This window comes from Kitasatospora purpeofusca (assembly GCF_042691725.1).
GTDB classification, from domain to species: domain Bacteria; phylum Actinomycetota; class Actinomycetes; order Streptomycetales; family Streptomycetaceae; genus Kitasatospora; species Kitasatospora purpeofusca_B.
Map to the genome: position 1 here is coordinate 4,196,718 of NZ_CP170483.1, position 57,355 is coordinate 4,254,072.

A 57,355-nucleotide genomic window follows, 5' to 3' on the forward strand; every position below is an offset into this window, starting at 1 on the left:
CGGCCGGGATCTCGACGAACCGCTCGGCGCCGTGCATCAGCTCGTGCCAGTACTCGTCGAGGTCGTTGGCGCCGGGCACCACGATGCCCATGCCGACGATGGCGATCTCGTCGCCGTCCTCGCCGTCCTTGCCGGGCGCCGCGACGGCCGGCACCGGCTCCTGACGCGGGGTCACCGCCGCCGTGACCGGCCTCCCCTCCTGCTCCTGTTCCTTCTCCGCCTCCTCCTCCGCCACCGGGACCGTCGGCGGAACCGGCTCCACCAGCGCGCGCGGCGGCGACAGCAGGGCCTGCCCCGTGGACAGGCCGCCGTCCGCCAGGATCACCTGGCCGGTGATCCAGCTCGACCGAGGCGAGGCCAGGAAGGCCACCACCTCGGCCAGCTCCTCCGGGTGGCCGAGCCGCCCCATCGGGGTGGCCTCGATGGTGGCGCGCTGCATCCGCTCGGCGTCCGGAAACAGCCCCACGACCTCGCTGTACAGCATCCCGGCCGCGGCTGTGTTGACCCGGATCCCGTCGCGGGCGTAGTCGACGGCGAGGTAGCGGGTCATCGCCTCCACGGCGGCCTTCGCCGGCCCGCAGGCCAGGTAGTTGGCCATCACGAACTGGCCGCCGCCCAGCGTGGAGATGTTGACGATGCTGCCCCCGCCCCGGCGCGCCATCAACGCGGCGGCCCGCCGGGCGCACGCCAGCCCGCCCTTGAGACTGGTGTTCAGCGCCCGGTCGAGCAGTTGGTCGGTGACCTCCTCGCCCGGCACCAGCGCGCCACTGGCGGCGTTGTTGACCAGGATGTCGAGCCCGCCGAAGCGCTCCTCGATCTCGTCGAACATCCGCTCGACCTGGCCGCGGACGGCGACCGACGCGCGGATGACGTGCACCCGGCCGCCGGCCCGCTCGATCTCGGCGGCGGTCTCCCGGGCGGGACCGGGAGAGTGCAGGTGGTTGATGACGACCAGCGCGCCGTCGGCGGCGAGCCGCTGGGCGATCACCTTGCCGACGTTGCGCGCCCCTCCGGTGACCAGGGCGATCTTTCCCTGAAGTTCCTGGGACACCGGGATCACGCCGATCCGCCCGAGGCGATGATCAGGTCAGCGATCTTGCCCAGGGTGTTGTACGCGGCCGGCCGCACGTCGGAGGGCCGGGGCGGCAGCTCGTAGCGGTTGCCGACGCGCACCAGCAGCTCGGTCTGCTTCACCGAGTCGACACCCAGCTCGGCCTCCAGGTCGGTGTCCTCCTCGAAGACCTCGGCCGGGTACTCCAGCGCCTCGGCGTAGATGTCGGCGAGCTGGCGGACCAGGGTGCCGCGGTCCACCCCCGCCACGCCCGCCGGCCTCGCCGCCGGAGCCGTCTGCGGCGCGGCAACGCCGGTCCGCGCCTCCTCCCCGACGTCCCCCCTCGCGCCCAGGTACGTCAGGTACGCCTCCCGGGCGAACGCCCGCACATCCCCGCCGCGCCCGTCCCAGAACGCCTCGAAGTCCTCCGCAGGCACGTCCGACAGCAGCGCGGCGCGCAGCTGGTCGGCCGTCGAGAGGCCGCCCCCACCCGCGGAGACGGCGCCCAGCAGGGCGAGCCGGTCGAGCGCCTGCCGCAGCACCGCGGCGCCGCCCGCCTCGGGCAGCAGGGTGGGCACGGTGGTGACCGGGGCCGCGACGATGCGGCCGGTGATCCGGCTCAGCGCGTCCAGCGCCCCGCACTCGACGAACACCGAGACCCCGCTCCCCGCCAGCTCGCGCACGGTGTCGGCGAACCGCACCCGGGTGGTGAAGTGCCCGGCCAGCAGCTCGGTCAGCCGGTCCCCGTCCTCGTAGGCGCGGCCGAGGATCGGCGAATGAACGGTGGCTTCCAGCGGCCGCTGGCGGATGTCCGCGATCCGCTCGGCGAACTTCTCCGCCGCCGGCCCGAGCAACGGGCTGTGGAAGGCGTAGGGCGACTTGAGCCGGGCGAAGTCGGTCTTCAGCACGGCGGCGAGCCGGCCGATGGCATCCAGCGTCTCGGCGCGCCCGGACAGCACGGTCTGCCCGTCGTGGTTCTCGACCGCGATGCCGCTCAGCGGGTCCCCGACCAGGTCGACCAGCTTCTGCGCCCGGTCGGCGTCGGTGCCGATGGCGGCCATGTAGGCGTCGCCCAGCCCGGCCTCGCGCAGCGCGATGCTGCGGTGGCAGACGATCTCGGCGCCCTCGGCGGGGCTGAACGCACCGGCGGCGACCAGCGCGGAGATCTCCCCGAGGCTGTGCCCGACCAGCACGTTCGGACGCAGACCGCGGGCACGCAGAACGCCGTGGGCGGCGGTGGAAGCCGCGTAGATGGCGAGCTGGAGCGCCTCCGGGGCCTCCCGGAGCAACTGCTCGGTGTCCGGCGTCCGCACCGCGAGGAGCTGCTCCACCGCGCTGTCGCCGAGCAGCGGACGGGCGGCGTCACCGATCTCGGTGAGGAGCGGTCCGACCTCGGGGAACTCGTCCCACAGGTCCGCGAGGGCACGGCCGTAGAACGCGCCCTGCCCAGGAAAGAGGACGGCAATCGACGTTTCAGGCATGATGCACACTTCCCCCAGACTCATTTACATGATCAGCTGCATCGGCGATACGCGCCGCAATTCCTCGACCGGCAGATACCGTATTCATTCCCCACCACCCGGGAGAGGCGATTCCGGTTAATCCTCGGTCAACCCAAGCGCGAGATCACCGCCAAATTCGATGCCTTCGGGAACCGCATCAAAGACACCGGAACCCGGAAATGCATCAGGAGACCCCACCCGGCCGGCACACCCCGGCAGCACCCCCAACGACCAGGCAACTAGCCAGCAGCCGAACGTCGTTGGAATCCGTCGACACCGCACGATGCCAAGCGGCCGTCGCCACCCCCATCAGTACCCATCGGCCGAACAAGTGGAATGACCGATCCCGGTTCTGCAATTGTCAGTCACCGCCACATCAATGTTCATCGCCCCCGTATCGCTGCGCGCCGAAGCGCGGCGGCCCATACACTTTCACCCTAGGAATCCGCCTGATGACAAGTCAAGCACTTTCTTGGACGACCTGCCGGTAATATTTCCCACCCACCCCGAAACCCTCCCCCAAACGAGTCCATGACAAATCATGAACCGATAAAACAGAAACGTTTCCCCGCCTTGGCAGCCCCGTTTCCCGCCACCCGCACCCCACCCCCGAAAGGGCGCACAGGGGCGGCCACCGCTCACGCCACCCCGCGCACACCACCCCGCCCCCGCCCCCCGACCCCCCACACACACCCGGGCCGCGCCCAACAACAAAGAACCCCAGGCCGGATAACCGACCTGGGGTTCATCATGGAGCCGCCTGCGGGATTCGAACCCGCGACCTACGCATTACGAGTGCGTTGCTCTGGCCAACTGAGCTAAGGCGGCGCCGTTGCCGGAAGTCCTGGCAACGCGGGCCAGTCTACACAGGTTGGCCGGTGATCCGTAACGCGATACCCCAGTGGGGTCAGGCGGAGGTGACGGCGAGCTTGGCGGCGAAGCCGGCGAAGAGGGCGGCGACGCCGCTGGTGAGGCCGGCGGAGAGGCGCTTGCGGCGGCGGAAGGCGGAGGCGAGGGAGGTTCCCGCGAAGATCAGCAGGGAGAGGTAGAGGAAGCTGAAGGTCTGCAGGATGCCGCCGAGGAGGGTGAAGGAGAGCACCGGGCGGCCGTAGGAGGGGTCGACGAACTGGGTGAAGAAGGAGAGCAGGAAGAGGATCGCCTTGGGGTTCAGCAGGCTGATCACCAGGGCGCGGCGGAACGGGTGCTCGGTGGACTCGGCGGGGTCGGCGGCCGCCGCGGCGCCGGTGGTCTCGGGGGCGAGCCGGTGTTCGCGCCAGAGCTGGCGGGCCGCGCGCAGCATGCCGATGCCTATCCAGAGCAGGTAGGCGGCGCCGCCGAACTTCACCACGGCGAAGACGGCCGGGTTGGCCTCCAGGAGGGAGGCGGCACCGAGCGCGGTCAGGCTGATGAGGGTGAAGTCGCCGACGAAGACGCCGGCGGCGGCGCGGTAGCCGGTGCGCACGCCCTTGCGGGCGGCGACGGACAGCACGTAGAGGGAGTTGGGGCCGGGGAGGAGGACGATGACGAGGGCGCCGAGGACGTAGGTCGCCAGGTCGTTGACTCCGAGCACGGTGGGCTCCGGTGGGGTGGGAGAGCGGTGAGGGGGCGCTCATCCTAACGTCGTACCGGACGCTTCCTCAGTGCCCGCAGCGTTTCCCGTTCTCCGGTGCCTCGCCGGCCAGCAGGTAGTGGTTGACCGCGCCGTCGAGGCAGGTGTCGTGGCGGCCGTACGCGGTGTGGCCGTCCCCGTCGTAGGTCAGCAGCCGCCCGGACTCCAGCTGTCCGGCCAGCGACTGCGCCCACGTGTACGGGGTGGCCGGGTCCCGGGTGGTGCCGACGACCACGATCGGCGTGGCGCCGGCGGCCCGGACGGTGTGCGGCGTGCCGGTGGCCCGGACCGGCCAGTAGGTGCAGGTCAGCGCCATCCAGGCCATGTCCCGGCCGAACCGCGGCGAGGTCCGCTCGAACTCCGGCACCGCCCGCGCGGCGTCCTCGGGGCCGGCGAACGGGGCGGGCAGGTCGAGGCAGTTCACCGCCATGTTGGCGAACATCAGGTTGGGGTAGGTGCCGTCCGCCTCCCGTCCGTAGTACGTGTCGGACAGCTTGAGCAGGCCGGTGCCGTCCCCGCCCCGGGCGTCGGCGAGCGCGGTGCGCAGCCGGGGCCAGAGGAAGTCCGCGTACATGGCCTGGATGACGCCGGTGGTCGCCTGCGCCTCGCTGAGCCGGCGGGCGCCGTCGGCGGTCGTCAGCGGGTGGGCGTCGATCGTCGCGAACAGGGCGGTGAGCTGCTCGCCGGCCTGCTGCTCGGTGCGGCCGAGCGGGCAGTCCTCGCGGGCGGCGCAGTCCCGGGCGAAGGCGGTCCAGGCGGTCTCGAAGCCGCCCGCCTGGGTGCGGTTGCCGGCCAGCGAGTCGAGCGAGGGGTCCATCGCGCCGTCGAGCACCATCCGGCCGGTGCGGCCCGGGAACAGGCCCGCGTAGGTCGCGCCGAGGAAGGTGCCGTAGGACTTGCCGACGTAGTTGAGCCGCTCGTCGCCGAGCAGGGCGCGCAGCACGTCCAGGTCGCGCGCCGCCTCGACGGTGCTCAGGTGGCCGAGCCGGGCGCCGGACCGCTGACGGCAGCCCTCGGCGAACTCCTTGGCGGCGGCCACCAGGGCGTCGACCTCGGCCGGGTCGTCGGGGGTGATGTCGACGGCGGTGTACGCGTCCATCCGCTCGCCGCTCAGACAGGTGACCGGGGAGCTGCGGCCGACCCCGCGCGGGTCCAGGCCGACCAGGTCGTACCGGGCGCGCACCGCGGGGTCGTACGTGCGGGCCGCGCCCTCGACGTACTCGACGGCCGAGCCGCCGGGGCCGCCGGGGTTGAGCAGCAGCGAGCCGAGCCGGCCGCCGGGCCCTGAGGAGTCGGTGGACCCGGAGGAGTCGGAGGGGACGGCCGGGGCGCGGACGGCGGCCAGGGTGAGGTCGCCGTCCGCCGGGTGGTCGTAGTCCAGCGGCACCCGGAAGGTGGTGCACTCGTAGCCGTCGTCGCAGGACTGCCAGGCGAGCCGCTGCCCGTAGTAGGGGGCGAGCGCGGACGGCACGGCGGCGGGCAGCGACTCCAGCGGGGCGACCGGCGCTGCGGACGCGGCCCCGGACGGCGCGGCGAAGCCCGGCGTCCCGCCGCCGGACGGGGCGGCGGTCTCCGGGGCGGCGGCCCCCGGCGTCCCCGCCCCGCCCGCCGAGCAGCCGCTCGCGAGCAGCCCGGCGGCCGCCAGCAGCGCGGCCGCCAGCACCCCTTGCCCGCGCACCCGCGCCGGGGCCTCCTGCCGCCTGTCGGCCCGCATCTGGGATCCCCTCAGCCGTTCACGCCCGGTGGCTCCACTGCCACCCGGGGTACCGGAAGCGTAGTGCCGCGCACCGGCGGGCTCAGGACGCCTTGCCGAGCGCGTCGCCGAGGTACTGCGCCGCCTGCCGGACCAGCCGCAGCCGGATCCGGTCCGCCGAGTAGTCCGTCGCGTTGTCCGAGATCCGCACCTCGGCGCGAGCGGCGGCGCCGGTGCCGCCGCGCAGCGCCGACTGGAGCTTGCGGGCGGCGTCCAGCCCGGCGGTGTCGGCCTTCCCTGCGGCGAGCAGCAGCCGCGGGGTCCCGGTGGCGGGCGCCTCGGCGCCGGTGCGGACGAGCGCGGCCGCGTCGTACCGCCCGGAGACCGCCGCCGCCGCGCCGTAGAGGTCCGGGCGGGCGAGGCCGGCGGCCGCGGCGCAGGGCGCGCCGTCCTCGACCCCGAGCGTGCCCCAGGCCGCCGGACCGGGCGGCAGGGTGCGGAAGGTGGCCGCGATGGTGGTGCGCAGCGCGGCATCGTCGGCGACGGCCATCGGGGCGGCGGCGACCAGCTCACAGGGGTGCGCGGTGCCGTTCGGCGCTTCGGGGGCGACCAGGATGAACGGCTTGGACCGGGCGCTCTGCACGGCGGAGGCGAGGCCCTCGAAGACGTCCGGGACCTCGGCGTCGGCGGTCTTCCGGGGGGTGGCGGCGTGCATCACGACGACCGGGAAGCGGGCGTTCGGGTCCTTGGCGTACTGGGCGGGCAGCCAGACCCGGACGTTGCGCGGGCGGCCGTCCGGGCCGGGGACGGCGGACTGCAGCAGCTCGCCGCCACCCGGGTGGCCGACGCTGTCGAACCGGCTGACGACCGGCGCCGGGGACGGCGCCGGCACGGCCGCGGCGGCCTCGGCCGGGGCGGACGCCGCGACGGCGTCCGCGGGCCCGACCGGCGGAGCGGCCTGCCAGTTGCCGCCGAGACCGGCGGCCCCGGCTTCCATGCCGTCGAACCGGTCGGCGAACGAACCGGCCGAACCGTCGGCCCCGCCACCGCCGCCCAGCACGCCGAACGTGCCCAGCACCGTCAACAGCGTCAGCACGGTGACGCAGACCCCGCAGACCATCGCCCCGGCCGCCCGCAGCAGCATCGGCCGCTGCTCCCCGGCCAGTTCGTACGTCTCCGCGGCCCGCAGGTCGCGCCAGCGCAGCAGCGCGCCGCGGGCCAACCAGACCCCGCCTCCGGCGGCGGCCAGCAGAGGAACGAGCAGAAGCGAACGGACCATGGGACGCACCACCTCGAAGGAGGGCCGGCCGACCGGTCGGGCCCGGCACCGTTACGGGGACGCGACGGCCCCGGCGGTGGGGCGCAGTCGGCCCCCAGCGTGCAAGACGATCCGGGCTTCGCACACGCGTGTGCCCGGCGCGTAACGCACGTTCACTCGAAGGTGGGACGCCGCACGGGGCGGCGGGCCGAACCGGCGCCCCGCCCGCACCGCACCGGCGGCTCAGCCCGCGCGCAGCGCCACGGTCATCGCCTCGACGGCGAGCAGCGGGTCGACGTTGCGGTCCAGCGCCTGCCGGCAGGCGAGCACCGCCTCGATCCGGCGCAGCGTGGACTCCGGCGGACCGGCCTGGGCGATCCGGTCCAGCGCCTGCCGCTGGTCCTCGTTGGCCAGCGCGCCGGTCGAGCCGAGCTGGAGCGCGAGGACGTCCCGGTAGAAGCCGAGCAGGTCGAGCAGGGCGACGCCGAGGGTCTCGCGGCGGGTCCGGGTGGCCCGGCTCTTCTGCCGCTTCTCCAGTTCCTTGACCGCTCCGGCCATGCCGCGCGGCGCCTTGCTGCCCTCGGCCGCGCCGTACGCGGCCTTGAGATCGTCGGTCTCCTTGGCGTCCTGGGTCTCGGCGAGCGCCTCGGCGTCGGCCTTGGCGGTGTCGACCAGGCGCTGGGCGGCGGCCAGGCAGCCGCCGATGTCGCCGACTTCCAGCGGGATCCGCAGCACGTCGGTGCGGCGGGTCCGGACCTGCTCGTCGACGGCCAGCCGGCGCGCGCGCTCGACGTCGCCCTGGCCGGCCAGCGCGGCGAGCCGGGCGGTGTGCGGCTCGACGCCGTCGCGCCGCACCAGCATGTCGGCGACCGCCTCGGCGGCCGGGGTGCGCAGCACCAGCAGGCGGCAGCGGGAGCGGATGGTCGGCAGCACGTCCTGCACCGAGGGGGCGCAGAGCAGCCAGACGGTGCGCGGGGACGGCTCCTCCACGCCCTTGAGCAGCGCGTTGGCGGCGGCCTCGGTGAGCCGGTGGGCGGCGTCGACCAGGATCACCGACCAGCGGCCGCCGGTCGGGTAGCTGGAGGCGCGCAGCACGAGGTCGCGCATGTCGCCGACGCCGATGGACAGGCCGTCGCTGCGGACGTACTTCACGTCGGCGTGGCTGCCCGCGAGGACGGTGTGGCAGCCGTCGCAGAAGCCGCAGCCGGGCGTGCCGCCGAGCGCGAGGTCGGGGCTGGTGCACTGGAGCGCGGCGGCGAAGGCACGGGCGGCGGTGGTCTGGCCGGCCCCCGGCGGCCCGGTGAACAGCCAGGCGTGCGTCATCAGCGAGGCGTTGCCGCCGGCCTGCGGCTCGGCGCCGCGGCCGGCACCGACGATCGCCCCGGCCGCCCGGGCGGCGGCGGTCAGCTGCTCGACCACCCGTTCCTGGCCCACCAGGTCGTCCCAGACGGCCACTGCTGCTCCCAAGCTCGCTACGGACCTGCCGCCCCGCCCGTACCGGCGGCGGCGGGAACCGGAACCGGCCGGGCACGCCGCCACGGCCGCCTCTCCCGCTCCCGCCGTCGAGCATACGTGGCCGCTACGACGGGCCCGGGCCCTGCGGGAACCCGGCCGACCGGGGCCCGGGCCGGGACCGGGACGGGGACCAGGCAGGTTCCGGCCGCGGTGCGGTCAGCCCCGGCGGCCCCAGCGACGGCCCTTGCCCTGGCCGCCGTCCTTGCCGCCGTCCTTGCCACCCGGGCCGGGCCGCCCGCCCCGGCCCTCCTGACCTCCCAGGCCGCCCTGGCCGCCCTGATCCCCCTGGCCGCCTTCGCCGGACCGGCCGTCCTGGCGGCCCTGGCCGCCGGCGCCACCCCGACGGGGGCGGTCGTCCTGGTCCCAGCGGGCCCACTCCTCGCGCGAGCCGAGCAGGGTGTCGGTCAGGCTCGGCAGGTCGTCCAGCGGGGTCTCCTCCGCCCAGTCCGGGCGCGGCCGCGGGTCGTCGGCGGGCGCGCCCTGCCGCGGGTCGATCACCGGAAGCTCGCGGGTGCGCTCCACCGGGCGCTCCTCCGCGACCGGCCGCACGCCCCGCCGGAGGGCCGGGGCCCCCTGGTCGGCCGGGGCACCCGGCTCGATCCGGGGCAGCACCGCCGTCCGGTCGGACTCCTCCGCCGGGATCCGCGGCAGCACGGCCGTCTCGTCGGCCGACGGCCCGGCCGGTGAGGACGGCACCACCGGCAGCTTCGCCGTCGCCGTGAGGTCCGCCGCACCGGCGCCCCGGCCGCGCAGCGAGAGCTCCTGCGTCGCGTCGTTCCCGGGCCCGGTCCGCGGGTCCGTCGGGCCGCTGTCCCGCACGGCCCGCAGCTCGGTGGTCGCCGCGTCGTCCGGCGCGCCCGCTCCCCCGGCACCCGCGCGCTCCGCCGCCTCGGCGGCCGCCGCCGCAGCCGCCGCCAGCGCGGCGGCCTGCGCCAGCCGGGCCTCCTCGGCCCGCTGCAGCGCCTCCTCCGCCCGGCGCCGCTGCTCCTCGCGCGCCAGCTCGCGCTGCCGCTGGAGCTCCGCCCGGGCGGCCGCCTCCTCGGCGAGCCGCTTGCGCTCGGCCTCCTCGACGGCCCGGCGCGCCTCTTCCTCGGCGCGCCGCTTCGCTTCCTCCTCCGCCCGGCGGCGGGCCTCCTCCTCGGCCTTCTTCCGGGCCTCCTCGGCGGCCTTGCGCGCGGCCTCGGCGGCGGCCCGCTCGGCCTCCTCCTTGGCCAGCCGCTCCTTCTCGGCCTGCTCGGCCCGCAGCTGCGCCAGCACCTCCTGGCGCTTGCGCTCGGCGGCCTCCTCCTCGGCGCGCTTGCGAGCCTCCTCCTCGGCCCGGCGCCGCGCCTCCTCGGCCGCCTTCCGCTCCTGCTCGGCGCGGGCGGCCTTCTCCTGCTCGGAGAGCGGCAGCTCGCGGTCGAGCCGGTGGCGGATCGCGGTCGTGACGACGCCGGGGGCCTGGCTGCCGTCGACGACGAGGTAGCGCGCCGCGTCGGCGGCGGCGAGCGCCAGGAAGCCGGAGCGGACCCGCTGGTGGAACTCGGTCGGCTCGGACTCCAGCCGGTCCAGCGCCTCGGTGAACCGCTCCCGGGCCCGGGTCGGGTCGACGTCCAGGACGACGGTCAGGTCGGGCATCAGCCCGCCGGTCGCCCAGCGCGAGATCCGGGCGACCTCGGTGGCGGCCAGGTCGCGGCCCGCACCCTGGTAGGCGATGGAGGAGTCCATGTACCGGTCGGTGATGACCACCGCGCCGCGGGCCAGCGCCGGGCGGATCACGTTCTCGACGTGCTCGGCCCGGTCGGCCGCGTAGATCAGGGCCTCGGCGCGGTGCGAGAGGCCGGTGTTGCCGACGTCCAGGACGAGCCCGCGCAGCCGCTGGCCGACCGGGCTGCCGCCGGGCTCGCGGGTGAGCACGACCTCGTGGCCCTTGCCGCGGATCCACTCGGCGAGCGCCTGGGCCTGGGTGGACTTGCCGGCGCCGTCGCCGCCCTCCAGGGCGATGAAGAAGCCGGTGCCCGCCCGGTGCGGGGCCGGGCCGGTGGCGCCGCGCACCGCGTCGACCAGGTCCCGGCCGAACGGCACGGTGCCGCGCCGGTCGTCGGTGCGCAGCAGCACGACGGCGGCGAGCACCAGGGTGAGCAGTCCGGCGGTGGCGACCGCGAGGGCCGCGCCGCCGTGGATGAAGGTGAACGAGCCGGGCTCGACCGTGCCGTACTCGACGTCCCCGTAGGCCGCGGCGATCAGCGGGACGCCGACCAGCGCGGCGCCGACCACGGCCCGCAGCACCGCGTTCAGGTGCTCGATGACCTGGGGCAGCCGGACCTCCTCGACCTCCTGGGCGAGCAGGGTGCGGCCGGTGGAGATCACCACCCCGGCGGCCAGCGCGGCCAGCACGGTGAGCAGCAGGACGAGCACGAAGTCCAGCACCAGGCCGGCCAGGATCAGCGCGACGCCCTCGGTGAGCAGGGCGAGCGCGAGCAGCCGGCGGCGGGAGAGCGAGGGCAGGACGGCCCGGGTGAGCCGCACGCCGAGCGCGGGGACGCCGGCGGCGGCCAGCACCAGCAGGCCGTAGCCGATCGGCCCGGCGCTGTGCTCGGCGGCGGTCAGCAGGGCCAGCGCGGCGACGCCGGCCATCGCGGCGTACCCGGCGGAGACGGCGAAGGTGAAGTAGGGGGCGGAGCCGGTGCGGCCCTTGGCCAGGGCCGGGCCGGGGGTCGCGTCGGTCGGGGCGCGCAGGCCCCGCAGCGGTGAGACCGGCGGCACCCGGACGGGGCCGCCGGGCAGCTCCTGGAGGTGGACCCGGGCGGCCGAGACCGCGAACAGGGCGGCCGCCCCGAGCGCGGCGAAGGTGGTCTGGTGGGCGCGCAGCCAGTCCGAGCCGAGCGCGGCGAAGACGTTGTTGAGCAGCGTGAGCGCGACCAGCGCGGCGGCGCCGAGCGGCACGGTGGCCCAGCCGGTGCGGTGGTCCAGGGTCCGGACGGTGGCCAGGTCGGCGGCGGACGGGCGCTGCTCGGCCGCCGGGGCGTACACGTCGGCGGGCGGCAGCAGCGCGGGAACGGCGGCGGCCTTGGCGATCGCCCAGACGCGTTCGGCGGCGCCGGTCAGGAAGACGGTGGCCAGCAGCACCCAGGTCGCGGCGCCGGAGGGCTTCGGGCCGGAGCCCAGCCAGACGATCCACCAGGGGGCGAGACCGATCAGCACGGCGCGCAGCGCGTCGGCGCCGAACAGCGTCCAGCGCCGGTCGAGCTTCCCGCTGAGCAGCCCGTGCACCGGGCCGAGCAGGGCGGCGCCGACCAGTCCGGTGGCGGCCAACCGGGTGGCCAGGACCGCGGCGACGGCGAAGGCGAGGCTGCGCGGCGGGTCGCCGAACGGCCCGCTGAGCACGGCGGCGATCACGGTGAGCGCCAGCAGCACCAGCAGGCCGAGCCGGTCGGCGGTGCCGCCGATCAGCTGGGTGGTCCACAGCCGCCGGTAGGGGCGCAGCCGCAGCAGCGCCCGGATCCGCTCGCCCGCGGTTCCGGCGGGCGCGGTCTCCGGCCGGTCGGGCGTGCCGGTGCCGGCGGCCGCCGCGGCGCTGGGGGTGGGCTGCTCCTCGCTCGTCATACGGTCAGCGTAGCGGTCGGGGCATGGCACAAAAGAGGGGAGCGCAGCTCCGGAAGGGCACCGCCGCCGGGTTGTGACGATCCGCGTACGGCCCTGTCACGCCCGGTCCCGGGCCCGCCGGGGCGGACCGGCGAACGGTCCGGGCCCGCGTCCGCCCAGGGCGGACGCGGGCCCGGATGCGACCGACCGGGGGTCAGCCCTCGTCGGTGGCGGCGGTCTTGCTCGCCGCGGTCTTCTTGGCCGCCGCCGTCTTGGTGGCGGCCTTCTTCGCGGTGGTGGTCTTCTTCGCCGCCGTCTTGGCCGCCGTGGTGGTCTTCTTGGCGGCGGTCTTGGTCGCGGTCTTCTTGGCCGCGGCCTTCTTCGCCGGGGCCTTCTTCGCCGTCTTCTTCACCGGCCCGCGCGCCCGCTTCTCGGCGAGCAGCTCGTAGCCGCGCTCGGGGGTGATGGTCTCGACCTCGTCGTCCTTGCGGAGCGTGGCGTTGGTCTCGCCGTCGGTCACGTACGGCCCGAACCGGCCGTCCTTGACCACCACCGGGCGCTCGCTGACCGGGTCGGTGCCCAGCTCCTTGAGCGGCGGCGCGGCCGCGGCCCGGCCGCGCTGCTTGGGCTGGGCGTAGATCGCCAGCGCCTCCTCCAGCGTGACCGTGAAGAGCTGGTCCTCATCGGTGAGCGAGCGGGAGTCGGTGCCGCGCTTCAGGTACGGGCCGTAGCGGCCGTTCTGCGCGGTGATCTCCACGCCCTCCGGGTCGACCCCGACCACGCGCGGCAGCGAGAGCAGCTTCAGCGCTTCGTCCAGCGTGACGGTGTCCGGCGACATCGTCTTGAACAGCGAGGCGGTGCGCGGCTTGACGGCGTTCTTGCCGGTCTTGGGCGTGCCCTCGGGCAGGATCTCGGTGACGTACGGGCCGTAGCGGCCGTCCTTGGCGACCAGCATGTTGCCGCTGACCGGGTCCGGGCCGAGCTCGTAGTCGCCGCTGGGGCGGGCCAGCAGCTCCTCGGCCAGCTCGACGGTCAGCTCGTCCGGCGGCAGCTCGTCCGGGATGTCGGCGCGCTGGCCGGGCTCGCCCTCGACCTCGGAGGCGCGCTCCACGTACGGGCCGTAGCGGCCGACCCGCAGGGTGATGTCGTCGCTGACCCGGAAGGAGCTGATCTCCCGGGCGTCGATCGCGCCGAGGTCGGTGACCAGTTCCTTCAGGCCGCCCAGGTGGTCGCCGTCGCCGTTGCCGGCCTCGGCGGCGCCGCCCGCGGCCGCGCCCTCGCCGGCGTCCTCGCCGAAGTAGAAGCGCTTGAGCCACGGCACGGACTGCGCCTCGCCGGCCGCGATCCGGTCGAGGTCGTCCTCCATCTTCGCGGTGAAGTCGTAGTCGACCAGCCGGCCGAAGTGCTTCTCCAGCAGGTTGACCACGGCGAAGGAGAGGAACGACGGCACCAGCGCCGTCCCCTTCTTGAAGACGTACCGGCGGCCGATGATGGTGTCGATGATCGAGGCGTAGGTGGAGGGGCGGCCGATCTCCCGGTCCTCCAGCTCCTTGACCAGCGAGGCCTCGGTGTAGCGGGCCGGCGGCTTGGTGGCGTGGCCCTCGGGGGTGAGCTGCTCGGCCGCCAGCGGGTCGCCCTCGGCGACCTGCGGCAGCCGGCGCTCACGGTCGTCCAGCTCGGCGTTCGGGTCGTCGGCGCCCTCGACGTAGGCCTTGAGGAAGCCGTGGAAGGTGATGATCTTGCCGGAGGCGGAGAACTCGACGTCCCGGCCGTCGGCGGACCGGCCGCCCACCTTGACGGTGACCGACTGGCCGACCGCGTCCTTCATCTGGGAGGCGACGGTGCGCATCCAGATCAGCTCGTAGAGCCTGAAGTCGTCGCCGCTCAGGCCGGTCTCGGCGGGGGTGCGGAAGCGGTCGCCGGACGGGCGGACCGCCTCGTGCGCCTCCTGCGCGTTCTTCACCTTGGAGGCGTAGGTGCGCGGCGCGTCCGGCAGGTAGTCGGCGCCGTACAACTGGGTGACCTGGGCGCGGGCGGCGGAGACGGCGGTTTCCGACAGCGTGGTGGAGTCGGTGCGCATATAGGTGATGAAGCCGTTCTCGTACAGCTTCTGGGCCACCTGCATGGTCCGCTTGGCGCCGAAGCCCAGCTTGCGGCTGGCCTCCTGCTGGAGCGTGGTGGTGCGGAACGGCGCGTACGGCGAGCGGCGGTAGGGCTTGGACTCGACGCCGCGCACCGCGAAGGCGGTCTGCTCCAGGGCGGCGGCCAGCGCGCGGGCGGCCTGCTCGTCGAGGTGCAGGGTGTTGGCGCTGCCCGCCTTCAGCCGACCGTCCTGGCCGAAGTCGCGGCCGCTGGCGATCCGCTTGCCGTCGACGGTGCTCAGCCGGGCGCCGAAGCTCTCCGGGTTGGCCGCGTCGGCCGAGGCGCGGCCGGTGCCGAAGGTGCCGACCAGGTCCCAGTACGAGGCCGAGCGGAACGCCATCCGCTCCCGCTCGCGCTCGACGACCAGCCGGGTCGCGACCGACTGCACGCGGCCGGCCGACAGCTTGGGCATGACCTTCTTCCAGAGCACCGGCGAGACCTCGAAGCCGTACAGGCGGTCGAGGATGCGGCGGGTCTCCTGGGCGTCGACCAGGCGCTGGTTCAGCTCGCGCGGGTTGGCCACCGCCTCCTGGATCGCGGTCTTGGTGATCTCGTGGAACACCATGCGGTGCACCGGCACCTTGGGCTTGAGCACCTGCTGGAGGTGCCACGCGATGGCCTCGCCCTCGCGGTCCTCATCGGTGGCGAGGAAGAGCTCGTCGGACTCCGCGAGCAGCGACTTCAACTTGCTGACCTGGGACTTCTTGTCCGCGTTGACCACGTAGATCGGGGCGAAGTCGTGGTCCACGTCCACCCCGAGACGCCGCACCTCACCGGTGTACTTGTCCGGGACCTCGGCGGCCGTGCTCGGGAGGTCGCGAATGTGCCCGACGCTCGCCTCGACGATGTAGCCGGGGCCCAGGTAGCCCTTGATCGTCTTCGCCTTGGCCGGCGACTCGACAATGACGAGTCGCTGTCCGTGCGCGGTCTCGCTGCTCGGGGACACCTTCGCTCTTCTCTCCCGGTCGTTACGTGAGCTGGTCGGCGCTGGCAGCACGGGCTGCGCTCCGCCCGACCCCTCCACCGTCCCGGGGCTGCCGCTGTACGACGACCCCACCAGCGGAGTGTGACCGTACCCCGGCCACCCTTGTCAAACGGACGGATCCCGCAATTTCACCGGCAAGGCCGACCGACGCCACTCGAACGGTAACCCGAGCGCGGCGCATCGCGCCCTGCGGAGGGGGGCTTCGGCGGGTTTCGAAGGATGGAATGACGGATTTCAAAATCTGTCAACGGAATTTCCACCCCCGGATCCCGTCGGCGCGGGGCCACCCCGGGCCGCCTGGGGACGTCTGGAGACGTCTGGGGCTGCCTGGGCCGCTCCTGGCCGCCTGGGGCCACCGCGGGCCCCTGGCCGGGGCGGCTACCCGGCGACGAGCAGCAGGAGTGCCCCCGCGGCCAGGCAGCCGAGACCCAGCGCCGTCCACAGCAGGTCGGCGACGACGGCCCGCGGACCGGTCTCCTCCGGCGCGAGCACGGCGAGGCCGGGGCGGCGGGGATCGTAGGCGATCCGCACGGAGGTGCCCGGGACGAGCCGGGGCGGGCGCCGCAGCGGGGTGTGACCGCGCGGGCGGGTCAGCACCAGCTCGCAGGCGTCGACGGACAGGACCCCGCGCGCTCCGGCGCCGTACGTTCCTGCGGGCCCGAGGGCTGTGGGCCCGAGGGCTGCGGGCTCGGTGGCGAAGGAGAGCAGGGGCGCGCTGTCGAGCTCGCCGTGCGCGTCGGACTCGGCGACCACCGTCGCGACGACCGGCCGCCCTCGGCGGCGCACCCGGTGGCGCACGCGCGCTTCGGCGGCGCACCAGAGCAGGAGTGCGCCGCCGAAGAGGGCGAATACCGCGCCCCCCACCGCCGTCGTCGTCGTTTCCACCCAGCCGCCCCCAGCTCTGTCCACAGCCTGTGGACAGAGCCTCACAGCCCACGGCCAACGAGGGGCAGATGTTCGGCGAACAACCGACGAACCGGGGGGAGCCGGGCAGTGAACCGGCGTCGCTCGGCCCACCGCTGCCCAGCCCGCCGATACTCAGCCCACGGGCCGGATGAACCCCTGCTCGGTCAGCAGCCGCAGCGACTCCGGCACCCGGTCCCGCAGCACCACCCGGTCCTCGCCGAGCAGCTGCGCGATCGCGTCGACGATCTCGCCCGCCGACAGCGTCCCGTCGCAGACCCCGACGAGGCCGGCGCCCACCGTGTCCACCTTGGTGGCCCGGCGCATCCCCCGGTTGTGACGCAGGATCACATGCTCGGGGTCCTCCGCCCCCGGCGCGCCCACCTGCTCCTGGACGACCTCGTCGGCCAGCACGTACCGCGCCGCCAGCAGGCCCGCGTCGTCGTGGGTGCGCAGGAAGTCCTGCCGGTCGAACCACTCCTCGATGTGCGGGCCGAGCGGCTGCTCCACCGGGTGCGGCCACTCCTCCACCCGGACGGTCGGCTGCGCGGCGCCGCTCGCCCGCAGGGTGATCCAGCCGAAGCCGATGCCCTCGACCCGGCCGGCTTCGAAGGCGTCCAGCCACTCCCCGTACCGGGCCTGGTAGTCGCCTCCGGGGCCGCGGTGGTCGCCGCCGTCGCGCAGCCAGAGCTCCGCGTACTGGGCCGCGTCCTGCACCTCGCGCTGGACGACCCAGGCGTCCAGCCCGGTGCCGGCCACCCAGCCGGCCACCCGGTCGTGCCAGTCCTCGCCCCTGACGTGCTGCCAGTTCGCCAGCAGCTGGCAGTAACCGCCCGGTTCCAGGTGGGCGGCGGCCGAGCGGACCAGGCTGCGGCAGAGGTCGTCCCCCGCCATCCCGCCGTCCCGGTAGGTGAACCGGCCGGCCGGCGAGATCACGAACGGCGGGTTGGAGACGATCAGGTCGAACCGCCGCTCCCCCACCGGCTCGAAGAGGCTGCCGGCGGCGGTCTCCGTGTTGTCGAAGCCGGACAGCGCCAGGGTCAGCTCGGTGAAGCGCAGCGCGCGCGCGTTGAGGTCGGTGGCGGTCACCCGCCGGGCGTGTCGGGCGGCGTGCAGCGCCTGCACGCCCGAGCCGGAACCGAGGTCCAGCGCCGAGCGGACCGGCCGGCGCACCGTGATGTTGGCCAGCGTGGTGGACGCGCCGCCCACCCCGAGCACCAGGTCCTTGCGGGCCACGCCGTGCGCGGTCTCGCCGGAGCCGATCCCGCCCGCGCCGCCGACCGCGCAGCCCAGGTCGGAGACCACCCAGGCGTCCGCACCCGGCAGTCCGGCGACCTCGTCGGCGTACGGGCGGATGTCCACGGTGGCGCGCACCAGCTCGCCGTCCGGGCGCAGCCAGCCGTCGGTCAGGCAGTCCTCCACCGGCAGCGCGGCGGCGGCCGCCTTGTACGGCACGGGCTGCTGCAGCAGGAAGAGCCGCACCAGCGTCTCCAGCGGGCTGCCGCCGCGGGTCGCGCGCAGCGCGGGGACCGCCTCGCTGCGGGCCAGCGCCGCGTACCCGGTGGGCCCGAGCAGGTCCAGGCAGCCGTCGGCGGTGTACGAGGCGGCGAGCAGCGCCTCGCGCAGCTTGGCGAGGCGGGTCGGGTCGAGAACGGGGCTACTGGTCACCCCGCCATTGTCCCCCGCGCGATCGCCCGCGCCCGCCCTCTCCGCCCGTTCCTCCCGACGCCGACGACCCCCTCGGCGGGGGCCGAGGGGGTGCGGGCGCGGCGCGAGTCCGGGTGTGGCGCGAGTGCGAGTGCGGGTGCGGTCGGTCAGCTCGCCGAAGGGGCGGCGGCCGGGGTCGTCGGTGCCGGGGCGGCGGCGGGGTCGCTCGCCGCCGGGCTCGCGCCGTCCGTGGCGCCCGCGGCGGGCGTGCCCGTGGGCGTTCCCGTGGGCGTGGCGGGCGGGCTGTCCGTCGAGCCGCCAGTCGGAGCGGCGGCCGCCGAACCCGGCTTGCAGCCCTCCTGCTTGGCCATCGCCGCGCCCAGCTCGCCGCGCTGCAGCTTGCCCTGCGCCTGCGTGGAGAGCGCGGACAGCTGCCGGATCTGGTCGCCCACGCTGCGCAGCCCGTCGGCGAACTTCGACTGGTCGTCCACGGTGAGCTCGGACAGCTTCTTCTGGACGTCGAGGTAGCCGTCGGCCGCCTTGTTGAGCTCGGCGACGGTGTCCTTCTGCAGGGTCCCGCCGTCGTCCACCTTGGGGGCGCCGGCCCCGTCGATGGCCGCGGCGATGTCCTGGTTGGTCTTGGCCAGCTGGCCGATGTCCGCCGAGAGCCGCTTCTGGAGGTCGGCCGGGACCTCGCCGGTCTTCACCTGCCCGGTGTCCGCCAGCGCGGTCTGCGCCTGGGCGATCGGGTCCTTGGCCGCGCCGCACACCTTCGTCGCCCACGACTCCAGCTGCTTGCTGTTGTCGTCGCCGCAGCCGACGGCGCCGAACGCGAGCAGCGCCCCGAGCGCGGGTACGGCCAGCAGTCGCTTGTTCACCGGGAGAAGCCCTTTCGGTTTCGGTCGTCGAACTGCGAACCTACACGTCCGCCGTTCGACTCCCGGTTCCCGCCCGGGCCTCCTCCCGCCCTGCCGCCGCACCGCGCGGCGTCGCGCGACGCTCAGTGCGTGAGGGCGTCCACCGAGGCCGGCCAGCTCATCCGGATCAGCCCGCCGCCGGCGCCGGCGGTGACCTCCAGGTCCTCGACCAGGCCGGTGAGCACCGCGAGACCGAGGGCGTCCTCGTCCGGCTCGCCGCCGTCCGCCGCGCCGGCGGTCGGGACGGTGTCGAGACCGGCCTCGTCCTCGACCTCAATGAGGAAACGCTTCTTCTGGTCGATCAGTGCGACGCGCACCGCGCCCTTGACGTCTCCGCGCCGGTGCAGACCGACCGCGCGCGAGCACGCCTCGCCGACGGCGAGGCGCACCTCGTCGAGCACCGACTCGTCGACCCCCGCTCGTCTGGCGACTGCCGCGGCCACCAGCCGGGCCGTCCGCACGTGCTCGGGAAGCGCGCTGAATCGAAGTTCGACGGTTGCCATCTCTTCCCCCTCGGGGTGCTCCGACCGGGGCCGGGCTCACGGCCCCTGCGGGCCGGTGTCGACCGGCCCCGGGGCGACCGGACGGGCCGGGGCGCGCGGCCCCGGCTCCCGGACGCATAGGGATCGGGCGGGTCGGCCGGCGAGGGCCGACCCGGCCGGGTCAGTCGGTCCTGCGGATCAGTCGGTCGCCTGGACCGCGTCCTCCACCGAGTTGTGGATCGGGAAGACCTTGGTCAGGCCGGTGATCCGGAAGATCTTCAGAATGCGCTCCTGGTTGCACACCAGGCGCAGCGAGCCCTCGTGGGCACGCACCCGCTTCAGACCGCCCACCAGCACGCCGAGGCCGGTGGAGTCCAGGAAGTCCACGCCCTCCATGTCGACGACGAGGTGGTAGCTGCCGTCGTTGACGAGCTCGACCAGCTGCTCGCGCAGCTTGGGGGCGGTGTACACATCGATCTCGCCGCCAACCTCGACGACCGTGCGGTCGCCGACTGTACGGGTCGACAGGGACAGGTCCACGGAACCTCCAGCACCTTGCCTTGCTACGTCATTGCGATCCTCGGCCGGACGGCCGCCATCGCATGGTCGCGAGCTTCGGGCACACCCAGCCAGTGCGTGGCAAGCCTCAGCGCTGCGACCCCCGGCCGTACGGCCGTCACGGCCACATTCAACCACCTGCGGCCATGCCCGCACGATGGCTTAGGACGATTCTCCGTCACGCCGGTGACACACTGGGTCCTCATGCCGCCGCGTCACAGCCTGCCCGAGGCACTGCTCACGACCCTGTCCACCACCCGAGGGCGGTCGGACCGGCTCACCCATACGGAGCACCTTCCCGCCCGGCCCGCCCGTTATGCGCCGTGGCCCGACTGGATCCGGCCCGAGATCGCGGAGTCCGCCCGGGCCACGGGTGTCCGGCAGCCCTGGGCCCATCAGGCGGAAGCTATGGACCTGGCCAAATCCGGTCAATCTGTGGTGATCGCCACAGGGACCGCCTCGGGCAAGTCCCTCGGCTACCTGGCCCCGGTGCTCTCCGACCTGCTGGACGGCACCGAGGCGCGCAACGGCCGCGGCGCCACCGCGCTCTACCTCGCCCCGACCAAGGCGCTCGCCGCCGACCAGCGCCGCCGGGCCGCGCAACTCGCCCCGCCCCGGGTCCGGGCCGCCCTCTACGACGGCGACACCCCGCCCGAGGAGCGCGAGTGGGTCCGCCAGTACGCCTCCTACGTCCTCACCAATCCGGACATGCTGCACCGCGGCATCCTGCCCGCGCACGCCCGCTGGTCCTCCTTCCTCAAGGCCCTGCGCTACGTCGTGGTCGACGAGTGCCACGGCTACCGCGGCGTCTTCGGCTCGCACGTGGCCCAGGTGCTGCGCCGGCTGCGGCGGATCTGCGCCCGCTACGGCTCCTCGCCCGTCTTCCTGCTCGCCTCCGCCACCACCGCCGACCCGGCCGTGACCGCCCGCCGCCTCACCGGCCTGCCCGCCGAGGCGGTCACCGAGGACGGCTCCCCGCGCGGCCCGATGGTCTTCGGGCTCTGGGAGCCGCCGCTCACCGAGAACGTCGGCGAGCACGGCGCGCCGGTCCGCCGCACCGCCACCGCCGAGGCCGCCCACCTGCTGACCGACCTGGTCGAGCGGGAGACGCGCACCGTCGTCTTCGTGCGCTCCCGGCGCGCCGCCGAACTCGTCGCCCTGCAGACCCAGGACCAGCTCGGCCGACCGCTCGCCGACCGGGTCGCCGCCTACCGCGGCGGCTACCTCGCCGACGAGCGCCGTGCGCTGGAACGCGAACTGCACTCCGGCCGCTTGCTCGGCCTCGCCTCCACCTCCGCCCTCGAACTCGGCGTCGACATCTCCGGCCTGGACGCCGTCCTGATGGCCGGCTACCCGGGCACCCGGGCCTCGCTCTGGCAGCAGGCCGGCCGGGCCGGCCGCGAGGCCCAGGGCGCGCTGGCCGTCCTGATCGCCCGCGACGACCCGCTGGACACCTACCTGGTGCACCACCCGGAGGCGCTGTTCGCCACCCCGGTCGAAGCCACCGTGCTCGACCCGGACAACCCGCACGTCCTCGCCCCGCACCTGTGCGCGGCGGCCGCCGAGCTGCCGCTCACCGACTCCGACCTGGAGCTGTTCGGCCCCTCGGCCGCGCCGCTGCTGCCGGTGCTGGAGCGGCGCGGGCTGCTCCGCCGGCGCGGCGACGCCTGGTACTGGACCCGCCGCGAGCGGGCCGCCGACGCCGTCGACCTGCGGGGCAGCGGCGGCAGCCCGGTGCAGATCGTCGAGGCGCCGACCGGCCGGCTCCTCGGCACCGTGGACGCCTCCGCCGCCCACACCACCGTGCACACCGGCGCCGTCCACCTCCACCAGGGCCGCACCTACCTCGTCAAGGACTTCGACCTGGACAACTCGGTCGCCCTGGTCGAGCGCGCCGACCCGCCCTACACGACGTCCGCGCGGGACATCACCTCCGTTTCCGTGCTCTCGACCGACACCACCGTCGACTGGGGCGAGGGCCGGCTCAGTTTCGGTTCGGTGGAGGTGGTCAACCAGGTGGTCGGCTACCTCCGCAAGCGGATCTCCACCGGCGAGATCATGGGCGAGAGCAAGCTCGACCTGCCGCCCCGGACCCTGCGCACCCGGGCCGTGTGGTGGTCGGTCACCGAGGACCAGCTGCTCGACGCGGACATCCCGCCCGACCAGCTGCCCGGCGCCGCCCACGCCGCCGAGCACGCCTCGATCGGCCTGCTCCCGCTCTTCGCCACCTGCGACCGCTGGGACATCGGCGGCGTCTCGGTGCCGCTGCACCCCGACACCGGGCTGCCCACCGTGTTCGTCTACGACGGCCACCCCGGCGGGGCGGGCTTCGCCGAACGCGGCTTCCGGCGGGCCGAGCAGTGGCTGACCGCGACCCGGGAGGCGATCGCCGCCTGCGAGTGCGAGCGCGGCTGCCCGTCCTGCGTGCAGTCGCCCAAGTGCGGCAACGGCAACGACCCGCTGGACAAGGCGGCCGCCGTCCGGCTGCTGGACGTGCTGCTCGCCGGCGCTCCCGCACCCGTCGGACCGACCGGCCGGGGCGGAGAAGCCGGACCGGCCGGACCGGCTGAAGGGGCCGGAGAAGCCGGAGAGGCCGCGCCGACGCACGTGGCGGACCCGGCGGACCCGGCGGAGGCGGCCCGGGCGGCGGCCGAGGCGGCCGAGGGCGCCGAGGCGGCGGCCCGGGCGGTCGAACGGGAGGGGCAGCGGGAAGGGCAGCGGGAAGAGGGCGGGCCCACCGGCGAGGGCTCACCAGGAGCTTCATGAGCCGCCTCCGATCTGGCCGGCCCCGCCCAGCGCGGCCCGTGCGTCCTCGTCCGCCGGCGCCACCGGCGCCCTGATCGGTCCGGCCCGGGCCCGCGCCCGGGCCGGACCGACCGGCAGCCGCGGGCTCAGCCCGGCGACGGGCACCTGCGCCACCACCTCGACGGCGTCCGCCGCCCGGTCCACCGCGCAGGAGACCACGGTGGCCTCCTGCGCGGCCGCCACGGCGTCGGCTCGACCGCAGCCGCCGTCCGCGTCCAGCAGCAGCCGGTCCGCCGCCGCGAGCGCCGCCAGGTCCGCGGCGGACTCCGCCCGGTGGCGGGCGCCGGCCACCGCGCCCACCGAGAGGGCGGCGGTGCACGCCAGGCAGCCGAGCAGCGCGCAGACCAGCAACCACACCGTCGCCGACCCCGTGTCCTCCCGACGCCCCCTCAGCCCGGCCACGAACCCGCACCTCCCTCCGCTCCCGGCAGGGTGTCCTCCCGGGCCGCGACGGCGGTGGCGCTCAGCCGGACCGCGAGCACCTCCGCGAACCGCCCCGGCGCCCCGTAGGGCGCGTCCACGGTGACCCGGACGGTGTCCGGCTCCAGGGCGACCAGGACAGCCGCCCCGGCCGGCGCGGCCGCCCGCGCCACCCCGGCGGCGTCCGCCTCCCCGCGCGCGGCCGCCCTGGCTCCCACCCGGGCCGCGTCGACACAGCGCAGCTGGGCGGCGGCCGCGAGCACGGCCCAGACCAGCAGCACCCCCAGCAGCACCAGCGCCGGCAGTGCGACGGCGGTCTCGGCGGTGACGAACCCGCCGTCCCCGCGCCGTCCCCGCTGCCGTCGCCCCAGCCGTCGCCGCAGCAGCGGTCGGTCAGGCCACACGGAGCGCCCGGTCCAGGGCTCCGGCGAGCGCTTCGAGCACGGCCGCGCTGGTCGCCACCTTGTACAGCCCGGCCGCCAGCGCGCACGCCCCGAGCGTGCCGACCGCGTACTCCGCGGTCGTCATCCCCGCGTCCGAGCCGCCCCGGCCCCGGATCCGCCGCCGGATCACGGGCCGGATCCGCCGCGTCCCCCGGGGAGCGACGACGGCCACGGGCTTGATCGCCACGTTCATGGTTTGCCTCCTTGCATCGAGTCGGTTCGGTGTTGTGTCACATCGCGTGCGAGAAACGGCTGGTGAGCCCCATGACCACCGGGGCGACCCCGACCAGGACGAACGCCGGGAGAAAGCACAGCCCGAGCGGCGCCGTCGCGAGCACCCCGGCGCGGCGGACCCGGGCGTGCGCCGTCCGGACGGCCTCGGCCCGCCGGCCGCCGGCGAGCCCGGTGAGCGCCGCCGCCGCCGGGGCGCCGCTCAGGCTCGTCCGCACCAGGCACCGGGCCAGCGGCGCCAACGGCGGATACGCCTCGCCGAGCCGGTGCCAGCAGACCTCCGGCGGCGACCCCAGGGCCAGCTCCGCCGCGGTCGTCAGCAGCCGCGGACCCATGGGGGCGTCCACGCTCGCGCCGACCGCCGCCACGGCCGCCGCCGGTGAGGCCGCCGATCCGAGGCAGGCCGCCAACAGCTCGGCGGTCAGCGGCAGCTGCCGCACCAGCCGCTCCTCCTCCAGCGCGGCCCGACGCTCCGCCGGGGACCTCGCCCGAGGCATCCACCGGTGCAGCCCGACCGCCAGCAGTCCGCCCGCCACCAGGCCTCCCGGTCCGCCGAGGAAGGCCGCCGCCCCGAGCCCCGCCGCCACCGCCGTCGCCGACCGCCGCAGCCACCCCGGGAGGACGGGGCTCCCCCGCGTCGCCGGCCACCGATCGGCCCGCCCCGTCCGGGGCGGATCCCCGGCGTCCAGCAGGGCGTCGGCCCGCCGCCGTACCCGCCACCCGCTCAGGACCGGACCGCCGGCCACCGCGACCAGCAGCGCCCCCGCACCGGCCGCCACGACGGCCCGCTCCGCCGGCCAGGTCATCCGCACCCCACCTCCCGGCGGAACGCCCCGCTCGGCCGACCGGGCCGGGCACGGGTCCTGGTGATCCCGCACCTCCACGCCTCCGGGGGCGGCTCGGTCTCCCGCACCGGGGCGGAGCCCAGGGCTCCCTCGGCGGCCGCCCGGACGATCCGGGCGGTCCAGGCCAGGCCCAGCGCCTCCAGGGCCGCGCCCGCCACCAGGCAGGCCAGCCCGGCGGGCGTGTGGAGCAGCACCTCCAGCGGCCTGGCCCCGAGGGCCGCGCCCAGCAGCAGCCCCGCGAGCGGCAGGGCCGCCAGGACCGCGATCGTGGTGCGCGGCGCGGCCAGCTCGGCGGCGATCTCCTCCGCGAAGGCGCGCTCGACCCGCAGGGCCTCGGCCACCCCGTCCAACCCGGCCGCCAGACCCGACCCACCGGTGGAGGCGACCTCCCAGCAGGCGGCGACCGCCGCCGCCCCGCTTCCGCCCGGCAGTTCGGCGAGCAGCCGGAACGCGGCCGGCACGTCCGCGCCGTAGCGGCCGGCGGCGAGCCGCGCGACCGGCTCGGCCCCCAGCCGGCGCAGTGTCACGGGATCGGCGGCGATCCGTGTGGTCACCAGGTGCAGCGCCTGCTCGGGCACCGCTCCGCCGCGCAACTCGCCCGCCAGTCCGGCGCAGAGCTCCACCACGGCGGCCGCCCGGAGCCGCGCCTCGGCAGCCGTCGCGCGCCGCAGCCGCCACCGCCGGACGGGCAGGACCGCCGGGACGGCCGCCAGCAGCGGGACGGGCGATCCCGTCGCCCACCCGGCCGCCAACCCGCCGGGCAGGAGCAGCAGTTCGGGAGCTCCCCGGACGGGCCGCCAGAGCCCGCCGGACCACCGCGCGACCGCCGAGGCCGCACCGCCCACCCCGCCGCCGACATCGCCGCCACCGCCGGCGCGGGCGTCGGCGTCGCCCGCCAGCACCGCACCGGCCCGACGAACGCCCGCCACCTGCCGCTGCAGCCCGCACCACGCCGCCACCGCGGCCCCGCACAGCACCACCACCCACCACACCGCCACCTCGTCCACCACCACGGACACCACCTCCCTCATCGCCGCCACCGATGCCACCTGGCCCGCCGGCCACCCGGCCGGGCCACCGCCGTCACCCGCTCAACCACCCCGGCCGCCACCGCCCCGCTCCCTTCGCCTCCGCGGTCCACCGCCCGGCCCGAGGAGCAGCAGGGCGCCCGCCGCACAGCCGCCCATCAGCAGCGCGAACGCCACCTCCGCCCACCCGGCCGTCACGGCGGGTCCTCCTCGACGCCGGCTCCCCGGGCGGCGAGCAGGCCGGTCAGCCGCCCCCAGCCGGGGCCCGGGACGGTGGCGCCGTCCGCCGTGAAGGTCACCGCCGGGGTGGTGACGGCGAGTCCGCGCCGGTCGCCGTCCAGGGTGTGGATCTCGGCGACGCGCCGACGCCCGGTGCCCGGTTCGCGCACCAGGTGCACCACCAGGTCGAGGGCGGCGCGGAGTTGGCTGTGCAGGGCCGGGCGGTCCAGCCCGGCCAGCGAGCCGAGCGCCTCCAGCCGGACCGGCACGTCCGCCGCCGTGTTGGCGTGGACCGTCCCGGTGCCGCCCTCGTGGCCGGTGTTGAGGGCGGCGAGCAGATCGGCCACCTCCGGACCGCGCACCTCCCCGATCACCAGCCGGTCGGGCCGCATCCGCAGCGCCTGGCGGACCAGGTCCCGAAGGGTGAGTTCGCCCAGCCCCTCCTGGTTGGGCGGGCGGCCCTGGAGCCGCACCACGTGCGGGTGGTCGGGCCGCAGTTCGGCGGAGTCCTCGGCGACGACGATCCGCTCCTCCGGACCGACCAGGCCGAGCAACGCCGCGAGCAGCGTGGTCTTCCCCGTGCCGGTGCCCCCGCTGACCAGCAGCGAGAGCCTGGCCCGCACCACGGCGGCCAGCAGCTCGCCGCCGCGCGACGGGAGCGCACCACCGGCCACCAGCTCGTCGAGGCTGAACGGCCGGGGGCGGCACACCCGCAGCGAGATGTGGGTGCAGCCGGCCGCGATCGGCGGCAGGACGGCGTGCAGCCGGGTGCCGTCCGGCAGCCGGGCGTCCACCCAGGGCCGCGCGTCGTCGAGCCGCCGCCCGGCCGCCGTGGCGAGGCGGTGGGCCAGCCGGCGCACCGCCTCCGGGCCGGCGAAGCGGACGCCGGTGGCCCGGTGCAGACCGCCGCCCCGGTCGAACCAGATCTCCTCCGGTCCGTTGACCAGGACGTCCGTGACGTCGGGCGCCGCCAGCAGCCGGTCCAGCGGGCCCGCACCCACCAGTTCGGCGCAGAGCGAGCGCACGGTGTCGAGGGCGTCGTCGCCGCCGAGCGGCGGCCTGGCGGCGCGCAGCGCGGTCGCCACCGAGCCGGCGGTCGGCGGCACCCCGGACTCGGCCAGCCGCAGCCGGACGGCGTCCACCAGCGCGGCGGCGCGCTCCTCCCGCGCCGTCCTGCCGTAGGGGTTCGGTCCGGCCCGGGCCACGGCCGCCGGGGCGGTCGCGGGGCCCGGGACGCTCCGCAGCGCCCGCCGCCCGCTCGGCCCGTCACGGCCCCGGTCGACCCCCGGGCCGTCGCCGATCCTGCGCAGACGCACCATCAGAAGACACCTCCCTCGACCGCCGGCACCGGCGGCAGCACCTCGTCCAGGAACGCCCCGCAGAAGCGGGCGAGCGGCCCGCCCTCCCGGATCCCGGGCGGGACGCCCTGTTCGAGGTCGACGGCCAGGCCGGGCTCCGGCTCCAGCACCCCTGCGAGCTGCATCCGCAGCCCACGGGCGACCCGGTGCGCGGGGAGCCCGAGGGGCCCCGGCGACCGCACCACCGCCCGCACGTCGTCGAGCCGCATCCGGACGGACGCGGCCACCCGGTCGGCGGCGGCCACCGCGCGCAGTTCGGCCGGCACCACCAGCAGCGCCGTGTCGGACTGCTCCAGCGCCTGCCCGGCCGCCGGATCCAGTCGCCGGGGCACGTCGACCACCACGAGGCCGCCCCGGCGGCGGGCGGCGGCCAGGACGCTTCGCATGGCCTCGGGCGGCACGGCGAGGGTGTCGCCGCGGTCCCAGGACAGGCAGGACAGGGTGCCGAGCCGCTTGAGCGCGGGCAGCGCCCGGGCCAGCTCCGCGCCGTTCACCCGGCCCCGGGATCCGGCGAGGTCCGGCCAGCGCAGGCCCGCGGCCGTCTCGCCGCCGAGCAGGATGTCGAGCCCGCCGCCGAGCGGGTCGCCGTCGACGAGCACGGTGCGCAGGCCCCGGCGCGCGGCGGTGACCGCGAGCGCGCAGGCCAGGGTGGAGGCGCCCGCGCCGCCCCGCCCGCCGAGCACGGCGACGGTACGCGCCGGGGCGCCGACCCCCTCGGCGGCGTCGGCGACGCGGTCGAGCAGCCAGGCCTCGGCATCGGGCAGGAACAGCACGTGCTCCGCGCCGAGTTGGACGGCCCTGACCCAGACGCCCGCGTCGTCGAGGTCCGTCCCGAGCAACAGCACCCCGGGTCTGCGGGGCAGCCCGGCACACTGCCCGGACCGGTCGTCTCCGACCAGGACCAGCGACGCGCCCTCCCAGAGCTCGCGCGGCGGCGGAGCGCCCCGGATCAACCGCGGCTCGGTCCCGGCCGCCGCGCAGATCCGCAGCAGCTGCTCGGCCAGGCCGTCGTCCCCGGTGAGGACGAGCGGCCCCGCGGGCTCGGGCCCTCCGGTGGTGGCGTGGTCGGTGACGGGCTTCGTCATGGCGGCTCCCCTGTCGTCCTGGTGTCCGGTCGGTCCGGCGGCCGGTCGCCGGGACCCGCAGCACGGGTCCGGCGACCGCCGCCGGACATCACGGTGGACGGTGATCCGGATTCCGGCCGACTGCTTCCGAATGCCTGTGGACAACTCGTGGGCTGTGGACGAAAACGTTCACCCACACGGGGGGCTATTGGACAAAGAATTGACGAAACGGGCTCACGGAGATGAACCGGCATAGCGGCGCGGCCGGATAGCGCGGCGCGGACCGCGCGCTCACCGGGGCAGGTCCGGGCTCATTCCCGAAGCCGCGGGGGCAGCGGCCGGCCATGGGCGATGCCCTACGGACTCTCTACGGAGAGTGACGAAAACGGGGAACCACCCCCGGTCGCCGACACCCCCTGTAGACGTCCCGAGCCCACCGGCAGATCCTCACGGTGGGCCGTTCAAGCCCTGAAAATGGCCCTGGACGTGCGACGACCCCCGCCGGGGGGGAGAGCGGGGGTCGTCTATCCACGGCCCGACTCGGGGGGGAGGAGCCGGACCGGGTTAGCACGGTCGCGAACGATCCGTGACTTCCATGGTGTACCCGAGCGGCCAGAAACACAAACCCGCACGCCCGCGAGTACGCCGAATGGCGGGCTGTTTTGCGGCGCCCTCTATCCTCGGTTCCCGTGGACACCACCGAGAACGCCGACGAACACGCCGACGAGTCCCCGGACTCCACCGCCGCAGCCGCCGGGGCCGACGGGACACCCGGGCCCGACGGGACGGCCGTGACCGGCGCGCGCCCCGGAGCGGCCGGATCCGGCCCGTCCGGAGCCCGCCCGCCGACCGTGCGGCCGCGCCCGGCCGGACCGCGCACCGCCGCCTTCTTCGACCTCGACAAGACGATCATCGCCAAGTCGAGCGCCCTCGCGTTCAGCCGCCCCTTCTACCAGGGTGGCCTAATCAACCGTCGGGCCGTCCTGCGAAGTGCGTACGCCCAGTTCGTCTTCCTGGTGGGCGGCGCGGACCACGACCAGATGGAGAAGATGCGGGAGTACCTCTCCGCCCTGACCCGGGGCTGGAACGTGCAGCAGGTCCGCGAGATCGTCGCCGAGACCCTGCACAACCTGATCGACCCGATCATCTACGACGAGGCCGCCTCGCTCATCGAGCAGCACCACGCGGCCGGCCGCGACGTGGTCATCGTCAGCAGCTCCGGCTCCGAGGTGGTCGAGCCGATCGGCGCGCTGCTCGGCGCGGACCACGTGATCGCGACCAGGCTGAAGATCGAGGACGGCTGCTACACCGGCGAGATCGAGTACTACGCCTACGCCGAGAACAAGGCCGCGGCGATCCGGGAGTTGGCCGAGGTCGAGGGCTACGACCTGGCCGAGTGCTACGCCTACAGCGACTCGTCGACGGACCTGCCGCTGCTGGAGGCGGTCGGCCACCCCTCGGCGGTCAACCCGGACCGGGCGCTGCGCAAGGAGGCGGTGGCCCGCGAGTGGCCGGTGCTGGTCTTCGACAAGCCGGTGGAACTCCGGCGCCGGCTCCCGGAATTCTCGGCGCCGAGCCGCTCGGTGCTGACGGCGGTGGCGGTCGGCACGGCCGCGCTGACGGCCGGGGTCATCTGGTACGCGGCCCGGCGTCGCCGCCCGGCGGCCTGACCGCGAAGCATTGGACAAAACGGTCAAAAGCCGAAGACGCGACTTTTCGGGTTCCCCTTTTGCCCGAAACGCGATACAAATGAAGCACGGCCCGCGAGACCCGGTCAGGACCGAAGAGGTCAAACCGACAACGCAGTTCAGGCCCCACGGACCGCCGTACAGATGACCGAGCACCCACATGCAGCCGACCCGCTGTCGGGCCGCCGGACCAGACGAACGGGCAGGATCCCCGTCTGATCGGCACTTCCGGTGCATGCATGGTCACCCGGCATCTGTGCCAGTGGCGGCACCTGGCAGGATCAGGTGCCGCCGCATCTCGCTGTCCGGACCGGTCGGTCCGAGCGCTCAGACCATGCCGCGCTGCATCGCCTCGCAGACCGCCGTGCTCTCCCGCACCCCGAGCCGCAGCGCCCGGCCGCAGTGGCCGATCCAGGCCGCCAGGCCCTCCGGCGTCCCCGCCAGATAGCCGGCCAGCGCCCGCCGGTAGGCGTCCGTCCCGAGCTCCACGAGTCCGACCTCGGCCGGGCAGATCGACTTCGGGTCGAGCCCCTCGGCGATCAGCACGATCCGCTGGGCGGCCCGGGCGATCAGGCCGTTGTACGCGCCGAACGGCCGCAGCGCCAGCAGCTCGCCGTGCACCACCGAGGCCACCACCAGGGCCGGCGTCCCGACGCCCTGGCCCTCCGCGCGGGCCACCAGCAGCCGGGAGAGCTGGTCGAGCCGGGCGGCGACCTCCTCCGGACCGGGCGCCGCCGGCAGCGCCGGCACCGGCCCGTCCGCCACCGGGCCGTGGTCCGCCGCGACGCCCTCCGCCGGCTTCAGCTCCAGCGGGAACAGCTCGTCGGCCCCCTCGCCGCCCTGCCGCGGGCGGCCCGCCGCGGGGTCGGCGTCACCGACCGCCAGCAGGTGCAGCCTGGCCAGCACCTGGAGCGGCGAGTGCCGCCAGATGCTCAGCAGCTGGCCCGCCTCGGCCGCGATCCGCAGCGCGGCGCCCACCGTGCGGGCCTCGGGTTCCGCGCCGAAGTCGCTGCGCCGCCGGACCTCCTCCAACGGCCAGTCGGCCCCGGCCAGCGCCGCCGAGGCGCGGGCGCCGCGCAGGGCGGACTCGGAGGTGACCTCGGCCGCGCGGCGGCGCATCACCCGGTGGCCGTAGAGGCGGTCGACGGCCTTGCGCACCTCGGCCACCGCGTCCGGCACTCCGGGGAGCTGGGCCAACGGGGCGAGGGGATCTGTTCCAGTGCTCACCTACCCGAGAGTAATGACCCGGGCGCCCCGGCCGGAACAGCAACCTCGCATCACCCGTTAGAGGCAATCCTCACTTCCCGCCGGTCGGCGACCCGAAACCCCGATAGCATGACGACTGTCGAAGACGATAACGATTTCCAACTCGGGGGAATCGTCGACCTCGCCGCGGCGCGCAGCCGCGATCGCGGCGGGCCCAGGAGCGAGAGCCGGAGTCCCAAGATGAAGATCGCCTTCGTCGGCAAGGGCGGCAGCGGCAAGACGACGCTGTCCGCGCTGTTCATCCGCCACCTGGCCGCCGCGGTCCGGCCGGTCCTCGCCGTCGACGCCGACATCAACCAGCACCTCGGACCCGCACTCGGCCTGACGGACGACCAGGCCGCCGCACTGCCCGCGCTCGGGGCCCGCCTGCCCGAGATCAAGGAGTACCTGCGCGGCAGCAACCCGCTGATCCGCTCCGCCGAGGAGATGATCAAGACCACCCCGCCGGGCCGGGGCTCGCGGCTGCTGCGGATCGTCGAGGAGAACCCGGTCTACACGGCCTGCGCCCGCCCGGTCGCGCTCGACGAGGGGTCGGTGCGGCTGCTGGCGACCGGCGCGTTCACCGAGGAGGACCTCGGCGTCGCCTGCTACCACTCCAAGGTCGGCGCGGTCGAGCTGCTGCTCAACCACCTGGTCGACGGCCGGGGGGAGTACGTGGTGACCGACATGACCGCCGGCTCCGACTCCTTCGCCTCGGGCCTGTTCACCCGTTTCGACCTCACCTTCCTGGTCGCCGAGCCCACCCGCAAGGGCGTCTCGGTGTACCGCCAGTACCGGGACTACGCGCGCGACTTCGGCGTGCGCCTGCGGGTCGTCGGCAACAAGGTGCAGGGCCCCGACGACCTGGACTTCCTCCGCCGGGAGGTCGGCGAGGACCTGCTGACGGCCTTCGGCCATTCCGACTGGGTCCGCCGCCTGGAGCAGGGCGCGCAGCCGCCGTTGCGCGCCCTCGAACCCGCCAACCGCGCCGCGCTGGACGAGCTGCGCACGGCGGCCGACGCCGCGTACGCGCTGCGCGACCCGCGCCGGTACACCGAACAGGCCGTCCACTTCCACCTGCGCAACGCCGAGAGCTGGGCCAACGCCAAGGTCGGCACGGACCTCGCCGCCCAGGTCGACCCGGACTTCGTGCTCGGCGGCGAGCCCGCGCCGGCCGGCGAGCCCACCACCGCCGGCGCGGTCGTCTGAGCCGGAGCCCCGCCGCACCACCCACGGGCCGCGGTCCCCCGCACGGGGGCCGCGGCCCGAGCGCGTCCCGGCCGACTCGCTCCCGGCAGGCCCGCGACCAGCAGATTCCCGTCCGTTCGGCCACCACCCAATGGGGTGAATCAGGCCGTTATTCACTGTCGCTTCGAATGACGCTGTGCAAAGCTCTCATTACCCTCGGTTTACCGAGTCTTGATGTTCCTCTTCCGTCCCGGTGCCCCTCGCCGTGGCCTGGCTCCTCCCAGTGCCCCGCCGAGCGACCGCCGGGCGGCCCGATGGTCCAAGGCCCGGCCGGTGACACCCCGCACTCCCGGCCCGACCGCGCCATCCCGCCACACCGTCGCGACCCACGACAGCCGATCCGCTTCACCGAGCCCACGCCCGGACTCACCGCCGGACCTGACTGCGTTCGTTTCCCCGGACAGACGGGAAGACCCATGACCCTCGACATCTCCAGCGCCCCCATCGCCTCCGACACCACCGACCACGCACCACCGGGCCGACGTCCCCGCGCCGCCTGGGCCCGGGACCTCTCGGCCTCCCTGGTGGTGTTCCTGATCGCCGTGCCGTTCTCCCTCGGCATCGCCCTGGCCACCGGCGCCCCGCTCACCGCCGGACTGGCCGCGGCGGCCGTCGGCGGCATCGTGGTCGGCCTGTTCGGCGGCACCCCGCTGCAGGTCAGCGGCCCCTCCGCCGCGCTCACCGTGATCACCGCCGGGCTGATCGCCCAGTACGGCTGGCAGGCCACCTGCGCCATCACCCTCGCCGCCGGCCTGCTCCAACTCCTGCTCGGGGTGCGCCGGGTGGCCCGCACCGCGCTGGCCGTCTCGCCCGCCATCGTGCACGGCATGCTCGCCGGGGTCGGCCTCGCCATCGCCATCGCCCAGCTGCACGTCGTCCTCGGCGGTTCGCCGCAGAGCTCGGCACTGGCCAACCTGCTCGCCCTGCCCGGACAGTTGGCGACCCCTCATCCCTCGGCCCTGGCCGTCGGCGCGGTCACCGTCGCCGTACTGCTCGGCTGGCCCCGGCTGGAGCGACTCCCCGGCCGGTACGGGGAGTTCGGCACCCGGCTGGCCAGGGTCCCCGGCCCGCTGGCCGCCGTCGCCGCCGCCACCCTGCTCGCCGTCGCGCTGGACCTGCGGCTCGCCCGGGTCGAACTGCCCGCCTGGCAGCCGCACGGCCTCGCCCCCGACCTGCCGCACGGCCCGCCGCTCGCCGTCCTGGGCGCCGTGCTGACCGTCACCGCCGTGGCGAGCGTCGAGTCGCTGCTCTCCGCCGTCGCGGTCGACCGGATGTCGCGCCGCACCGGGGACCTCGACCGCGAGCTGCGCGGCCAGGGCCTCGCCAACCTGGTCAGCGGACTGGTCGGCGGACTGCCGATCGCCGGCGGCGCGGTGCGCAGCACGGCCAACGTCCGGGCCGGGGCGCACAGCCGCCGGTCCTCGGTGCTGCACGGCGTGTGGGTGCTGGCGGCCGCGCTGGCCCTGGCCGGCGGGCTGCGCAGGATCCCGCTCGCCGCCCTCGCCGCGCTGGTGCTGGTCGTCGGCCTGCAGATGGTGAGCTTCGCGCACATCCGCAAGGTGCACCGGCACCGCGAGTTCCCCGTCTACCTGACCACCGTGGCCGCCGTGGTGCTGCTCGGCGTCCTGCCGGGGGTGGCGCTGGGCGCGGGGACGGCCGCACTGCTCGCGCTCTACCGGCTGACCCGCGCCCATGTGGACGTCGTGGCCGGCCCCGACGGCTCGTTCACCGTGGAGACGCACGGTCCGCTCACCTTCGCCGCGGTGCCCCGGCTCAGCCGGGCACTGGCGGGCATCCCGGCCGGCGCCGAGGTCGCCGTCGTCCACGACGGCTCCTTCCTGGACCACGCCGCCTTCGAGACCGTGCACAGCTGGCGCACCGGCCATCAGGCGGGCGGCGGGCGGGTGTCGATGGTGACGCGCCGCCAGGACGACGAGGTGCTCGACCCGGACGGCACCGTCCGTGCCGGCAGCTCCCCCGGCCCGCACCGCTGCCGCGCCTGGACGCCCTGGGTCGGCCACCACTGCATCGAGCAGCGGGCGGACCCGCACGGCCGGCTGCTGGACGGGGTACGGGTGTTCCAGCTGCACACCGCCCCGCTGGTGCGGCCCGAACTCGCCCGGCTCGCCCGGGAGGGACAGACGCCCTCGCAGCTCTTCCTGACCTGCGCCGACTCCCGGCTGGTCACCAGCATGATCACCAACAGCGGCCCGGGCGACCTCTTCACCGTGCGCAACGTCGGCAACCTGGTGCCGGCGCCGCACGAGCCGGGTGCGGCCGACGACTCGGTGGCGGCGGCGGTGCAGTACGCGGTCGAGGTGCTGGAGGTACGGTCGATCACCATCTGCGGGCACTCGGGCTGCGGGGCGATGAAGGCCCTGCTGGACGGTGTGCACGAGCAGCCCGGCCGGCCCACGCCGCTGGCCCGCTGGCTGCGCAACGGCCGCGGCTCGCTGGACCGGCTGCGCAGGGTCCCGGCGGAGTTCGCCGACCGCCCGGCGGTCGACCTGGCCGAGCAGCTCTGCATCACCAACGTGGTCCAGCAGCTGGACCAGCTGCTGGCCAACCCGGCGGTGGAGCGACGGGTGACCGAGGGGACCCTGAGGCTGGTCGGCATGTACTTCGACTTCGCCACCGCACAGGCCTATGTGCTCGACCGGGAGAGCGGCCGGTTCGGTCCGATCGAGGCCGCGGCACCGACCGTCGCACCGGCACCGCCACCGGCAGCTGCGGGGACACCGGCGCGGGCCCAGCGGACGTCGGCCCAGCGGACGTCCGCCCCGCGGCAGAAGCCCGACACGCCCGGGCGTGCGAATGAATTCGAACAGGTCCCGGACACGGGTACCGCCGCCGCCGATCCGGTCCGGGGTGGAGGAGGTCCCGGCCTGGCCGCCTGAGAACCGGGCCCGCGTCCCGCCGGGCGGGCCAAGCACGCGGGCCCACCTCCCCGCCCCGCCCCGGGGCGCCGCCGACCTCGGGCAACCGTTCGATGCCCGGTCAAAGGTCTACACCAATTGTCCGGAGCCTCTTGTCAACAGACCTCTTCGCCTGGTGAGCTGTGCGCTGGGACACACGGGACAATCCCCACGCACGGGAAACGACCCCGATCATGACTCATGAGGAGTGCGCGTTGAGCAACGAGAGCCTGGCCAACCTGCTCAAGGAGGAGCGGCGCTTCGCCCCGCCGGCAGAGCTCGCCGCAGCCGCCAACGTCACCGCGGCCGCGTACGCTCAGGCCTCCGAGGACCGCCTCGGTTTCTGGGCCGAGCAGGCCCGCCGCCTCAGCTGGGCCGTCGAGCCCACCCAGACCCTCGACTGGTCCAACCCGCCGTTCGCCAAGTGGTTCGCCGACGGCACGCTCAACGTGGCCTACAACTGCGTCGACCGGCACGTCGAGGCCGGCAACGGCGACCGCGTCGCCATCCACTTCGAGGGCGAGCCCGGCGACGGCCGCTCGATCACCTACGCCCAGCTCAAGGACGAGGTCTCGCAGGCCGCCAACGCGCTGCTGGAGCTCGGCGTCGCCAAGGGCGACCGGGTCGCGATCTACCTGCCGATGATCGCCGAGGCGGTCGTCGCGATGCTCGCCTGCGCCCGGATCGGCGCCACCCACTCGGTGGTCTTCGGCGGCTTCTCCGCCGACGCCGTCGCCTCCCGCATCCAGGACGCCCAGGCCAAGCTGGTCATCACCGCCGACGGCGGCTACCGGCGCGGCAAGCCGTCCGCCCTCAAGCCGGCCATCGACGAGGCGCTGACCAAGGTCGACGGCGTCGAGCACGTCCTGGTCGTACGCCGCACCGGCCAGGAGATCGCCTGGACCGAGGGCCGCGACGTCTGGTGGCACGAGGCCACCGGGCGCCAGTCCACCGAGCACACCCCCGAGGCGCACGACGCCGAGCACCCGCTCTTCATCCTCTACACCTCGGGCACCACCGGGAAGCCCAAGGGCATCCTGCACACCTCGGGCGGCTACCTCACCCAGGCCAGCTACACCCACCACGCCGTCTTCGACCTCAAGCCGGAGACCGACGTCTACTGGTGCACCGCCGACATCGGCTGGGTCACCGGCCACTCGTACATCGTCTACGGCCCGCTCTCCAACGGCGCCACCCAGGTCATCTACGAGGGCACCCCGGACACCCCGCACCAGGGCCGCTTCTGGGAGATCGTCCAGAAGTACGGCGTGACCATCCTCTACACCGCGCCGACCGCGATCCGCACCTTCATGAAGTGGGGCGACGACATCCCCGCGAAGTTCGACCTGTCCTCGCTGCGGGTGCTGGGCAGCGTCGGCGAGCCGATCAACCCCGAGGCGTGGGTCTGGTACCGCGAGCACATCGGCGCCGGCAAGACCCCGATCGTGGACACCTGGTGGCAGACCGAGACCGGCGCGATCATGATCAGCCCGCTGCCGGGCGTCACGGAGACCAAGCCGGGCTCGGCCCAGCGCGCGCTGCCGGGCATCGCGGCCACCGTGGTCGACGACAACGCCGCCGAGGTCCCGAACGGCTCCGGCGGCTACCTGGTGCTCACCGAGCCGTGGCCCTCCATGCTGCGCACCATCTGGGGCGACGACCAGCGCTACATCGACACCTACTGGTCGCGCTTCGAGGGCCGCTACTTCGCCGGTGACGGCGCCAAGAAGGACGAGGACGGCGACATCTGGCTGCTCGGCCGGGTCGACGACGTCATGCTGGTCTCCGGCCACAACATCTCGACCACCGAGGTCGAGTCGGCGCTGGTCGGGCACCCGTCGGTGGCCGAGTCCGCCGTGGTCGGCGCCACCGACGCCACCACCGGCCAGGCGATCGTCGCCTTCGTGATCCTGCGCGGCAGCGCCACCGACAGCCCCGAGCTGGTCGAGGAGCTGCGGGCGCACGTCGGCCGTACGCTCGGCCCGATCGCCAAGCCGAAGCAGATCAAGGTGGTCGGCGAGCTGCCGAAGACCCGCTCCGGCAAGATCATGCGCCGTCTGCTGCGCGACATCGCCGAGGGCCGCGAGGTCGGCGACACCACCACGCTGGCCGACTCCACGGTGATGAACCTCATCCAGGCCCAGCTGCCGCCGGTGGGCAGCGAGAGCTGACCCACGTCGTGAGGCGCACGTCGTGAGACATGCGTGAGGCGCACAAGAGGCGCACGTGACGGTGCCCCGGACGGTCGTGACCGCCCGGGGCACCGCCGTGTCCGGACCCCGTCGTACCCGCGCCGCCGTGCGCAACGGGCCGCGAGGGCTTAAGTCCTTGAATAGGACAATCCGGATGTCGCTCTGCCGCCACGCTACAATGTCAAAGGCGCATCAAGATCCGCGTCACAGGGCGAGCCGGGAAGTCTGGTCGGCGATGCACCACCGGTGCATCCACACACCGTCCCCTCGCCCCCAGGAGGCCGCGCGTGGCCAGCCAGCCGCCCGTCCAAGAGCCGACGCCCCGACGCCGCCAGTTCCTCGGCAGGCTGCCCCTCCCCGAGCGCACCTACGTCCTGGACGCCCTGCGCACCGAGACGGTCGGCGGCGTCCTGCTGCTCGCCGCCGCAGTCGTCGCACTGATCTGGGCCAACGTCTGGCCGGACGCCTACCAGTCCGTCCTGAACTACACCGTCGGCCCCTCCGCCCCGCTCCACCTCGACCTCACCCTGGGCACCTGGGCCAAGGACGGGCTGCTGACGATCTTCTTCTTCGTGGCCGGCATCGAGCTCAAGCGCGAGTTCGTGGCGGGCGAGCTGCGCAGCCCCCGCGCGGCGATGCTGCCCGTCATAGCCGCCGTCTGCGGTGTCGTGCTGCCCGCCGTCCTGTACGCCGTCGTCAACGCGGGCGCGGGCGGGCACCCCAGCGGCTGGGCCGTCCCGACCGCCACCGACATCGCCTTCGCGCTCGGTGTGCTCGCCGTGGTCGGCAGCCACCTGCCCTCCCCGCTGCGCGCCTTCCTGCTCACCCTCGCGGTGGTGGACGACCTGATCGCGATCCTGATCATCGCGGTCTTCTACAGCTCCGGCATCAAGTTCTGGGCGCTCGGGCTGGCCTTCGCCGGACTCGTACTGTTCTGGTTCCTGCACCGGCGCGGGGTGCACGGCTGGTACCTGTTCGTACCGCTCGCCTTCGTGATCTGGGCGCTGATGCACGAGAGCGGCGTGCACGCCACGGTGGCGGGCGTCGCGATGGGCCTGATGCTCCGCTGCCACCGGGAGGGCGACGAGGAGCACTCCCCCGGCGAGCACATCGAGCACCTGGTCCGTCCGCTCTCGGCCGGGGTGGCCGTGCCGGTGTTCGCGCTGTTCGCGGCCGGGGTGGGGATCTCCGGTTCGGCCCTGCGCGAGGTGTTCACCCAGTCCGCCCCCTTCGGCATCGTGCTCGGCCTGGTGGTCGGCAAGTCCGTGGGCGTCTTCGGCGGCACCTGGCTGGCCGCCCGCTTCACCCGTGCCGAGCTGAACCCGCAGCTCAAGTGGGCCGACATGTTCGCCCTCTCGGTGCTGGCCGGCATCGGCTTCACCGTCTCGCTGCTGATCGGCGAGCTGGCCTTCCCGGACGACCCGGCGCTCGCCGACCGGGCCAAGGCGGCCGTCCTGGTGGGCTCGCTGATCTGCGCGCTGACCGCCACCGTGCTGCTCAAGCTGCGCAACCGGCACTACCGCGCGCTGTGCGAGGAGGAGGACCGCGACCTCGACGGCGACGGCATCCCCGACGTCTACCAGCTGGACGACCCTGCCTGGCAGCACCGCATGGCCGAACGGGCCCGCCAGACAGAGGCCCGCCAGGCGGAGGCCGGGCAGGCGGAGGCCGGGCAGCCGGAGGCCGGCCCGACCGGCACGGCGCCGACACGCCCGGCGGACGAAGGCCGCGACGGAGCGCGCTGAGCGGCGGCCCACCGGAACACGTCCCCCCGGCGGGGCCCCGGAGTGGTGTCCGCTCCTCCGGTAGGGGCATGATTCTGAACTGTCGACAGTCCACCGAAGAGGAGCACCGCTGATGCCCGCAGGAGCCGCAGACCCGTCCAGCAACGGCCGGGCGCCCTACGAGGGCGAGCGTTCGGTGGGGCAGCTGTTCGCCGCGGCCACCGCCGACCTGTCCGCCCTGGTCCACGACGAGATCGCGCTGGCCAAGGCCGAGATCCGCGCCGACGTCAAGCGCGGCGTCTCCGGCGGCGTCTCGCTCGGCGTGGCCGGCGTGGTGGCGCTGGCCGCCGTCCCGATGCTGAGCGCGGCCGCCGCGTTCGGCATCCACGCGCTGGGCCTGTCGCTCGGCTGGTCGTTCCTGATCGTGGCCGGCGCGTACCTGCTGCTGGCCGTGCTGCTGGGCCTGCTGGCGCTGCGCTCGTTCAAGAAGATCGAGAAGCCGGTCCGGACCATCGAGGGTGCGCAGAAGACCGCCGACGTGCTGAAGAACGCGCGTCCGCGTCCCGCCACCAAGGAGGAGATCGACCGCGCCCTGGGCCGCATCCCGTAGGCCCGCCCGGTGCGCCGGGGATTTCGCCAGGCACGCGCGGGGATCGCGCCAGGAACGCGCCAGGGATGCGCGCCCGGCACACTACCGGCCGGAACGGCCCCAGTGCGAGTGCCGGGCGCGTGTCCGGCGCGCGGATATGACACGCTCTCGGTATGTCGCTCGACCAGAAGCACGTGCCCGCGCAGCCGTCCGACAGCTCCGGCCTCACCACTCCCGGCGACGCCCAGGACGCGCCCCCGGCCGCCTGGGACGTCCGGCAGGCCGGGCCGTGGATCCACCGCGACCTCGCCGCCAACGGCGCGCGGTTCCACATCGCCGAACTCGGCGAGGGCCCGCTGGTCCTGCTGGTGCACGGCTGGCCCGAGTACTGGTGGGCCTGGCGCCACCAGCTGACCGCGCTGGCCGCGGCCGGCTACCGCGCCGTCGCCGTGGACCTGCGCGGCATCGGCGGCAGCGACCGCACCCCGCGCGGCTACGACCCCGGCAACCTCGCGCTGGACATCACCGGGGTGATCCGCTCCCTCGGCGAGGACCGCGCGCACCTGGTCGGCCACGCCTCCGGCGGCACACTGGCCTGGGTGGCGGCCGTGATGCGGCCCTCGGTGATCCAGAGCCTCACCGTCGTCTCGGCCGCGCACCCCCGCGACCTCCGCCGGGCCCTGCTCACCGACCGCAAGCAGCTGGCCGCCTTCGAGCACGTGCTGGGCTTCCAGCGGCCGTGGATACCGGAGCGCCGCCTGGTGGCCGACGACGCCGCGCTGGTCGGCCGCTACCTGGACGCCTGGACCGGCCGCAACCAGCTGGACCGCGCGGCGGTGGCCGCGTACCGGCAGGCGATCCGGATCCCGAGCACCGCGCACTGCTCGATCGAGCCCTACCGGTGGCTGCTGCGCTCGATGGCCCGGCCGGACGGCATCCAGTTCGCCCGCCGGATGAAGAAGCCGATCACCGCACCCACCCTGCACGTCCAGGGCGCGGCGGACCCGGTGCTGCTGTCGCACACCGCGCTGGGCGGCGGCGAGTACGTGGCCGCGCCGTACCGCTGGCGCCTGCTGCCGGGAGTCGGGCACTTCCCGCACGAGGAGGCGCCGGAGCAGTTCACCGCCGAACTGCTGGACTGGATCGGCCGGCACAAGGACTGAAGGGCCAACGACCTCGGCCGGGAAAGGGCACGGGTCCAGGGTCCCGGTGCCCGGATGGGCGAACGGGGCCGAAGGTCCCAACTCCCTTGATGTGACGTTCATATGACAAGCGCATAGGCCGCGTTGATGCCTCTCGGGGCGGTTACCCCCGTCGGCCCAGGGGCATCCATTGCGGTATGACCTGGATGCCCGATCGCGGCGGCGCCCCGCGCGGCCGACAGCACAGCAACGGCAAGAGCACGCAGCGTTCCGCCCACCGCCCCGAGTGGGCGGAGGACCACGGCCCCGGCCCCGGCCACGGCCACGACGGCGGCTACGACACCGGCTACGACGGCCGCTACGACGGCGGTATCGACGGAGGTTTCGACGGTGCCGGCGGCCACCCGCGCGCGGCGCAGCGGCAGCTCGGCATCCCGCACATCCTCGGCCGCCGCGCCCGCTGGGTGGGTGCCCGGCTCCGCCGCGACACCTGACCGGCCCTCCACCCACCACCGGCCCGGCCCGGCCGCACACTCGCCCGACCACCGCTCCGACCACCGCTCCGGCCGCAGGCCCGACCACCGGACGGGCCCCGGCCGGTCACGGCGCGGGAATCACGGCACGGGAATCACGGCGCGGCAATCACACCACAGCGATCAGAGCGCGCAGCCCTGGGTGTCCACCCGCCCCGTCGCGGCGCTGCCCTGCTCGGCGTCCTGCCGCACCTCGGCGGCGGTCAGCACGTACCCGGTGTCCGCGCTGTCCAGCGACTTGGCGAACACCATCCCGTACACCTGGCCGTCCGGCGTGAGCAGCGGGCCGCCGCTGTTGCCCTGGCGGACCAGCGAGCGCACCGAGTAGACGTCCCGGACGACCTGGCCGCGGTGGTAGATGTCCGGGCCGTTGGCCTGGATCCGGCCGCGGATGCGGGCCGGCTGGACGTTGAAGGCGCCGTTCTCGGGGAAGCCCGCGACGATGGCGCTGTCGTTGGTCTTCGCCTCGCCGGCGAAGGCGAGCGGCGGCGCGTTCAGCTTGGGCACGTCCAGGACGGCGATGTCGCGCTGCCAGTCGTAGCTGACCACCGTCGCGTCGTACAGCGGGCCGACGCCGCCGATCTGCACGGTCGGCTCGTCGACACCGCCGACCACGTGGGCGTTGGTCATCACCCGGTGCGGGGCGTAGACGAAGCCGCTGCCCTCCAGCGTCTTGCCGCAGGCGGTGGCGGTGCCGACCACCTTGACCAGGCTCTGCCGTGCCTTCGCCACCGCCGGGCTGCCGGCCAGCGCCGGGTCGGGGAGGTCGACCTGGGTGATCGGCTCGTGCTCGAAGGGGTTGAACACCTGCGGGAAGCCGTTGCGGGCGAGCACCTTGGAGAAGTCCGAGAACCAGTTGGGCGCGTCACCCGGCAGCGCGTCCTGGACGCCGCCCAGCACGGACGAGGTGCGGACCTGCTTGGAGACGGTCGGCAGGGACGTCCCGGCGAGCGCCGAGCCGATCAGCCAGGCCACCAGCAGCATCGAGATCACGTTGACCACGGCGCCGCCCGCGGCGTCCAGGGCCCGGGCCGGGCGGCGGTCGATGTGGCCGCGCAGCTTCCAGCCGAAGTGCGTGGTGATCGCCTGGCCGGTCGCCGCCAGCACGATCACCACCACCACGGCGATCACCGAGGCGGTCGTCCCGGGGCTGAGGTGGTCGAGCAGCAGCGGCAGCAGTTGGACGGCGAGCAGGCCGCCGCCCAGGAAGCCGAGGACCGACAGCACCCCGACCACGAAGCCCTGCCGGTAGCCCGAGACGGCGAATCCGAGGGCGGCGGCGATCAACAGCACATCCAGGACGTTCACCCGGACACCCTCCCACGACGGACCGTCCGCCCGGGCGGGCTAACGCCGAATCCGGCCGGGACCCCGCGGGGGCCCGCTCCGTCCTCCGCCCCGCGGTTCCCGCGGGGGCGGGACCCGCCTGCCGCCCAGCGGTTCACAGCGCCCCGGCGTCGCGGCCGAGCACCGCGCGGGAGCGCTCCAGGTCGCCCTGCACCAGTTCCAGCGCCTCGTCCGAGAGGTCGACGATCCGGCCGGCGTCCCACGGCAGCTCCAGGCCGCTGTGGTGCAGCACCCGGTCGATCACCCCGGCGGTGAAGCCCCAGACCAGCCGCCCGCCGACCGCGAAGGCCGGGCCCAGGTGGCCGGAGGGGTGCCGCAGCCGGGCCCGGTTGGCCGGGTCGGTCAGCTCCGTGATCGGCACCCGGAACACCGCGCCGGTCTCCCCCAGGTCCACCGGGCGGACCGGCGACTCCTCGCGCCACCAGCCGAGCACCGGCGTCACCACGAACCGGCTGACCGGGATGTACAGGGCGGGCAGGGTCGCGAAGACCTGCACGCCGTCCGGCTCCAGGCCGGTCTCCTCCCAGGCCTCGCGCAGCGCCGCCGCGACCGGCCCGGGCCCCGCCGGGTCGCCGTCCTCCGGGTCCAGCGCGCCGCCGGGGAAGGACGGCTGCCCGGCGTGCGAGCGCAGCGAGCGGGCCCGTTCGATGAGCAGCAGGTCCGGACCGGACGCGCTCTCGCCGAACAGCATCAGCACTGCGGCGGCCCGGCCGCCCTCGGGCGGCGGCAGGAAGCGGCTCAGCTGCTCGGGCAGCACCCGCTCCGCGGCCTCCCGGACCGGCTCGAGCCAGCCCGGCAGCCCGGCCCGCTCGACCCGCGGCGCCCCCGGCCCGCTCACTCGGCCACCGCCAGGTCGGCGACCTCGCCGTGGTGCGCGGCGGCGTCGGCGCGGGCGCCGGCCTCGCCCGGGAAGTCGGCCGGCGGACGCAGCCGCTGGCCCGGGTGGCCGCCCAGCTCGTACTTCAGCAACTTCTGCGCCTTCTCCGGGTCGGTCTCGCCCTCCCCGTAGGAGGGGCAGAGCGGTGCGATCGGGCAGGCCCCGCAGGCCGGCTTCCGGGAGTGGCAGATGCGCCGGCCGTGGAAGACCACCCGGTGCGAGAGCATCGTCCACTCGGACTTCGGGAAGATCTCCGCGACCAGCGCCTCGACCTTCACCGGATCCTCCTCGGCGGTCCACCCGAACCGGCGGGCCAGCCGTCCGAAGTGGGTGTCCACGGTGATCCCGGGGACGCCGAAGGCGTTGCCGAGGACGACGTTGGCGGTCTTGCGGCCGACGCCGGGCAGGGTCACCAGGTCCTCCAACCGGCCGGGCACCTCCCCGCCGAAGTCGTCGCGCAGCGCGATCGACAGACCGATCAGCGACTTCGCCTTGTTCCGGAAGAAGCCGGTCGGCCGGATGATCTCCTCCAGCTCGGCCGGATTCGCCGCCGCCATGTCCTCCGGCGCCGGGTACTTCGCGAACAGCGCCGGTGTCGTCTGGTTCACCCGCAGGTCGGTGGTCTGCGCCGACAGCACGGTGGCCACCAGCAGCTGGAACGGGTTGTCGAAGTCCAACTCCGGGTGCGCGTACGGGTACAGCTCCGCCAGCTCCCGGTTGATCCTCCGCGCCCGCCGCACCATCGCCAACCGGGACTCCGGCTTGCGCACCCCGACCGTCTTCCCCACCGGCTTGCCCGCAGACGCGGTCTTCCGGACCTTGCTCTCTGCCATGCGTGAAGGCTACGCCGGACGGCCGCGCTCCTGCGGCGGATCCTCCGGGCCCGCGCCCCCACCGGTGGTCGCGCGCCGGGCCGGCACGTGCCAGGGACGGGCCAGGCGTCAGGGGCAGGTCAGGCGTCAGGGACGGGCCAGGCGTCAGGGGCAGGTCGGATGTCAGGGGCAGGTGACGACCTGGCCGGCCCAGGAGAGGCCGCCGCCGAAGCCGAGCAGCAGGGCGGGGGCGCCGCCGGGCACCTCGCCGCGTTCGACCAGCTTGGCGAGGGCGAGCGGGACGGAGGCGGCCGAGGTGTTGCCGGACTCGACGACGTCGCGGGCCACCACGGCGCCGGTCGCGCCGAGGCGGTCGGCCAGGGCCTCGATGATCCGCAGATTGGCCTGGTGGGTGACCACCGCGCCCAGGTCGGCGGGGGTGAGGCCGGCCCGCCGGCAGGCCTCCTCGGCGATCGGGACCATGGTGGTGGTCGCCCAGCGGTAGACGGTCTGGCCCTCCTGGCGGAAGCGCGGCCGCCAGCCGTCGTCCAGCCGGACGGCGTGGCCCCTGGTCGGGTCGGAGCCCCAGACCACCGGCCCGACGCCCGGGCGGTCGGCGGTCGCGGTGTCCGGGCCGAGCACGGCGGCGCCCGCGCCGTCGCCGAGCAGGACGCAGGTGGAGCGGTCCGTCCAGTCGGTGACGTCGCTCATCCGCTCCGCGCCGACGACCAGCGCGTACCGGGCGGCGCCGGCCCGCACGGCGTGGTCGGCGGTGGCCAGCGCGGTGCAGAAGCCGGCGCAGCCGTTGTTGACGTCGAAGCCGACGGCCGCCGGGATGCCCAGCCGCCCGGCGACCTGGGTGCCGATGCTCGGACAGCGGTCCATCGCGGTGCAGGTCGCGACCACCACCAGGTCGATCTCCTCGGGGGCCAGTGCGGCGGCGGCCAGCGCCTTGGCGGCGGCGGAGGCGGCGAGGTCGGTGACGGTCTCGTCCTCGGCGATCCGGCGGGTCACGATGCCGGTGCGCTGCCGGATCCACTCGTCGCTGGTGTCGACCATCCCCGCGAGGTCGTGGTTGGTCAGGACCTTCGCGGGCTGGTGGTGGCCCAGCGCGACGATGCGGGAACCCGGCATGGCTGCTCCTCGGGAACGGGGTGGTGATGGGGCGTCATCACGCCGGACTATAGCGTCCGACCGTTCGGACGCTAAATCCCCGAGGCTCGCTACACTGGCGCGGTGAGCCCGAGAAGATCAGCCGCCGACACCCGCCGGACCCGCGCCTCGATCCTGGCCCGCAGCCTGGACCTCGCCTCCGTCGAAGGGTTGGAGGGCCTGACCATCGGCCGGCTCGCCGCCGACCTGTCGATGAGCAAGTCCGGCGTCCTCGGCCACTTCGGCACCAAGGAGAGCCTGCAGCTGGCCGTCGTCGACGAGGCGGTCGCGCTCTTCCTCCGCGAGGTGGTGCACCGCTCGGAGGCCGCCGGGGCCGCGCCGGGCCTGCCGCTGCTGCTCGCCCAGTGCGAGGCCTGGGTCTCCTACCTGGAGCGCGACCTGCTGCCCGGCGGCTGCTTCTTCACCACCGTGACCGTCGAGTTCGACGACCGGGAGCACGGGCCGGTCCGCTCGGCGGTCGCGGCCCGCAACGCGCTCTGGCAGCGGAAGGTGCGGCGCCAGGTCGAGCTGGCGGTCGCCGGCGGGCAACTGCCCGCCGGGACGGAGCCCGAGCAGACCGTCTTCGAGCTGACCGGCCAGGTGCTCGCGCTCAACCACGCCCGCCGGCTGTACGGCGACCGGAGCGCCGCCGACCGCGCCCGGCGGGCGATGCGGCGGCTGCTCGGACTTCCGGTCCCGGGCGCCGGACAGCCGACGGCGCTCGCCGAACTGCCCGCGCCGCCGCAGTCCTGACGCCCGCCCGCGCGGGCGCCCCGGCGCTCGCGCCGGGGCGCCCGACCAACTGACCGATCCCGACCGGAGCCCGACTCGATCCCGACCATTGCCGACCGGTACCGACCGCACCGCCCGGCCCCGTTGACCGGCTGACCTGCCGGTTCGGGCGGCTTCCGGGACAACTCCGGCGGTACGAATGGCCCCGCGCAGCACACCTCCGCACACCCCCTCCTCATATGATCGGAGCGACATGCGCCATGCTTGGTGATGCAGAGCACTGTACGAACTTGTGCCGGAGGGCTTGACGGCCGGCCGGCCGAGAAGGAGGAAGCACGTGGACGACGTTCTGCGGCGCGCCGCACTCTTCGCGGCACTCGACGACGAACAGGCCGGCGAGCTGCGCGCTTCCATGACCGAGGTGACGCTCGCCCGCGGCGAGTCGCTGTTCCACGAGGGCGACCCGGGCGACCGGCTGTACGTCGTCGCCGAGGGCAAGGTCAAGCTGCACCGCGCCTCGCCGGACGGCCGCGAGAACATGCTCGCCGTCCTCGGCCCCAGCGAGATGATCGGCGAACTCTCGCTGTTCGACCCGGGCCCGCGCACCGCCACCGCGAGCGCGCTGACCGAGGTCAAGCTGCTCGGCCTCGGCCACGGCGACCTCCAGCCCTGGCTGCACGCCCGCCCCGAGGTCTCGATCGCGCTGCTGCGCGCGATCGCCCGCCGTCTGCGCCGGACCAACGACGTGATGTCCGACCTGGTCTTCTCCGACGTGCCCGGGCGCGTCGCCAAGGCCCTGCTGGACCTCTCCCGCCGCTTCGGCGTGCAGTCCGAGGAGGGCATCCACGTCGCCCACGACCTCACCCAGGAGGAGCTGGCCCAGCTGGTCGGCGCCTCCCGCGAGACGGTCAACAAGGCGCTCGCCGACTTCGCCGGCCGCGGCTGGCTGAAGCTGGAGGCCCGCGCGGTCGTCCTGCTGGACGTCGAGCGGCTCTCCCGCCGGTCCCGGTAGCCGCCGCCGTCCCCGGTGGCCGCGCACCGCTTGCGGAAAGGGCCCGTACGCTCCGGCGTACGGGCCCTTCGCGCTGTCCGCGCGGCCGTCAGTCCGGGATGAGCCCGTGCTCCCGGAGGTACTGGAGCTGGGCGCGGACCGACAGCTCGGCGGCCGGCCACAGCGAGCGGTCCACGTCCGCGTAGACCCGGGCCACCACCTCGGCGGCCGTCCGGCAGCCGGCCTCGGCCGCCGTCTCCACCTGGGCCAGCCGGCCCGCCCGGTGCGCCAGGTAGTAGTCCACCGCGCCAAGCGCGTCCGCGAGCACCGGCCCGTGGCCGGGCAGCACCGTCCGCACGCCGTGCTCGGCGGCCATGGTGTGCAGGTGGCGCAGCGAGTCCAGGTAGTCCCCGAGCCGGCCGTCCGGATGGGCGACCATCGTGGTGCCACGGCCGAGCACGGTGTCACCGGTGAGGATCGCGCCGTCGGCGGGCAGGTGGAAGGTCAGCGAGTCCGAGGTGTGGCCGGGGGTGGCGACCACCCGCAGGTCGAGGCCGCCGACGTCCAGGCGCTGGCCGTTCGTGAGGCCCTCGGAGCCCAGCCGGTGCGCCGGGTCCAACGCGCGGACCTCGGTGCCGGTCAGCTCGGCGAACCGGGCCGCGCCCTCGGAGTGGTCGGCGTGCCCGTGGGTGAGCAGGGTGAGCGCCACCCGTTGGCCCCGCTGCTCGGCGGTCTCGATCACCCGGCGCAGGTGGCCCTCGTGCAGCGGGCCCGGGTCGATCACCACCGCGAGGTCCGAGCCGGGCTCGGCGAGCAGCCAGGTGTTGGTGCCGTCCAGCGTCATCGGGGACGGGTTCGGCGCCAGCACGCAGAGCGACCGGGCGGTGGCCGCGCCGCCGATCGCGGCGGCGGGGTCACCGGGCAGGAGTCCGCTCACCGGCCGCCCTCGCCGTCGCGGTGCAGCAGCCGCAGGGGCAGCGCGCGGACGAGGGCGCGCTGGGCCACCTCGGTGAAGCGGGCCGGGCCGCTGTCACAGGCCAAGGTGCGCGGGGTCAGGCTGCGGGCGGGCATCTCGGGTGCCGTCCGGCGAGCCACGGCGTTGTGGGTCATCGGGCGTCGGTCCTTTCACTTGCTTCGGGGGACTCGGGAGAGGTTCGGGGGACTCGGGAGAAAGGGGACAGGGGCGAGGGGCGGCGCGGCCTCAGCCGACGCGCTCCTCGGGGAAGGTGCCGTCGATGGTCAGTTCGTCGTACCCCGGCCAGCGGACGGTCAGCCGCTCTCCGCGCACCTCGGCACGGCCCAGCACCGGCTCCAGCGAGCGGCCGGCCGCCGCGCCCAGCGCCTCGGCGGCACTGCGCACCGGCAGCAGTTCGCGCAGCACGGTGACGGTCGGCGGCAGCATGCCGAACCGGCCCTGCGCGTAGCCCTGGACGGCCTCGGCCGGGGTCAGCCAGGCGACCCGGTCGGCCTCGCCGACCTCGCGGGCGGCGTCCTGCCCGGGCGGCAGGGCGGCGACGAAGAACCAGGTGTCGTAGCGGCGCTCCTCGAACGCCGGGGTGATCCAGCGCGCCCAGCCGGCCAGCAGGTCGCTGCGCAGCAGCAGCCCGTGCTCGCGCAGGAAGTCGGCGAAGGAGAGCTCGTGGGCTTCCAGGGCGGCGCGCTCGGCGCTCCAGTCGCGGGGCGCGGCGACGCTGTCGGCGTCCGGGCCGGCCAGCAGGACCCCGGCCTCCTCGAAGGTCTCGCGGACCGCGGCGCAGACCACCGCCTGCGCGGTCGCGGCGTCCACCCCGAGCCGCTCGGCCCAGGCGCGCGGACCGGGGCCGGCCCAGCCGAGCTCGGCCTCGGCGTCCCGCCGGTCCACCCCGCCGCCCGGGTAGGCGTACATGCCGGCGGCGAACGCCATCGAGGTGCGGCGGCGCAGCAGGTACGCCTCGGGGCCGGCGCCCGCGTCGGTGTCCCTGAGCAGCACCACGGTGGCGGACGGCTTCGGCACGGGCGGGGTCAGCTCACCGGCGTCGGCCGCCCTGATCCGGGCGGGCCAGCCGGGCGGCATCGGGAGCGTCGTTGCTCGCTGGTCCATGCCCGGATGCTAAGCGCCCGGGGGCGGGGTTGGACAGGGGTGATCCGTTGTCCGGCCCCGCCCCCGGTCGGCACGCGCGCGTCCGGGTCGGGCGCTCGCGGTTCAGGCTCCGGCGCGGACGCGGACCTGCAGCTCGACCTCGACCGGGGCGTCCAGCGGCAGCACGGTGACGCCGACCGCGCTGCGGGCGTGCACGCCGGCCTCGCCGAACACCTGGCCGAGCAGCTCGCTGGTGCCGTTGATCACACCGGGCTGACCGGTGAAGTCGGGGGCGGAGGCGACGAAGCCGACCACCTTGACGATCTGCTCGACCAGGTCGAGGTCGCCGATCACGGACTTCACGGCGGCCAGCGCGTTCAGCGCGCAGATCTGCGCGAGCTCCTTGGCCTCCTCCGGGGTGACCTCGGCGCCGACCTTGCCGGTGTTCGGCAGCTTGCCGGCCACCATCGGCAGCTGGCCGGAGGTGAAGACGAACTCACCGGTGCGCAGCGCGGGCACGTAGGCGGCGACCGGGGCGGCCACCGGCGGCAGGGTCAGACCCAGCTCGGCGAGCTTCTCCTCGACCTTGCTCATGCGTGCTTCACCTGCTTCTCGCGCTTGAAGTAGGCCACCAGCTGCTCCGGGTTCGGGCCCGGTACGACCTGGACGAGCTCCCAGCCGTCCTCGCCGAAGTTGTCCAGGATCTGCTTCGTGGCGTGCACGAGCAGGGGTGCCGTCATGTATTCCCACTTGGTCATGGCCAGACTCTAGACGCTCGGTCCCGGCGGACCGGCACGGTCCGCGCCCGGGTGCGCTCCGGCGTGTGAGGTGGCCCACAAAGCGGGCATGATTCAGGCCCGGCCCCCGGGGTAGTCCCGGCATCCGGCGCGGTCCCTGGTTACCCTCGCGGAAGGGCACCCGTGTGGTGCCGGCCCTCGGAGACGGACGGAGACGGAGCGTGGCACGCACCCCCGGCCAGGCGGCCCGGCGCGATCCCGACTGGGAGGGCGTGCGGTTGCACGTGGTCAGCGGCAAGGGCGGGACCGGCAAGACGACGGTGGCCGCGGCGCTCGCGCTGGCGCTCGCCGCGGAGGGCCACCGGACGCTGCTGATCGAGGTGGAGGGCCGGCAGGGCATCGCCGAGCTGTTCGGCATAGCGGCCCTGCCGTACGAGGAGCGCAGGATCGCCTCGGTCACCCCGGCCCAGCTGGGCCTGCCGTCGGCCCGCGACGGTGCCGCGAGCACGGGTGGCGAGGTGCACGCGCTCGCGATCGACACCGAGCAGGCGCTGCTCGAGTACCTCGACATGTTCTACAAGCTCGGCCGGGCCGGGAAGGCCCTGCAGAAGGTCGGCTTCGTCGACTTCGCCACCACCATCGCCCCCGGCGTCCGGGACGTCCTGCTGACCGGCAAGGCCTGCGAGGCCGCCCGCCGCAAGGGCCCGGACGGGCGGCGGCGGTACGACGCGGTGGTGATGGACGCACCGCCGACCGGGCGGATCACCCGGTTCCTGAACGTCAACTCCGAGGTGGCCGGCCTGGCCCGGATCGGCCCGATCCACAGCCAGGCGCAGGCCGTGATGCGGGTGCTGAAGTCGCCGGAGACCGCCGTGCACCTGGTCACCCTGCTGGAGGAGATGCCGGTCCAGGAGACCGTCGACGGCTTCGCCGAGCTGCACGAGGCCGGGCTGCCGGTGGGCGGGGTGCTGGTCAACATGGTCCGGCCGCCGGTGCTGGACGCGGCGGCGGTGGCCGCGGTGCACGGCGACCACCGCGAGGAGGTCGCGCTGGCCCTCGGCGAGGCGGGCCTCGGCGGCCGCTCGCGCAAGCCGGAGACCGTCCGGGCGGCGGTCGAGCCGCTGCTGGACCCGCTGCTGGAGCAGGCCAGGGAGCACGCCGAGCGGGTGGAGCTGGAGCGCGCGCGGCGCGCCGACCTGCAGCAGCTGAAGCTCCCGACCTACGAACTTCCGCTGCTGGGCGAGGGTGTGGACCTCGGCGGGCTCTACCGGCTGGCGGGCGAACTGAAGCGGCAGGGGGCAGCGTGAGCGGGCGGAACAGCGCGAGCGGCGGCGGCACGGGCGAGGGCGACGGCAGCCGGCTCGCCGTGGACGGACTGATCGACGACCCGAAGACCAGGATCATCGTCTGCTGCGGCTCCGGCGGCGTCGGCAAGACCACCACCGCGGCGGCGATCGGCCTGCGGGCCGCCGAGCGCGGCCGCAAGGTCGTCGTGCTGACCATCGACCCGGCCCGCCGGCTGGCGCAGTCGATGGGCCTGACCGAGCTCGACAACACCCCGCGGATCGTCAAGGGCGTGAGCGGCGACGGCGAGCTGCAGGCCATGATGCTCGACATGAAGCGGACCTTCGACGAGGTCGTGCTGGCCCACGCCGAACCCGAGCGGGCCCGAGCGATCATGGAGAACCCCTTCTACCAGTCCCTGTCGGCCGGCTTCGCGGGCACGCAGGAGTACATGGCGATGGAGAAGCTCGGCCAGCTGCGGGCGGCCGAGGAGTGGGACCTCATCGTCGTCGACACCCCGCCGTCGCGCTCGGCGCTGGACTTCCTGGACGCGCCGAACCGGCTCGGGTCGTTCCTCGACGGCAAGGTGATCCGGATCCTGACCGCGCCCGCCAAGGTCGGCGGCCGGTCCGCGATGAAGTTCCTGAACGCCGGGATGGGCCTGTTCACCGGCACCCTAGGCAAGATCTTCGGCGCCCAGCTGCTGACCGACGTGCAGACCTTCGTCAGCGCGACGGACTCGATGTTCGGCGGCTTCCGCGAGCGCGCGGACCGTACGTACCAGCTGCTCCAGGCACCGGGCACGGCGTTCCTGGTGGTGGCCGCGCCGGAGCGGGACGCGCTGCGCGAGGCGGCGTACTTCGTGGACCGGCTGGCCGCCGACCGGATGCCGCTGGCCGGACTGGTGCTCAACCGCGTGCACGGGACGGGTGCGCCGCAGCTCACCGCCGAACGGGCGCTGGCCGCGGCGGAGGCGCTGGAGGAGAACGGCTCCGAGCACGCCTCGCCCGAGGCCGAAGTGCTCGCGGCCGGGCTGCTGCGGCTGCACGCCGAACGGATGCAGGTGATGGTGCGCGAGCGCCGGACCCGCGACCGCTTCGTCTCGGTCTACCCGGACGTGCCGATCGTCGAGGTGGCCGCGCTGCCCGGGGACGTCCACGACCTGGACGGACTGCGGGCGATCGGCGAACGGCTCAGCGGCTCCGCCGACTGACCCCGCACACCGGTCCGGCCCGGACCCCCCAGCCCGGGCTGACCGACCGTCCTGCTCGCGGGCCCGGCCCGAAGGCTCGGCCCGTCTCGGGGCTCAGCCCGCCTGGGCGTAGTCCGTCAGTATCACGCCGGTGGCCAGCGAGGCCTCGTACTCCGTACGCGCCGTCTCCAGCAGCCGGCGCCACGAGATCACGGTCGGCCGGCGGCGCAGCAGCGCCCGGCGCTCGCGCTCGGTCATCCCGCCCCAGACCCCGAACTCCACCCGGTTGTCCAGCGCGTCCGCCAGGCACTCCGTGCGCACGGGGCACCCGCTGCACACCGCCTTGGCGCGGTTCTGCGCCGCCCCCTGGACGAACAGTTCGTCCGGATCGCTCGTGCGGCAGGCGGCCTGCGCACTCCAGTCGTCTACCCAGCCCATGCCGGCGCCGTCCTCTCCCGAATCGAGGCTCCCCCACGGCGGCAACGGCATATTCACCGTTGCCAGTTGAGGACGTTACGGAAGAACGACAGCTTGCAACAGCCCCTTCGGGCTCAATCTCGAATGACCCAATTGGACTATGGGTGCCGATCAGCTCACTCGTTGGAGTGATCGCAGGTCGCAAGCCTTGCCAGGTCCGCGGGCACCACTCTCGCCACGCGGGTCGTCACACAGTGCTACCGGACAGAGGGGTGCAGCGGGCAACAGCTGCCTCAAAAGCACGCCAGGAGCGGGCAATTCGGGCAATTCTCATCACTCACAAGAGTGATCGATGCTGACGCAGCGAAGCTGTCGCAAGCTTGTGACAAGCGTAGGCGAACACCTGCCCCGGTGTGTGGCATTCGGCAACGTAGGGTTCTCCTCATGGCACCAAAGCGCCCCCAGGCATCCCCGCCCCCCGGAAACACCGGAGCTCCGCGCGGCAAGCGCCGCGGGTCACCGCTGGACTACGCGGGCCACGGAGTGAAGTTCCTGGGGGTCAGCGTGCTCTCCGGCGTCCTGCTCGCCGGCATGGCCCTGCCCGCCGTCGGCGCGCTCGGGCTGACCGCCAAGAACACGGCGGAGGGCTTCTCCAACATCCCGGACGACTTCAAGACCCCGCCGCTCACCCAGGCCACCCAGATCTTCGACGCCAAGGGCGGGCTGATCGCCAAGGTCTACGAGCGCGACCGCACCGTCCTCGCCGCCGACCAGATGTCGCCGTACATGCGACAGGCCCAGGTCGACATCGAGGACGCCCGCTTCTACGAGCACGGCGCCGTCGACCTCAAGGGCGTGCTGCGCGCGATCAGCAAGAACGCGGAGAGCGGCACCGCCTCCCAGGGCGCCTCGACGCTGACCCAGCAGTACGTGAAGAACGTCAACGTCGAGAAGGCCGGCGACGACCAGGCCGCCGTCCTGGAGGCCCAGCGCAAGACCCTGGGCCGCAAGATCCAGGAGCTGAAGGTCGCGATCAAGCTGGAGGAGGATCTGACGAAGGACCAGATCCTCACCAACTACCTCAACATCACCTTCTACGGCCACCAGGCGTACGGCATCGAGGCCGCGTCCCAGCGCTACTTCAGCAAGAGCAACAAGGACCTCACCATCGCCGAGGCCGCCACCCTGGCCGGCCTGGTCCAGAACCCCTCGCAGTACGACCCGGTGCGCTTCCCGGACAACGCGGTGAAGCGGCGCAACGTCGTGATCGACAAGATGGTCGAGAACAAGCACGTCACGGCGGACCAGGCCAAGGAGGCCAAGGCCGCCCCGCTGGGCCTGAAGTACAAGGACCCGCAGAACGGCTGCATCACCGCCCAGGCGGGCATGGGCTTCTTCTGCGACTACGTCCGGCACGTGGTCAAGCAGGACCCGGCGTTCGGCAAGAACGCCGCCGAGCGCAAGAAGTTCTGGGACCAGGGCGGCCTGAACATCTACACCACCCTCGACCCGGACAAGCAGGCCGCCGCCCAGGCCGCGGTCACCACCAAGGTCAAGGTCACCGACCCGGTCTCGGCCGCCACGACCATGATCGAGCCGGGCACCGGCAAGATCCTGGCGATGGCCCAGACCCGCCCGTACGGCCTGGAGCCCTCCAAGAACCAGACCGTCGTCAACCTCAACGTCGACGCGGCGATGGGCGGCGGCAACGGCTTCCAGCCCGGTTCGACGTTCAAGCCGATCATCGCCGCGGCCGCCCTCGAGAACGGCATGTCGCCCACCAAGGCGTTCCCGTCCGAGAACCGCATCGAGTGGCCGACGATGAAGACCTGCGAAGGCACCTGGAAGAACACCGAGCGGGGCGAGAAGCGCTTCGTCCCGAACGAGAGCAAGAGCGAGGTCGGCCCCTATGAGCTGAAGCAGGCGATGGCCCTGTCGGTCAACACCTACTTCGTCCAGATGGAGCAGGAGATGGGCCTCTGCCCCGTCAAGCAGACGCTCGACAAGCTGGGTATCACCACCACCGCCTCCGGCGCCAAGATCGAGGTCGTCCCCTCGATCACCCTGGGCACCAAGGAGATGTCCCCGCTGACCATGGCGAACGTCTACGCGACCTTCGCCGCCCGCGGCAAGCACTGCACGCCGCTCGCGATCAACAAGATCACCACCGTCGACGGCAAGGACGTCAAGGTCCCGGAGAGCAGCTGCAGCCAGGCCTTCTCCGAGCAGACCGCCGACGCGATGAACACCGTCCTGCTCAACGTGACCGAGAAGGGCACCGGCGCCTCCCTCGGCCTGGAGGACGGCCGCCAGATCGCCGGCAAGACCGGTACCACGGACAAGAAGAAGGCCGCCTGGTTCAGCGGCTACACCCCGCAGCTCGCGACCGCGGTCTGGATCGGCGGCCCGACCGGCGGCGTCGAGATGAAGAACATGAAGATCGGCGACACCTACTACGGCGCCGACGGCGTCTTCGGCGCCACCGGACCCGGCCCGATCTGGAAGATGGCCATGGACGGCGCGCTGAAGGGCTCCCCCAAGGAGACGCTGCCGACGATCGACATCCCGGACCCGGCCCCCAAGCCGGACCCGAACGCCACCGCCCCGGCCACCGCGCCGGCCGACCCGAACGCGGGCGGCAACCCGCCGCCGGCCCCGAACCCCGGTGCCCCCGGGACCAACGCAGGCGGTGTGATCGGCGGCGGCTTCACCTTCCCGCCGGGCGTCATCGGCGGCAACGGCGGCGGGAACGGGAACGGCAACGGGAACGGCAACGGCCACCGCTGAGCGGAGGCCCGCCCACCCGGTGGACGACGAGGGCGCCCCGAGCCGATCGGCTCGGGGCGCCCCTTCTCCGTACTCGCCCGCTCTTCCGTCCTCGCCCGCGGCTCAGCCCGCGAGGGCGGACCTCACCGCGGCGGCCACCCGGCCGCCCTCGGCCAGGCCCTCGACCTTCGGCCGCACCAGCTTCATCACCGCGCCCATGCCCTGCGGCCCGCTCGCGCCGCTCTCCGCGACGGCGGCGGCCACGATCGCGGTCAGCTCCTCGTCGGACAGCTGCTTGGGCAGGTACTCGGCCAGCACCTCGCCCTCGGCCCGCTCCCGGGCGGCCTGCTCGGCACGGCCGGCGTTGTCGAAGGCCGTGGCGGCCTCCCTGCGCTTCTTCGCCTCCCGGCCGAGGACCTTCAGCACCTCGTCGTCGGAGAGTTCGCGCTTCTCGTCCCCCGCCACCTCCTCGCTGGTGACGGCGGTCAGCGTGAGCCGAATGGTGGACGAGCGCAGCTCGTCCCGGTTCCTGATGGCAGCCGTGAGGTCCTCCTGCAGCTGCGCCTTGAGCGTCGTCATGGCCCCGAGTCTCCCACCTGCGGCGTTCCGCCGCCCGCCATTAACCCGTCGCCGCTCCCGCCATCCCTGCCCCTCTTTAAAGTGGTTACATGACCGACGAGCGAGCCCCCGGCCTGGTCCTGCACTCCCCCGGCGGGACGCGGTTCCACTTCGACCCCGGCGCGCTCTGCCTGGAACTGCTGCCCACCGGCGGCCCCGGCCCCTACGCCCGGTACGAGGTGCTGCACCGGCCCGCCGACCTGGCCGGCTGGGCCGGGGAGTCCCGCCTCGGCCTGCCGCCCGGCGCCGTCCGGATCACCGCCGGCCAGCTCACCGCCGTCCGCACCCTGCGGGACGCCCTCTGGCGGCTCGCCGCGGCCCGGGCCGCCCACGGCGCGGCCACCGGGGACGCCGGGGACCCCGCCGACTACGCCGTGCTCAACCGGGCCGCCGCCCGGCCCCCGCTCGCCCCGCAGATCGCCCCGGACGGCACCGCGGCGCCCCCGCTGCCCGGCGACGGCGACCAGCTCGCCTCCACCGTCGCCCGCGACGCCATCGCCCTGTTCACCGGCCCCTGGGCCGACCGGGTCCGCGAGTGCGGAGCCGACAACTGCCGGCTGCTGTTCGTCGACACCTCGCGGCCCGGACGGCGGCGCTGGTGCTCGATGGAGCGGTGTGGCAACCGCCACAAGGTCCGGGCCCTGCGTGCCCGGCGCGAACAGCACGAGGAGTGACCCCTCCGGCTTCCCCCTGCGAGCACCGGCAGTTCACCTGCTGATCCGCCGTCTGAGAGCATGGAACGATGCGACCGCTGTACTCCGTTCCCCTCGGAATCGCCGCCACCGGCGCCGCCTGCCTCGCCTACTCCGTTGGGTACGAGGTCCGTTCCTTCCGCCTCCGCCGGGTCGAGATCCCG

48 protein-coding genes and 1 tRNA gene (2 of these 49 only partly in view) are annotated in these 57,355 nt (G+C 74.6%); 16 read left to right on the forward strand and 33 right to left on the reverse strand.

All coding sequences use genetic code 11. The features are described from left to right. The 14 genes from ACFCLZ_RS17635 to bldG form a co-directional block, all read right to left on the reverse strand. Window positions 1–1,051, reverse strand: partial view of a cytochrome P450 gene (locus ACFCLZ_RS17635; protein WP_380285861.1) — the 5' end (the start) only. Its footprint begins 6,488 nt before the window's first position; only the first 1,051 of its 7,539 coding nucleotides appear in the window; the start codon lies at window positions 1,049–1,051; the stop codon falls past the left edge of the window. Between the two features lie 5 nt (window positions 1,052–1,056). Further along, window positions 1,057–2,532, reverse strand: coding sequence for an acyltransferase domain-containing protein (locus tag ACFCLZ_RS17640; RefSeq protein ID WP_380285862.1), 1,476 nt, complete (start codon window positions 2,530–2,532; stop codon window positions 1,057–1,059). A gap of 772 nt (window positions 2,533–3,304) precedes the next feature. Beyond that, window positions 3,305–3,381 (reverse strand) — tRNA-Thr (locus tag ACFCLZ_RS17645). A gap of 79 nt (window positions 3,382–3,460) precedes the next feature. Continuing rightward, window positions 3,461–4,123 carry a leucine efflux protein LeuE gene (gene leuE, locus ACFCLZ_RS17650; protein ID WP_380285863.1) on the reverse strand — a complete coding sequence of 221 codons (663 nt, stop codon included), beginning with the start codon at window positions 4,121–4,123 and terminating at the stop codon, window positions 3,461–3,463. A gap of 67 nt (window positions 4,124–4,190) precedes the next feature. Next, window positions 4,191–5,876: an alpha/beta hydrolase gene (locus ACFCLZ_RS17655; protein ID WP_380285864.1), complete on the reverse strand. Its 1,686-nt coding sequence runs from the start codon at window positions 5,874–5,876 to the stop codon at window positions 4,191–4,193. Between the two features lie 82 nt (window positions 5,877–5,958). Next, window positions 5,959–7,134 carry a hypothetical protein gene (locus ACFCLZ_RS17660; protein WP_380285865.1) on the reverse strand — a complete coding sequence of 392 codons (1,176 nt, stop codon included), beginning with the start codon at window positions 7,132–7,134 and terminating at the stop codon, window positions 5,959–5,961. 222 nt (window positions 7,135–7,356) lie between these two features. Next, window positions 7,357–8,568, reverse strand: a complete 1,212-nt coding sequence (locus ACFCLZ_RS17665) for a DNA polymerase III subunit delta' (RefSeq protein ID WP_380285867.1) — start codon at window positions 8,566–8,568, stop codon at window positions 7,357–7,359. A gap of 216 nt (window positions 8,569–8,784) precedes the next feature. Next, window positions 8,785–12,213, reverse strand: coding sequence for a dTMP kinase (tmk, locus tag ACFCLZ_RS17670; protein WP_380285868.1), 3,429 nt, complete (start codon window positions 12,211–12,213; stop codon window positions 8,785–8,787). Between the two features lie 193 nt (window positions 12,214–12,406). Next, entirely contained in the window at window positions 12,407–15,280 is a 2,874-nt protein-coding gene (gene topA, locus ACFCLZ_RS17675) for a type I DNA topoisomerase (protein WP_380285869.1), read from the reverse strand. A 417-nt stretch (window positions 15,281–15,697) separates the two neighbouring features. Beyond that, window positions 15,698–16,183 carry a DUF3592 domain-containing protein gene (locus ACFCLZ_RS17680; protein ID WP_380285870.1) on the reverse strand — a complete coding sequence of 162 codons (486 nt, stop codon included), beginning with the start codon at window positions 16,181–16,183 and terminating at the stop codon, window positions 15,698–15,700. Window positions 16,184–16,357: 174 nt separating this feature from the next. Continuing rightward, window positions 16,358–17,890: a methyltransferase gene (locus ACFCLZ_RS17685; protein WP_380285872.1), complete on the reverse strand. Its 1,533-nt coding sequence runs from the start codon at window positions 17,888–17,890 to the stop codon at window positions 16,358–16,360. Between the two features lie 146 nt (window positions 17,891–18,036). Beyond that, window positions 18,037–18,747, reverse strand: a complete 711-nt coding sequence (locus ACFCLZ_RS17690; protein WP_380285873.1) for a small secreted protein — start codon at window positions 18,745–18,747, stop codon at window positions 18,037–18,039. Window positions 18,748–18,869: 122 nt separating this feature from the next. Beyond that, window positions 18,870–19,289, reverse strand: a complete 420-nt coding sequence (locus ACFCLZ_RS17695) for an ATP-binding protein (protein ID WP_380285874.1) — start codon at window positions 19,287–19,289, stop codon at window positions 18,870–18,872. Between the two features lie 177 nt (window positions 19,290–19,466). Beyond that, window positions 19,467–19,808 (reverse strand): anti-sigma factor antagonist BldG, encoded by a 342-nt coding sequence (gene bldG / locus ACFCLZ_RS17700; RefSeq protein ID WP_380226741.1) that lies wholly within the window; start codon window positions 19,806–19,808, stop codon window positions 19,467–19,469. A 222-nt stretch (window positions 19,809–20,030) separates the two neighbouring features. Between bldG and ACFCLZ_RS17705 the strand changes: the two genes are divergently transcribed. Then, window positions 20,031–22,592 carry a DEAD/DEAH box helicase gene (locus tag ACFCLZ_RS17705; protein ID WP_380285875.1) on the forward strand — a complete coding sequence of 854 codons (2,562 nt, stop codon included), beginning with the start codon at window positions 20,031–20,033 and terminating at the stop codon, window positions 22,590–22,592. On the opposite strand, the gene ACFCLZ_RS17710 is transcribed toward ACFCLZ_RS17705, so the two are convergent. The 7 genes from ACFCLZ_RS17710 to ssd all read right to left on the reverse strand — a co-directional run bounded on the left by ACFCLZ_RS17710 (window position 22,587) and on the right by ssd (window position 28,260). Beyond that, entirely contained in the window at window positions 22,587–23,033 is a 447-nt protein-coding gene (locus tag ACFCLZ_RS17710; RefSeq protein WP_380285876.1) for an Rv3654c family TadE-like protein, read from the reverse strand. The genes ACFCLZ_RS17705 and ACFCLZ_RS17710 overlap by 6 nt on opposite strands. Beyond that, window positions 23,021–23,455 carry a TadE family type IV pilus minor pilin gene (locus ACFCLZ_RS17715; RefSeq protein ID WP_380285877.1) on the reverse strand — a complete coding sequence of 145 codons (435 nt, stop codon included), beginning with the start codon at window positions 23,453–23,455 and terminating at the stop codon, window positions 23,021–23,023. The genes ACFCLZ_RS17710 and ACFCLZ_RS17715 overlap by 13 nt, the downstream gene beginning before the upstream one ends. After that, window positions 23,445–23,687: a DUF4244 domain-containing protein gene (locus ACFCLZ_RS17720; protein WP_380285879.1), complete on the reverse strand. Its 243-nt coding sequence runs from the start codon at window positions 23,685–23,687 to the stop codon at window positions 23,445–23,447. The genes ACFCLZ_RS17715 and ACFCLZ_RS17720 overlap by 11 nt, the downstream gene beginning before the upstream one ends. Before the next feature lie 37 nt (window positions 23,688–23,724). Then, window positions 23,725–24,531, reverse strand: coding sequence for a type II secretion system F family protein (locus ACFCLZ_RS17725; RefSeq protein WP_380285880.1), 807 nt, complete (start codon window positions 24,529–24,531; stop codon window positions 23,725–23,727). Continuing rightward, on the reverse strand, window positions 24,528–25,601 hold the full coding sequence (locus tag ACFCLZ_RS17730; protein ID WP_380286201.1) for a type II secretion system F family protein: 1,074 nt from the start codon (window positions 25,599–25,601) through the stop codon (window positions 24,528–24,530). Before ACFCLZ_RS17730 ends, ACFCLZ_RS17725 begins: the two co-directional genes overlap by 4 nt. A 191-nt stretch (window positions 25,602–25,792) precedes the next feature. Then, complete coding sequence (locus ACFCLZ_RS17735) at window positions 25,793–27,136, reverse strand: TadA family conjugal transfer-associated ATPase (protein ID WP_380285882.1); 1,344 nt, start codon at window positions 27,134–27,136, stop codon at window positions 25,793–25,795. After that, entirely contained in the window at window positions 27,136–28,260 is a 1,125-nt protein-coding gene (gene ssd / locus ACFCLZ_RS17740) for a septum site-determining protein Ssd (protein WP_380285883.1), read from the reverse strand. Before ssd ends, ACFCLZ_RS17735 begins: the two co-directional genes overlap by 1 nt. Before the next feature lie 830 nt (window positions 28,261–29,090). Between ssd and ACFCLZ_RS17745 the strand changes: the two genes are divergently transcribed. Next, on the forward strand, window positions 29,091–29,909 hold the full coding sequence (locus ACFCLZ_RS17745) for an HAD family hydrolase (protein WP_380286202.1): 819 nt from the start codon (window positions 29,091–29,093) through the stop codon (window positions 29,907–29,909). Window positions 29,910–30,254: 345 nt separating this feature from the next. Here the strand turns inward: ACFCLZ_RS17745 and ACFCLZ_RS17750 are convergent, their stop codons facing one another. Continuing rightward, complete coding sequence (locus tag ACFCLZ_RS17750) at window positions 30,255–31,154, reverse strand: oxidoreductase (RefSeq protein ID WP_380285884.1); 900 nt, start codon at window positions 31,152–31,154, stop codon at window positions 30,255–30,257. Between the two features lie 219 nt (window positions 31,155–31,373). Here ACFCLZ_RS17750 and ACFCLZ_RS17755 point away from each other — a divergent pair, with 219 nt between their 5' ends. The 7 genes from ACFCLZ_RS17755 to ACFCLZ_RS17785 all read left to right on the forward strand — a co-directional run bounded on the left by ACFCLZ_RS17755 (window position 31,374) and on the right by ACFCLZ_RS17785 (window position 41,476). Beyond that, on the forward strand, window positions 31,374–32,381 hold the full coding sequence (locus ACFCLZ_RS17755) for an ATP-binding protein (protein WP_380285885.1): 1,008 nt from the start codon (window positions 31,374–31,376) through the stop codon (window positions 32,379–32,381). Between the two features lie 455 nt (window positions 32,382–32,836). Next, entirely contained in the window at window positions 32,837–35,317 is a 2,481-nt protein-coding gene (locus ACFCLZ_RS17760) for a SulP family inorganic anion transporter (protein ID WP_380285886.1), read from the forward strand. Between the two features lie 212 nt (window positions 35,318–35,529). After that, entirely contained in the window at window positions 35,530–37,506 is a 1,977-nt protein-coding gene (acs, locus tag ACFCLZ_RS17765; protein ID WP_380285887.1) for an acetate--CoA ligase, read from the forward strand. Window positions 37,507–37,814: 308 nt separating this feature from the next. Beyond that, window positions 37,815–39,272 carry a Na+/H+ antiporter NhaA gene (gene nhaA, locus ACFCLZ_RS17770; protein WP_380285888.1) on the forward strand — a complete coding sequence of 486 codons (1,458 nt, stop codon included), beginning with the start codon at window positions 37,815–37,817 and terminating at the stop codon, window positions 39,270–39,272. Between the two features lie 112 nt (window positions 39,273–39,384). Beyond that, window positions 39,385–39,861 (forward strand): phage holin family protein, encoded by a 477-nt coding sequence (locus ACFCLZ_RS17775; protein WP_350558600.1) that lies wholly within the window; start codon window positions 39,385–39,387, stop codon window positions 39,859–39,861. Window positions 39,862–40,013: 152 nt separating this feature from the next. Next, complete coding sequence (locus tag ACFCLZ_RS17780; protein WP_380285889.1) at window positions 40,014–41,003, forward strand: alpha/beta fold hydrolase; 990 nt, start codon at window positions 40,014–40,016, stop codon at window positions 41,001–41,003. 176 nt (window positions 41,004–41,179) lie between these two features. Beyond that, window positions 41,180–41,476 carry a hypothetical protein gene (locus ACFCLZ_RS17785; RefSeq protein WP_380285890.1) on the forward strand — a complete coding sequence of 99 codons (297 nt, stop codon included), beginning with the start codon at window positions 41,180–41,182 and terminating at the stop codon, window positions 41,474–41,476. A gap of 162 nt (window positions 41,477–41,638) precedes the next feature. Here ACFCLZ_RS17785 and ACFCLZ_RS17790 read toward each other — a convergent pair whose 3' ends face one another. The 4 genes from ACFCLZ_RS17790 to ACFCLZ_RS17805 form a co-directional block, all read right to left on the reverse strand. After that, complete coding sequence (locus ACFCLZ_RS17790; protein WP_380285891.1) at window positions 41,639–42,823, reverse strand: MarP family serine protease; 1,185 nt, start codon at window positions 42,821–42,823, stop codon at window positions 41,639–41,641. 133 nt (window positions 42,824–42,956) lie between these two features. Beyond that, window positions 42,957–43,700: an NUDIX hydrolase gene (locus ACFCLZ_RS17795; RefSeq protein WP_380285892.1), complete on the reverse strand. Its 744-nt coding sequence runs from the start codon at window positions 43,698–43,700 to the stop codon at window positions 42,957–42,959. Further along, window positions 43,697–44,572 (reverse strand): endonuclease III, encoded by an 876-nt coding sequence (gene nth, locus ACFCLZ_RS17800; protein WP_380285893.1) that lies wholly within the window; start codon window positions 44,570–44,572, stop codon window positions 43,697–43,699. The genes ACFCLZ_RS17795 and nth overlap by 4 nt, the downstream gene beginning before the upstream one ends. A 162-nt stretch (window positions 44,573–44,734) precedes the next feature. Further along, window positions 44,735–45,685 carry a beta-ketoacyl-ACP synthase III gene (locus ACFCLZ_RS17805; RefSeq protein ID WP_380285894.1) on the reverse strand — a complete coding sequence of 317 codons (951 nt, stop codon included), beginning with the start codon at window positions 45,683–45,685 and terminating at the stop codon, window positions 44,735–44,737. Between the two features lie 102 nt (window positions 45,686–45,787). On the opposite strand from ACFCLZ_RS17805, the gene ACFCLZ_RS17810 reads away from it, so the two are divergent. Next, window positions 45,788–46,456: a TetR/AcrR family transcriptional regulator gene (locus tag ACFCLZ_RS17810; protein WP_380285895.1), complete on the forward strand. Its 669-nt coding sequence runs from the start codon at window positions 45,788–45,790 to the stop codon at window positions 46,454–46,456. Between the two features lie 316 nt (window positions 46,457–46,772). After that, on the forward strand, window positions 46,773–47,447 hold the full coding sequence (locus ACFCLZ_RS17815) for a Crp/Fnr family transcriptional regulator (RefSeq protein ID WP_030288117.1): 675 nt from the start codon (window positions 46,773–46,775) through the stop codon (window positions 47,445–47,447). Window positions 47,448–47,535: 88 nt separating this feature from the next. Here ACFCLZ_RS17815 and ACFCLZ_RS17820 read toward each other — a convergent pair whose 3' ends face one another. The 5 genes from ACFCLZ_RS17820 to ACFCLZ_RS17840 form a co-directional block, all read right to left on the reverse strand. Next, window positions 47,536–48,363, reverse strand: coding sequence for an MBL fold metallo-hydrolase (locus tag ACFCLZ_RS17820; protein ID WP_380285896.1), 828 nt, complete (start codon window positions 48,361–48,363; stop codon window positions 47,536–47,538). Then, window positions 48,360–48,536, reverse strand: coding sequence for a hypothetical protein (locus ACFCLZ_RS17825; RefSeq protein ID WP_380285897.1), 177 nt, complete (start codon window positions 48,534–48,536; stop codon window positions 48,360–48,362). The genes ACFCLZ_RS17820 and ACFCLZ_RS17825 overlap by 4 nt, the downstream gene beginning before the upstream one ends. A gap of 91 nt (window positions 48,537–48,627) precedes the next feature. After that, on the reverse strand, window positions 48,628–49,506 hold the full coding sequence (locus ACFCLZ_RS17830) for an NUDIX hydrolase (RefSeq protein ID WP_380285898.1): 879 nt from the start codon (window positions 49,504–49,506) through the stop codon (window positions 48,628–48,630). A 102-nt stretch (window positions 49,507–49,608) separates the two neighbouring features. Next, window positions 49,609–50,079: a RidA family protein gene (locus tag ACFCLZ_RS17835; RefSeq protein ID WP_380285899.1), complete on the reverse strand. Its 471-nt coding sequence runs from the start codon at window positions 50,077–50,079 to the stop codon at window positions 49,609–49,611. Beyond that, entirely contained in the window at window positions 50,076–50,243 is a 168-nt protein-coding gene (locus tag ACFCLZ_RS17840) for a DUF4177 domain-containing protein (RefSeq protein WP_380285900.1), read from the reverse strand. The genes ACFCLZ_RS17835 and ACFCLZ_RS17840 overlap by 4 nt, the downstream gene beginning before the upstream one ends. A gap of 200 nt (window positions 50,244–50,443) precedes the next feature. Here ACFCLZ_RS17840 and ACFCLZ_RS17845 point away from each other — a divergent pair, with 200 nt between their 5' ends. Together ACFCLZ_RS17845 and ACFCLZ_RS17850 are read left to right on the forward strand one after the other, a co-directional pair. Continuing rightward, window positions 50,444–51,529, forward strand: a complete 1,086-nt coding sequence (locus ACFCLZ_RS17845; protein ID WP_380285902.1) for an ArsA-related P-loop ATPase — start codon at window positions 50,444–50,446, stop codon at window positions 51,527–51,529. Continuing rightward, window positions 51,526–52,719 (forward strand): ArsA family ATPase, encoded by a 1,194-nt coding sequence (locus tag ACFCLZ_RS17850; RefSeq protein WP_380285903.1) that lies wholly within the window; start codon window positions 51,526–51,528, stop codon window positions 52,717–52,719. Before ACFCLZ_RS17845 ends, ACFCLZ_RS17850 begins: the two co-directional genes overlap by 4 nt. 93 nt (window positions 52,720–52,812) lie before the next feature. Here ACFCLZ_RS17850 and ACFCLZ_RS17855 read toward each other — a convergent pair whose 3' ends face one another. Further along, window positions 52,813–53,136, reverse strand: coding sequence for a WhiB family transcriptional regulator (locus ACFCLZ_RS17855; RefSeq protein WP_344338874.1), 324 nt, complete (start codon window positions 53,134–53,136; stop codon window positions 52,813–52,815). Window positions 53,137–53,658: 522 nt separating this feature from the next. On the opposite strand from ACFCLZ_RS17855, the gene ACFCLZ_RS17860 reads away from it, so the two are divergent. Beyond that, window positions 53,659–55,902, forward strand: coding sequence for a transglycosylase domain-containing protein (locus tag ACFCLZ_RS17860; RefSeq protein ID WP_380285904.1), 2,244 nt, complete (start codon window positions 53,659–53,661; stop codon window positions 55,900–55,902). 102 nt (window positions 55,903–56,004) lie between these two features. On the opposite strand, the gene ACFCLZ_RS17865 is transcribed toward ACFCLZ_RS17860, so the two are convergent. Continuing rightward, on the reverse strand, window positions 56,005–56,460 hold the full coding sequence (locus ACFCLZ_RS17865) for a GatB/YqeY domain-containing protein (RefSeq protein WP_380285905.1): 456 nt from the start codon (window positions 56,458–56,460) through the stop codon (window positions 56,005–56,007). Window positions 56,461–56,549: 89 nt separating this feature from the next. Here ACFCLZ_RS17865 and ACFCLZ_RS17870 point away from each other — a divergent pair, with 89 nt between their 5' ends. Then, the gene (locus ACFCLZ_RS17870) at window positions 56,550–57,173 is read left to right on the forward strand and encodes a CGNR zinc finger domain-containing protein (protein WP_380285906.1); all 624 of its coding nucleotides are present in this window, start codon (window positions 56,550–56,552) and stop codon (window positions 57,171–57,173) included. A gap of 68 nt (window positions 57,174–57,241) precedes the next feature. Then, window positions 57,242–57,355, forward strand: the 5' portion of a protein-coding gene (locus ACFCLZ_RS17875) for a metallophosphoesterase (protein WP_380285907.1). The gene runs 831 nt beyond the window's last position; 114 of the gene's 945 nt are visible here — the first part of the coding sequence; its start codon is at window positions 57,242–57,244; its stop codon lies off the right edge, out of view.

What these genes read in the sequence shown, in the direction of transcription:
- ACFCLZ_RS17640 (WP_380285862.1), bottom strand. Translation starts at nt 2,532, where the DNA reads ATGCCTGAAACGTCGATTGCCGTCCTCTTTCCTGGGCAGGGCGCGTTC.
- ACFCLZ_RS17655 (WP_380285864.1), bottom strand. Translation starts at nt 5,876, where the DNA reads ATGCGGGCCGACAGGCGGCAGGAGGCCCCGGCGCGGGTGCGCGGGCAA.
- ACFCLZ_RS17660 (WP_380285865.1), bottom strand. Translation starts at nt 7,134, where the DNA reads ATGGTCCGTTCGCTTCTGCTCGTTCCTCTGCTGGCCGCCGCCGGAGGC.
- tmk (WP_380285868.1), bottom strand. Translation starts at nt 12,213, where the DNA reads ATGACGAGCGAGGAGCAGCCCACCCCCAGCGCCGCGGCGGCCGCCGGC.
- ACFCLZ_RS17695 (WP_380285874.1), bottom strand. Translation starts at nt 19,289, where the DNA reads ATGGCAACCGTCGAACTTCGATTCAGCGCGCTTCCCGAGCACGTGCGG.
- ACFCLZ_RS17705 (WP_380285875.1), top strand. Translation starts at nt 20,031, where the DNA reads ATGCCGCCGCGTCACAGCCTGCCCGAGGCACTGCTCACGACCCTGTCC.
- ACFCLZ_RS17720 (WP_380285879.1), bottom strand. Translation starts at nt 23,687, where the DNA reads ATGAACGTGGCGATCAAGCCCGTGGCCGTCGTCGCTCCCCGGGGGACG.
- ACFCLZ_RS17725 (WP_380285880.1), bottom strand. Translation starts at nt 24,531, where the DNA reads ATGACCTGGCCGGCGGAGCGGGCCGTCGTGGCGGCCGGTGCGGGGGCG.
- ACFCLZ_RS17730 (WP_380286201.1), bottom strand. Translation starts at nt 25,601, where the DNA reads ATGAGGGAGGTGGTGTCCGTGGTGGTGGACGAGGTGGCGGTGTGGTGG.
- ACFCLZ_RS17735 (WP_380285882.1), bottom strand. Translation starts at nt 27,136, where the DNA reads ATGGTGCGTCTGCGCAGGATCGGCGACGGCCCGGGGGTCGACCGGGGC.
- ssd (WP_380285883.1), bottom strand. Translation starts at nt 28,260, where the DNA reads ATGACGAAGCCCGTCACCGACCACGCCACCACCGGAGGGCCCGAGCCC.
- ACFCLZ_RS17755 (WP_380285885.1), top strand. Translation starts at nt 31,374, where the DNA reads ATGAAGATCGCCTTCGTCGGCAAGGGCGGCAGCGGCAAGACGACGCTG.
- ACFCLZ_RS17760 (WP_380285886.1), top strand. Translation starts at nt 32,837, where the DNA reads ATGACCCTCGACATCTCCAGCGCCCCCATCGCCTCCGACACCACCGAC.
- acs (WP_380285887.1), top strand. Translation starts at nt 35,530, where the DNA reads ATGACTCATGAGGAGTGCGCGTTGAGCAACGAGAGCCTGGCCAACCTG.
- ACFCLZ_RS17775 (WP_350558600.1), top strand. Translation starts at nt 39,385, where the DNA reads ATGCCCGCAGGAGCCGCAGACCCGTCCAGCAACGGCCGGGCGCCCTAC.
- ACFCLZ_RS17780 (WP_380285889.1), top strand. Translation starts at nt 40,014, where the DNA reads ATGTCGCTCGACCAGAAGCACGTGCCCGCGCAGCCGTCCGACAGCTCC.
- ACFCLZ_RS17785 (WP_380285890.1), top strand. Translation starts at nt 41,180, where the DNA reads ATGACCTGGATGCCCGATCGCGGCGGCGCCCCGCGCGGCCGACAGCAC.
- nth (WP_380285893.1), bottom strand. Translation starts at nt 44,572, where the DNA reads ATGGCAGAGAGCAAGGTCCGGAAGACCGCGTCTGCGGGCAAGCCGGTG.
- ACFCLZ_RS17805 (WP_380285894.1), bottom strand. Translation starts at nt 45,685, where the DNA reads ATGCCGGGTTCCCGCATCGTCGCGCTGGGCCACCACCAGCCCGCGAAG.
- ACFCLZ_RS17825 (WP_380285897.1), bottom strand. Translation starts at nt 48,536, where the DNA reads ATGACCCACAACGCCGTGGCTCGCCGGACGGCACCCGAGATGCCCGCC.
- ACFCLZ_RS17830 (WP_380285898.1), bottom strand. Translation starts at nt 49,506, where the DNA reads ATGGACCAGCGAGCAACGACGCTCCCGATGCCGCCCGGCTGGCCCGCC.
- ACFCLZ_RS17835 (WP_380285899.1), bottom strand. Translation starts at nt 50,079, where the DNA reads ATGAGCAAGGTCGAGGAGAAGCTCGCCGAGCTGGGTCTGACCCTGCCG.
- ACFCLZ_RS17840 (WP_380285900.1), bottom strand. Translation starts at nt 50,243, where the DNA reads ATGACCAAGTGGGAATACATGACGGCACCCCTGCTCGTGCACGCCACG.
- ACFCLZ_RS17855 (WP_344338874.1), bottom strand. Translation starts at nt 53,136, where the DNA reads ATGGGCTGGGTAGACGACTGGAGTGCGCAGGCCGCCTGCCGCACGAGC.
- ACFCLZ_RS17865 (WP_380285905.1), bottom strand. Translation starts at nt 56,460, where the DNA reads ATGACGACGCTCAAGGCGCAGCTGCAGGAGGACCTCACGGCTGCCATC.
- ACFCLZ_RS17870 (WP_380285906.1), top strand. Translation starts at nt 56,550, where the DNA reads ATGACCGACGAGCGAGCCCCCGGCCTGGTCCTGCACTCCCCCGGCGGG.